This window comes from Streptomyces sp. NBC_00207 (assembly GCF_045160965.1).
Taxonomy (GTDB): Bacteria; Actinomycetota; Actinomycetes; order Streptomycetales; family Streptomycetaceae; genus Streptomyces.
In genome coordinates, this window is sequence record NZ_CP130715.1 from 2,368,868 (window position 1) to 2,425,720 (window position 56,853).

Below are 56,853 nucleotides of genomic sequence, written 5' to 3' on the forward strand. Positions count from 1 at the left end.
TGATGACGTCGTCCATGGAGTGGCAGATGACCGAGCGGGCGGACTCGCCGTAGCCGATCTTGGCCTTGACGGCTTCGACCACGCCCTTGAAGAGGTCGCGGTCCTCGCCCTTGTTGATGGCCTCGACGTTGGCGCCGATGAGCTCGACGCCGTACTTCTCCAGCACACCCTGCTCGTGCATGGAGATCGCGGTGTTGAGCGCGGTCTGGCCGCCGAGGGTCGGGAGGAGCGCGTCGGGGCGCTCCTTCGCGATGATCTTCTCGACGAACTCGGGGGTGATCGGCTCGACGTACGTGGCGTCGGCGATCTCCGGGTCGGTCATGATCGTCGCGGGGTTGGAGTTGACCAGGATGACCCGCAGGCCCTCGGCCTTGAGGATGCGGCAGGCCTGGGTGCCGGAGTAGTCGAACTCGGCGGCCTGTCCGATGACGATCGGGCCGGAGCCGATGACCAGGACGGACTGGATATCGGTGCGCTTAGGCACGCTCGGCCTCCATCAGGGATACGAAGCGGTCGAAGAGGTACGCGGCGTCGTGCGGGCCGGCAGCCGCCTCGGGGTGGTACTGGACGGAGAAGGCCGGCTGGTCGAGCAGCTGGAGGCCTTCGACGACCTGGTCGTTCAGGCAGACGTGGGAGACCTCGGCGCGGCCGTAGGCGGTCTCCGAGACCTTGTCGAGGGGCGCGTCGACGGCGAAGCCGTGGTTGTGCGCGGTGACCTCGACCTTGCCGGTGGTGCGGTCCTGCACCGGCTGGTTGATGCCGCGGTGGCCGTACTTCAGCTTGTAGGTGCCGAAGCCGAGCGCGCGGCCCAGGATCTGGTTGCCGAAGCAGATGCCGAAGAGCGGCGTCTTGCGCTCCAGCACGCCCTGCATGACGGCGACGGGGCCGTCGGCGGTGGCCGGGTCGCCCGGGCCGTTGGAGAAGAACACGCCGTCCGGGTTGACCGCGTACACGTCCTCGACGGTGGCGGTGGCGGGCAGCACGTGCACCTCGATGCCGCGCTCGGCCATCCGGTGCGGGGTCATGCCCTTGATGCCGAGGTCGACGGCGGCGACGGTGAAGCGCTTCTCGCCGATCGCGGGGACGACGTACGCCTCCTTGGTGGCGACCTCGGCGGAGAGGTTCGCGCCCTTCATCTGCGGCTGCGACTGGACCTTGGCCAGCAGGGCCTCGTCGCGGATGCCCGTCCAGGCGTCGCCGGAGAAGATGCCGACGCGCATGGCGCCGCGCTCGCGCAGGTGGCGGGTCAGGGCGCGGGTGTCGATGCCGCAGATGCCGACGACGCCCTGCTTGACCAGCTCCTCGTCCAGCGAGCGCTGCGAGCGCCAGTTGGAGGGGACGCGTGCGGGGTCGCGCACGACGTAGCCGGCCACCCAGATGCGGGAGGACTCGGGGTCCTCGTCGTTGACGCCGGTGTTGCCCACGTGCGGGGCGGTCATCACGACGACCTGCCGGTGGTACGACGGGTCGGTGAGGGTCTCCTGGTATCCGGTCATGCCGGTGGAGAACACGGCCTCGCCGAAGGTCTCCCCCACAGCGCCGTAGGCACGGCCGCGGAAGATCCGACCGTCCTCCAGGACGAGTACGGCGGGAGCTTTGGCTGCTCCCCTGGTGGAGGTCGTCATCGTTCGGCGCCTTCCGTCGTGATGGATGAGTTCATGAGATTGATGGCTTCGACCCAGGCGGCGTGTTCGGCCGCGCGGTCGGAGCGGAATCCGGAGTCGATCAGCTTGTCGCCGTGCGCCCAGGTGACGACGAGCAGACCGCCCTCGGTGAGTACCTTGCCCGCGATTCCCTTGTCGAGGCGGGCGCCGCGCAGCTGCGCGGCCGGTACGAAGAAGTCGTTGGCCCCCGGTCGGACCACATCGAGGCCCGCATCGGTGAGCGTGAGCTCGACCCGGCTGCGCAGGCCCAGACCATGGGCGACGATCCGGTCGAGCCACTGCCCGGCGGTGGTGGACCCGTGGTACCGGCCGGTCAGGGCCAGCCGGTGCTCGGGAAGACCGTCGGGGGCGGCGGGCAGCTCCGGCAGATCGTTCTGCAGAGCGCCGCGCCATTTCCAGCCCTGCCGCATCAGCCAGTACACGAACGCGATGAAGACGATCAGGCCGATCACCCACGCCATGCGGGCACCGAAGCTGGTCACCTCCGCCGACTGTCGTTCGGCGGCCTCGGCGGCCAGTTGGATTACTGCAGGTGTCACGCCAGTTTCCCGTCCACGACCGTTGCCCGGCCCCGCAGGAAGGTGTGAGTGACGCGCCCCGGCAGCTCACGGCCCTCGTAAGGCGTGTTGCGGCTGCGGGAGGCGAAGTGTGCGGGGTCCACGACACCACGGTACGAGGTATCGACCAAGGTCAGGTTCGCGGGTTCACCTGCCGAGACGGGACGGCCGTGGTTCTCCAGGCTGCCGATGCGCGCCGGGGCGAAGGACATCCGCTCGGCGACGCCCGCCCAGTCGAGCAGTCCGGTCTCCACCATCGTCTGCTGGACGACGGAGAGCGCGGTCTCCAGGCCGACCATGCCCATGGCGGCGGCGGCCCACTCGCAGTCCTTGTCCTCGTGCGGGTGCGGGGCGTGGTCGGTGGCGACGATGTCGATCGTGCCGTCGGCGAGCGCCTCGCGCAGGGCGAGCACGTCGCGCTCGGTGCGCAGCGGCGGGTTGACCTTGTAGACCGCGTTGTACGAGCGCACGAGCTCCTCGGTGAGGAGGAGGTGGTGGGGGGTGACCTCGGCGGTGACGTCGATGCCGCGGGACTTGGCCCAGCGGACGATCTCGACGGAGCCGGCGGTGGAGAGGTGGCAGATGTGGACGCGGGATCCGACGTGCTCGGCGAGGAGGACGTCGCGGGCGATGATCGACTCCTCGGCGACGGCCGGCCAGCCGCCCAGGCCGAGCTCGGCGGAGACGATGCCCTCGTTCATCTGGGCGCCCTCGGTGAGGCGGGGCTCCTGGGCGTGCTGGGCGACGACGCCGCCGAAGGCCTTCACGTACTCCAGGGCGCGGCGCATGATCACGGCGTCGTCCACGCACTTGCCGTCGTCGGAGAAGACGGTGACGCGGGCTGCGGAGTCGTGCATGGCGCCCAGCTCGGAGAGCTGCTTGCCCTCCAGGCCGACGGTGACGGCGCCGATGGGCTGCACGTCGCAGTAGCCGGACTCCTTGCCCAGGCGCCAGACCTGCTCGACGACGCCGGCGGTGTCGGCGACCGGGAAGGTGTTCGCCATCGCGAACACGGCGGTGTAGCCGCCGGAGGCGGCGGCGCGGGTGCCGGTGAGGACGGTCTCGGAGTCCTCGCGGCCGGGCTCGCGCAGGTGGGTGTGCAGGTCGACGAGGCCGGGGAGGAGGACCTGGCCCTCCGCCTCGATGACGTGGACGTCCTCGGCGGAGAGGTTCAGACCACTCCAGTCGATTTCGCCCTGCCGGGCGGTGGCGGCGATGGTCTCGCCGTCGATCAAGACGTCCTGCGCCTCGCCGCCGAGTACCTTCGCGCCACGGATAAGGATCTTGCTCATGGTTACTTGCTCTCCTCGGTGCGCGCGGCGGGGGTGGTGGTGACGGCGGGCTCGGAGCCTCCGAGCAGCAGGTACAGGACGGCCATCCGGGTGGAGACGCCGTTGGCGACCTGCTCGACGGCCGTGCAGCGGTCGGAGTCGGCGACCTGGGCGGTGATCTCCATGCCGCGGTTCATCGGGCCGGGGTGCATCACGATGGCGTGCTCGGGCATCTTCGCCATGCGGTCGCCGTCGAGCCCGTACCGGCGGGAGTACTCGCGCTCGGTCGGGAAGAAGGCGGCGTTCATGCGTTCGCGCTGCACACGCAGCATCATCACCGCATCGGACTTCGGCAGCACCTCGTCGAGGTTGTACGAGACCTCGCAGGGCCAGGTCTCGACGCCGATCGGGACGAGCGTGGGCGGGGCCACCAGGGTGACCTCGGCGCCGAGGGTGTGCAGCAGGTGGACGTTGGAGCGGGCCACGCGGCTGTGCAGGACGTCGCCGACGATGGTGATCCGGCGGCCGTTCAGGTCCTTGCCGAGGCCGGCGTCGCGGCCGACCAGGCGGCGGCGCATGGTGAAGGCGTCCAGCAGGGCCTGGGTGGGGTGCTCGTGGGTGCCGTCGCCGGCGTTGACCACGGCGGAGTCGATCCAGCCGGAGGTCGCGAGCCGGTAGGGGGCGCCGGAGGCGTGGTGGCGGATGACGACCGCGTCGGCGCCCATGGCCTCCAGCGTCAGCGCGGTGTCCTTCAGGGATTCGCCCTTGGAAACGGAGGAACCCTTGGCGGAGAAGTTGATGACGTCGGCGGAGAGCCGCTTGGCGGCCGCCTCGAAGGAGATCCGGGTGCGGGTCGAGTCCTCGAAGAAGAGGTTGACGACCGTGAGACCGCGCAGGGTGGGCAGCTTCTTGATCGGCCGGTCCGCGACGCGGGCCATCTCCTCGGCGGTGTCGAGGATCAGGACGGCGTCGTCGCGCGTGAGATCGGCGGCCGAGATGAGGTGGCGCTTCATCTGGATGGCTCCGTAGGTCGGGAGGGCAGGCAGGCGGACTGACGGGCAGAGTGCGGGCGGGCAGGGCAGGCCTCGGCACGGCCCCCCGTCGGGGGCCGTTGCGTGTAAGGGCTACAGCCCTGCTGCCTGGGCGGTCCGCTGGCCGAGCAGCACGGCGTCACGGCCGTCCTCCTCCTGGAGCTGGACCTTGACGGTCTCCCGCAGCGACGTGGGGAGGTTCTTGCCGACGTAGTCGGCGCGGATCGGCAGTTCGCGGTGGCCGCGGTCGACGAGGACGGCGAGCTGCACGGCGCGCGGGCGGCCGAGGTCGCCGAGGGCGTCGAGCGCGGCGCGGATGGTGCGGCCGGAGAAGAGCACGTCGTCGACGAGGACGACGAGGCGGCCGTCGAGGTCGTCGCCGGGGATCTCGGTGCGGCCGATCGCGCGGGCGGGCTTCATCCGCAGGTCGTCGCGGTACATGGTGATGTCGAGGGAGCCGACCGGGATCTTCGTGCCGGTGATCTCTTCGAGCTTGGCGGCCAGCCGGCGGGCGAGGTACACGCCGCGGGTGGGAATGCCGAGGAGCACCACGTCGTCGGCGCCCTTGGCGCGTTCGACGATCTCGTGGGCGATGCGGGTCAGGACCCGCGCGATGTCCTGCGCTTCGAGTACGGGGCGCGTGGAATCGGAGTGCTGCTGAGTGTCCATGAAAAGGACCTCCTTCTCCGCCTCACGGGACGGACCTTAAAGGACGTCTGATGTACGTGTCCCACGGTACCAGGGTGCGGCCGGTCGTCGGGCACCGACCTGGTGCGCAGGGGCTCTCACGGGGCTGCTGGGGCCCCTCTTGAGGGGGCGGTGAAGACCATTCGGCTTGACGCATCCAAGTAACGCTGCGTAACCTCACAGTGAGTTACCAGCCGCGCGGCGGAGCCGCACGTGGTCAATGTCGTCACAGCGTCCATGTCGTCACAGCGTCACAGCGTCCGGGAGCGTTATGTCCAGCGAATACGCCAAACAGCTCGGGGCCAAGCTCCGCGCCATCCGCACCCAGCAGGGCCTTTCCCTCCACGGTGTCGAGGAGAAGTCCCAGGGCCGGTGGAAGGCCGTGGTGGTCGGGTCCTACGAGCGCGGGGACCGCGCCGTGACCGTCCAGCGCCTTGCCGAGCTGGCGGACTTCTACGGGGTTCCGGTGCAGGAACTGCTGCCGGGCACGACTCCCGGCGGGGCTGCCGAGCCGCCGCCGAAGCTGCGCCTCGACCTGGAGCGCCTGGCGGGCGTTCCGGCCGAGAAGGCCGGCCCGCTGCAGCGTTACGCGGCGACGATCCAGAGCCAGCGCGGCGACTACAACGGCAAGGTGCTGTCGATCCGCCAGGACGACCTGCGCACCCTGGCCGTGATCTACGACCAGTCCCCCTCGGTCCTCACCGAGCAGCTGATCAGCTGGGGCGTGCTGGACGCGGATGCGCGCCGTGCCGTGGCGCACGAGGACATCTAGTCCCCGGTTCCAGGACCAGCAGAAACGTTACCGGCGGGTGCCGGGAACCCGAGAGGGTTCCCGGCACCCGCCGGTTTTCGTTGTCCCGGAAAAGCGGAGGGGCCGCAGCGCGTGCGCTGCGGCCCCTCCGCTGTGCCGAACCGCCGGAGGCTACTCGCGGCGCAGGCTCGGCTTCAGGTCCTTGAACCGGGCCAGCAGCCCGTTCACGAACGAGGGCGACTCGTCCGTCGAGAATTCCTTGGCCAGCTGGACGGCCTCGTCGATGGCCACGGCGTCCGGGGTGTCGTCCACCCAGATCAGCTCGTAGGCACCGAGCCGCAGGATGTTCCGGTCGGCGACCGGCATGCGGTCGAGCTCCCAGTCCACGGCGTAGGTGACGATCAGGTCGTCGATGCGGTTCACCTTGTCGGCGTACCCCTCGACGAGATCCATCGTGAAGGCGCTGACCGGCGGCTGCCGGTCGTCCGACCGCGAGTGGCGGATCCAGTCCGCGAGGACCTCGCGCACGGGCACGTCGCGCTGGTCCGCCTCGAAAAGGATCTGGAAGGCGCGCTTGCGCGCATTGCTCCGAGCAGCCACGGGTTAGTTGCTCTTCCGGCCGAGGTAGTCGCTGGTGCGGGTGTCGACCTTGACCGTCTCGCCGGTGGTGATGAAGAGCGGGACCTGGATCTCGTAGCCGGTCTCCAGCGTGGCGGGCTTGGTGCCACCGGTGGAGCGGTCGCCCTGGACGCCCGGGTCGGTGTGCTGGATCTTGAGCTCGACCGCGGCCGGGAGCTCGACGTAGAGCACCTCGCCCTCGTGCTGGGCGACGGAGGCGGTGAAGCCCTCGATCAGGAAGTTGGCGGCGTCGCCGACGGCCTTGCGGTCGACCATCAGCTGGTCGTAGGTGTCCATGTCCATGAAGACGAAGTAGTCGCCGTCCATGTACGAGAACTGCATGTCGCGGCGGTCGATGGTGGCCGTGTCGACCTTGACGCCGGCGTTGAAGGTCTTGTCGACGACCTTGCCCGAGAGCACGTTCTTGAGCTTGGTGCGCACGAAGGCCGGGCCCTTGCCGGGCTTGACGTGCTGGAACTCGACGACGGACCAGAGCTGGCCCCCGTCGAGCTTCAGCACCATGCCGTTCTTGAGGTCGTTCGTGGAAGCCACGGTTGCGGAATCTCCTGCACTGGAAGACCACGGGTGCGCGCACAGCCCGGCAGAGCGGGCTAGAGCGCGAGCAGCTCCTTGGTCGTAATGGTGAGTAGCTCGGGACCGCCGTCCGCCTCGGGGCGTACGACGAGCGTGTCATCGATCCGGACACCTCCCCGGCCCGGGAGGTGAACCCCCGGTTCGACGGTGACCGGCACGCAAGCGTCCAGTTTACCCATTGCCGTAGGTGCAAGCTGCGGGTCCTCGTCGATTTCGAGGCCCACGCCGTGTCCGGTCCACGGAGCGAGGGCTTCCGAGTGGCCCGCGGAGTCCAGGACGGAGCGTGCGGCATGGTCCACGTCGCGGTACGCGGCACCGGGCAGCAGGGCCTCGCGGGCCGCCCGCTGGGCGGTGAACACGAGGTCGTACAGCGCGATCTGCCAGTCCGCGGGGCTGGTTCCGATGACGAAGGTCCGGCCGATCTCGCACCGGTAGCCGCGGTAGTTGGCGCCGAGGCAGACCGAGAGGAAGTCACCCTCCTCCACCCGGCGGTCGGAGGGCCGGTGCCGGGAGCGGCCCGAGTGCGGGCCGGTGCCGACGGAGGTCGGGAAGGCGGGACCGTCCGCCCCGTGGTCGACGAGCCGCCGCTCCAGCTCCAGGGCGAGGTGGCGTTCGGTGCGTCCCACGAGGATGGATTCCAGCAGCTCGCCGAGGGCCTGGTCGGCGATCTCGGCGGCGATCCGCAGGCAGGCGATCTCCTCCTCGTCCTTGACGAGGCGCTGCTGCTCCACCGCGGTCCCGAGGTCGGCGAGGCGCAGTTTGGGCGCCACCGAGCGCAGGGCCCGGTGCCGGCCGACGGTGAGGTGGTGTTCCTCCACCGCGAGGGAGTCGGCCCGTACGCCGGCGGCCATGTCGGCGGCCGCGACGGCCGGGTCGGCGCCCGGGTTCCCCAGCACGGAGACCCTCAGGTGCTCGTCGAGGCGCCCCTCGTCCGCCTCGCCGGTGGGCGCGCCGGAGCAGAACATCACGTCTTCGGTGGGCCCGACCAGCAGTACGGCGCCGAGCGGGGACGCTCCGGAGAGGTAGCGGACGTTCGCCGGACGCGTGATCAGCGCGGCGGCGTTCCCCGCGGCGGCGCATCGGTCGCGAAGCAGGCCCCGGCGGGCGGCGTACACGTCTGACATGTCTTCGAGCGTACGAGCGCCCCGCGGATCCGGCCTGGTGAGCGCGTCCGGACGGGGCGCGGCCGGCCGCCCCTACTGCCCTGTCAGGGCCCGGGCCAGCACCTCGTCCAGGGCGCGTGCCGTGCCCTCGACGTCGAGTTGGGAGTTGTCGATGATGGGCAGGCCGGAGCCGTACCAGCCGGCCATCCGGCCGTGGATCCGCGCGACCTCCTCGTCGGAGAGGCGGCGGTTGCCGGAGCGGTGCGCGTTGCGCTCCAGGACGATCTCCAGGCCGGGCAGCAGCACCACCGGCAGCAGCGTGGGCCCCACGTGCCTCTTCCAGCCGCCCAGCCCGACCACGGGCCGGTCGGGGAAGACGGCGTCGTCCAGGATGCAGGAGATCCCGTTCGCCAGATAGTTGCGGGCGGCGAAGCCGCAGGTCCGGCGGGCGAGCCGGTACTGGGCCTCGGAGTGCTCGTTCCAGCCCGCCTGCGGGTCCGCGAAGCCCGAGCACACCCACTCCCGGACGTCGTCCAGGCTGATGTGGGCCGTCGGCACGGGCCGGGTGCCGGCCCAGTGCCGCGCGACGGTGGTCTTCCCCGCGCCGGCCGGGCCGATCAGCAGGACGGCGAGCACGGCCGCTCCGGTCCCCGCCACCGCGGGCGGCAGCGGGATGTGCCCGGTGGCCTCCGGCACGGGTGGCACCGAGTACGGGGGCGGCGGGGGCTGGTGCCCGGGCTGCGGCCGGGGCGCGCCCGGCCAGCCCTGCGCCGGGGGTATGGGCGGCTGCGGGGGCGCCGCCGGGTGGTGTCCCGGCTGTCCCCAGCCCGCTCCCCCGCCCCCCACTCCTTGGTGCATCCGCTGCCACTCCGTCTCGTTCCGGCGACTGATGCGAGAACGTTATATGACCGCAGAGGTCAGAGCGTCCACCAGCACCGCCAGGCAGAGTGTCAGCTGGAGATCTCGTCCGCCAGTGCGCGCAGCGCGAGCCGGTACGAACCGATGCCGAAGCCCGCCACCGTGCCGGTCGCCACGGCCGCGATGACCGAGGTGTGCCGGAACTCCTCGCGTGCGTACGGGTTCGAGATGTGCACCTCGATCAGCGGCGCCGTGCGCTGCGCGGCCGCGTCCCGCATGGCGTACGAGTAGTGGGTGAAGGCCCCCGGGTTGATGACCACGGGGATCTTCCCGTCCGCCGCCTCGTGCAGCCAGCGCACGAGCTCGCCCTCGTCGTTGGTCTCCCGGACCTCGACGTCGAAGCCGAGCTCCTCGCCCAGGGTGCGGCAGCTCTCGACCAGTCCGGCGTACGAGGTGGCCCCGTACACGTCGGGCTCGCGCGAGCCCAGCCGGCCGAGGTTCGGACCGTTCAGCACGAGCACCGGGCGGCTCACGCGGACACCTCCCCGTAGGCGGCGATCAGGTGCGCCGGGTCGGGGCCCTCCAGGACGGTCGGCTTGGCCAGTCCGTCGAGGACGATGAAGCGCAGCAGGTTGCCCCGGGACTTCTTGTCGACCTGCATGGTCTGGAGCAGCTTGGGCCACTGGTCGCCGCGGTAGGTGAGCGGCAGCCCGACGGCGGCGAGGATCTCCTTGTGCCGGTCGGCGGTCGCGTCGTCGAGCCGGCCCGCGAGCCGGCCGAGTTCGGCGGCGAAGACCATGCCGACCGAGACGGCCGCGCCGTGCCGCCACTTGTAGCGCTCGTTCTTCTCGATGGCGTGCGCGAGGGTGTGGCCGTAGTTGAGGATCTCGCGCAGCCCCGACTCCTTGAGGTCGCTGGAGACCACGTCGGCCTTGACCTGGATGGAGCGCACGATGAGCTCGGCGGTGTGCGGGCCCTGCGGCGTGCGGGCCGCCTGCGGGTCCTCCTCGATCAGGTCGAGGATCTTCGGGTCGGAGATGAATCCGGCCTTGATGATCTCGGCGAGGCCGCTGACGTAGTCGTTGACCGGCAGCGAGTCCAGCGCCGCGAGGTCGCACAGCACACCGGCCGGCGGGTGGAAGGCGCCCACCAGGTTCTTGCCCTCGGCGGTGTTGATGCCGGTCTTGCCGCCGACGGCGGCGTCCACCATCGCGAGGACGGTGGTCGGTACGGCGACCCAGCGCACCCCGCGCAGCCAGCTGGCCGCGACGAAGCCCGCGAGGTCGGTGGTGGCTCCGCCGCCGACGCCGACGATGACGTCGGTACGGGTGAAGCCGGACTGGCCGAGGGCCTTCCAGCAGTAGGCGGCGACCTCGATGGTCTTGGCCTCTTCGGCGTTCGGCACCTGGATGGCGACCGCCTCGTAGCCCTGCTCGGCGAGGTCGTCGCGCAGCGCCTCACCGGTCGAGGCGAGCGCCTCGGGGTGGATCACGGCGACCCGCTGGGCCTTCGTACCGATCAGGGAGCCGAGCTCGCCGAGCAGTTGCCGCCCGACGAGCACGTCGTACGCGTCGTGTCCGGCGCTCGCGCCGACCTGGATCCGCGTCACCTGGTCTGTCATACGTCCTTCATCTCCAGAGCGTCGAGGACCGCCTGGGCGACCTCTTCGGGGGTGCGGTCGTCGGTGGCCACCACGACGCGCGCGACTTCGGTGTAGAGGGGGCGCCGCGCGTCCATCAGCTCGCGCCACTGGCGGCGCGGGTTGACGGCGAGCAGCGGGCGCGCGGCGCCGAGGCCCACGCGCCGTACGGCTTCCTCGACGTCCATCGACAGGTAGGCGACGGGCAGGCCGGTGAGCAGCTTGCGGGTCCCCTCGTCGAGGACGGCGCCGCCGCCGAGGGCGAGGACTCCGGTGTGCTCGGCGACGGCGGCGGCGACCGCCTCCCGCTCCAGCTGACGGAAGTACGGCTCGCCCTCGTCGACGAAGAGGTCGGAGATCTCCCGGCCCTGGGCCGCGACGATGTCCGCGTCGGTGTCCCGGTAGGGGACGCCGAGCCGCTCGGCGAGCAGCGCCCCCACCCTGGACTTGCCGGACCCCATGGGGCCGACGAGGACGACCAGTGGTCCGCCCGTCACCGGATCTGCAGGTTGTCGAGGTACGACCGGACGTTGCGGCGGGTCTCCGGGACCGAGTCGCCGCCGAACTTCTCGACGACGGCGTCGGCCAGCACGAGGGCGACCATGGCCTCGGCCACGATGCCCGCGGCCGGGACGGCGCAGACGTCGGAGCGCTGGTGGTGGGCCACCGTCGCCTCTCCGGTCGCCACGTCCACGGTCGCAAGCGCCCGCGGGACGGTCGCGATGGGCTTCATCGCGGCCCGGACGCGCAGCAGCTCACCGGTGGTCAGACCGCCCTCGGTGCCGCCGGCGCGGCCGGAGGTGCGCTTGAGGCCCTCGGGGGTGGAGACGATCTCGTCGTGCGCCTTGGAGCCGGGCACGCGGGCGAGCTCGAAGCCGTCACCCACCTCGACTCCCTTGATGGCCTGGATGCCCATGAGGGCGCCGGCCAGGCGCGCGTCGAGGCGGCGGTCCCAGTGCACGTGCGAGCCGAGGCCGACGGGGACGCCGTAGGCCAGCACCTCGACGACGCCGCCGAGGGTGTCGCCGTCCTTGTGGGCCTGGTCGATCTCCGCGACCATCGCCTTGCTCGCGTCGGCGTCGAGGCAGCGCACCGGGTCGGCGTCGAGCTTCTCGACGTCGGCCGGGGTCGGGTAGACGCCGTACGGGGCCTTGGCCGCGGCCAGTTCCACCACGTGCGAGACGATCTCGATGCCGGCGACCTCCTTGAGGAAGGAGCGGGCGATCGCGCCGAGGGCGACGCGGGCGGCGGTCTCGCGGGCGCTGGCGCGCTCCAGGATCGGCCGGGCCTCGTCGAAGCCGTACTTCTGCATGCCCGCGAGGTCGGCGTGGCCGGGGCGCGGGCGGGTGAGCGGCGCGTTACGGCCGGTGTCCTTGAGCAGCGAGGGGTCCACCGGGTCGGCCGACATGACCGTCTCCCACTTGGGCCATTCGCTGTTGCCGACCATGACGGCCACGGGCGAACCCAGCGACAGGCCGTGCCGGACGCCGCCCAGGAAGGTGATCTCGTCCTGCTCGAACTTCATCCGGGCACCGCGGCCATAGCCGAGCCGGCGCCGGGCCAGGTGGTCGGCCACCAGCTCGGTGGTGACCGGGACGCCGGCGGGAAGGCCCTCCAGCGTCGCTACCAGTGCCGGTCCGTGCGACTCCCCGGCGGTCAGCCAACGCAACCTGCTCAACGATGCTCCTCATGCTCGCGCCTGGTACAGCGACGGCGCGATCAGGGTGCGCGGCCCGGACCCGCCTCACCCGAATCCTCCCATGTCCGGAGCGGTTTCCCGGGCCCCGGTCCAGCTATCGGACGCCCGGCCGGTCAGCGGACCCGGCTGCGGCGCCCGCGGAGCCAGCTGATCCCCGTCCACACGCCGACGGAACCTATGAGTCCGAAAACGGTGGCCTTGGCCCAGAGGGGCAGGTCTCCGAAGGCCACCCTGACGAGGCTGAACAGCGCGAAGGGGAGGTCCCACTTCGACGCGAGTACCTGCTCCGTGTCCGCCCCGCCCATCCCGTCCCCCTGTGAATATGCAGGTGAACAGCCTAACGGGTGACATTACCGGCGAGTATCCGATTTCCCGCCAAGATCGTCGGAATTGGCGGGATCTCCCTGCGGTGCCGGAACCTCAGTGGGATCCGGCCAGGGCCGCGAGGCCCGCGCGCCGCATCACCTCGAGCGGCGCCGGGGAGCGGCCGGTCATCTGCTCGACCTGGAAGACCGCCTGGTGCACGAGGAGGTCCAGGCCGCCGAGGAGCCTGCCCTCGCGCTGCGACCAGGCGGCGGCGAGGGCCGTGGGCCAGGGGTCGTAGAGGACGTCGAAGAGGGTGCCCGGGGCATCGGGCACGGCGGCGGCCAGTTCGTCGGTGGCCCCGGCCGGGGTGGTGGCGATGACCAGGGGCGCGGCGAGCGCTTCGGCCGCCTCGGACCAGTCGGCCGTGCGGACGGGGACGCCGAGCCGCTCGCCCCACTGCCGCATCTCGTCGGCGCGCCCCCGCGAGCGGACGTACACCGTGACCTCGCCGGAGCAGATCCGGGAGAGCGCGGCCAGCGCCGAGGAGGCGGTGGCTCCGGCGCCGAGGACGGCGGCCGAGGACACCTTCTCGACGCCGCGCTCGTGGAGCGCGGCGACGATGCCGGGGATGTCCGTGTTGTCACCGAGGCGCCGGCCGTCCCCCGTGAGGACGACGGTGTTGACCGCCTCGACCGAGGCGGCCGTGTCGCTGATGCCGTCCAGGAGCGGGATGATCGCCCGCTTGAGCGGCATCGTCAGCGACAGCCCGGCCCACTCGGGCCCGAGTCCGGCGACGAACTCCGGGAGCGCGGCCTCGTCGATCTCGAAGCGGTCGTACGACCAGTCGTCGAGGCCGAGCTCCCGGTACGCGGCGCGGTGCAGCACTGGTGAGAGGGAGTGCTCGATGGGCGAACCCAGCACCGCGGCCCTTATGCGTGACATGTCCTGCTATCCGCCGTTCTTCTGCTTCTGCCGTTCCTGGAACTCGGCGACGAGCTTGAGGTGCTCGTCGTAGGTCTTGGTGAAGGTCGTCGTGTTGCCGTCGACCGACACGAAGAACATCCAGCCGCCGTGATCCGGGTTGAGCGTAGCGGTCAGCGCGTCCAGCCCCGGGTTCCCGATCGGGCCGACGGGCAGCCCCTTGATGAAGTGCGTGTTGTAGGGGTTGTTGAACGCCTGGGCTTCCTTGAGGTTGAAGTTGATCTCGCTCTGGTTCTTGACGTAGTTGTACGTCGAGTCGAACTCGATCTTCTGGTTCGTGACGTCGTTGGTCTTCTTCATGCGGTTGTAGACGACCTCGGACATCTTGCGGAAGTCGTCGTGGTTCTTGCCCTCGGCGTTGACGAGGCTGGCGACCGTGACCACCTGGAGCGGGTTGTCCAGACCCAGTTCCTTGGCCTTGCCCTCGACGCCCAGCTCCGTGTACTTGGCGGTCGCGTTCTTGACCATCTCCTTGAGCAGGGACTCGGGAGTGCTGTCCTTGCCCAGGTCGTAGCGCGTCGGGTAGAGGAAGCCTTCGAGCGGGTCGATCAGCTTCGGGTCGTTGCCCGCCCAGGCAGGCAGGCCGAGGTTCTTGGCCTCGCGCAGCGCGATTTCCTTGGTGGTGCCGGCGGGCTTGCCCAGCTTCTTGTCGATCGCGTCGTACACCTTGGTGTTGCGCATGCCCTCGGTGACGGTGATGACGTTGAGCTTGGACGGGTCGATCATCAGCGCGACGGCGGCCGCAGCCGACATCTTCTTGTTCATCGGGTAGGTGCCGGGCTGGATCAACTTGCCCTTGGGGTTGTTGTTCGCGGCGTCGACGAAGGCCTGGGCGCTGGCGACCACGCCGGCGTCCTTGAGAATGCGGCCCATCTGCCCCAGGAGCGCGCCCTTGGGGATCTCCACGTCGACCAGCTCGTCCGTGCCCTCGCCCGCGAAGTCCTCGGCGGCGCCGAACCTGGCCTTGAGGTAGCTGTAGCCGTAGTAGCCGCCACCGCCGACCACGCCGATGATGACGACGGCGGCGATCAGGCAGGCCATGCCGCTGCGCTTCTTCTGCTTGCCGCCCTTCGAGCGGCCGCCGCGGCTACCGTCGCCGGGCTCGTCACCGTCGTCGTCGCCGTCGCGACCGCCGCCGGCGAGGAAGCCGCCCTCGGGCTCCTCGGCCTCCTCCTCGGCCGGTTCCGGCTCCAGGTGGCGCCGGCCCGGGGGCTGCGGCGGCGGGTAGGCCTCGGGCGTGGTGTAGAGGTCGGGGGACTCACCGGGGTAGCCGGAGACGGACTGCTGCGCATACGGGTCCGCGCCCACGTAGGGGTCGGCCTGCACGGCGGCCGCGTACTGGCCCTGGCCGGTGTCCCAGCCCTGGGTGTCGTACACCGGCTGCTGGGGGTGGGGCTGCGCCTGCTGCGGGGCATAGGCCTGCTGCGGGGCGTAGGCCTGCTGCTGGGCGTACGCCTGCTGCTGCAGGGCATAGGCCTCCTGCTGCGCGGCGTACTGCTGCTGGTCCGGGTACTGCTGCTGGTACTGCTGTTGCTGGTACTGCTGCTGCCCGTACTCCGGGTACTGCTGCTGGTACTCCTGGGGGTACTGCTGCTGGTACTGGGGCTCCTGTGGGTACTCCTGCTGGGGCGCACCGCCGTAGGGCACCTCGCCCTGCTGGGTCTGGTGCCCGGTCCACCCCTGGTCCCCGTACAGGGGATCCTCGGGGTGCCAGGGTTCGGGGCCACGGCCCCGGCCATACTCAGTCATCGGTCCCCTAGAGCCGCGAGACGGAGGCCACGGACTCCGTCGTCCGTGGCACCCGGTTCCGCCTCTTTGACGGTGGGCGACGGCTGTTCGAATGCCGTCTCATCGCGCGGAACGTTACCGTATCGCGATCAGACAACCACTTCGACGCACTCACCGGGCGGATTACCTGATACCCGTTCGGTCTCAAGAGCGTTCTGAAGGATCACCACAGCGGCTGCCTGATCGATGACCGACCGGCCCTTTTTGGCGTTCTTCCCGGAGGCCCGAAGTCCCTGTGCGGCGGTGACCGTGGTCATCCGCTCGTCGACCAGACGGACCGTCACCGGCTTGATGCCCTTGGCGAGTTCGTTCGCGAAGGCACGCACCTTGGCCGCCGCCGGCCCCTCCCGCCCGCTGAGCGAGCGGGGGAGGCCGACCACGACTTCGAGGGGCTCGTACTCCTCGACGAGCTGCCGCAGCCGCCGGTGGGCGAAGGGGATGTCCCGGCCCGGGACGGTTTCCACCGGTGTGGCGAGCACCCCGTCGGGGTCGCACGAGGCGACCCCGATCCGGGCGTCCCCGACGTCGATGGCGAGCCGGCGGCCGCGGCGCAGCGTCATCGTCAGGCCGTCTCGACGACGAGGCGCTCGACGGCGCTGATGGCCTCCGGGATGGCGGCCGGGTTCTGGCCGCCGCCCTGGGCGACGTCCGGCTTGCCGCCACCGCCGCCGCCGAGGGTCTTGGCGGCCGTACGGACCAGGTCGCCGGCCTTGAGGCCGCGCTCGCGGGCCGCCTCGTTGGTGGCGATGACCGTCAGCGGGCGGCCGCCCGCCACGGTGAACAGGGCCACGACCGCCGGACGGTCGCCGGGGATCCGGACGCGGACGTCGAGGACCAGCTTGCGCAGGTCGTCGGCGCCGATGCCGTCCGCCACCTGGCCGACGACGAGGGCGACGCCGTGGATGTCCTGGGCGTTCGCGGCGAGACCGGCGGCGGCCTGCAGGACCTTCTCCGCGCGGAACTTCTCGATCTCCTTCTCGGCGTCCTTCAGCTTGCCGAGCATGGAGGCGATCTTCTCCGGCAGCTCCTCCGGACGGCCCTTGACCAGCTCCTGGAGCTGGGCGACGACCGTGTGCTCCTTGGCGAGGAAGTTGTACGCGTCCACGCCCACGAGGGCCTCGACGCGGCGCACGCCGGAGCCGATGGAGGACTCGCCGAGCAGCTTCACCAGGCCCAGCTGGGAGGTGTTGCCGACGTGCGTGCCGCCGCACAGCTCCTTGGAGAAGTCGCCGATGGTGACGACGCGCACGCGCTCGCCGTACTTCTCGCCGAACTCGGCGATGGCGCCCTGCTTCTTGGCCTCGTCGATGCTCATGATCTCGGCGGTGACGTCCAGCTCGCGCGAGAGCACGTCGTTGATCTTCTGCTCGACGTCGGTGAGGACCGAGCCGGGAACGGCGTTCGGCGAACCGAAGTCGAAGCGGAAGCGGCCCGGGGAGTTCTCCGAACCGGCCTGGGCGGCGGTCGGGCCGAGGGCGTCGCGCAGCGCCTGGTGGGTCAGGTGGGTGGCCGAGTGGGCGCGGGCGATGGCCCGGCGTCGCTTGACGTCGATGGCGGCGTACGCGGAGGCACCCACCGTCACCTCGCCGACCTGGACGGAGCCCTTGTGCACGGAGACGCCGGGGACGGGCTGCTGGACGTCGCGGACCTCGATGACGGCGCCCGTGTCGAGCTTGATGCGGCCCTGGTCGGCGAGCTGGCCGCCGCCCTCCGCGTAGAAGGGGGTGCGGTCGAGGACGACCTCGACCTCGTCGCCCTCGGAGGCGGCGGGCGCGGAGACGCCGTTGACCAGGAGGCCGACGATGGTGGACTCGCCCTGGTTGGTGGCGTAGCCGGTGAACTCGGTGGCGCCGGCCCGGTCCGCGATCTCGCGGTACGAGGAGACGTCGGCGTGGCCGGTCTTCTTGGCCTTGGCGTCGGCCTTGGCCCGGTCGCGCTGCTCCTGCATCAGGCGGCGGAAGCCGGTCTCGTCCACGGAGAGGCCCTGCTCGGAGGCCATCTCCAGGGTGAGGTCGATCGGGAAGCCCCAGGTGTCGTGGAGCAGGAACGCCTTGTCGCCGGAGAGGACGGTGCCGCCGGCGGCCTTGGTCTCGCTCACGGCGGTGTCGAGGATGTTCGTGCCGCCCTTGAGGGCCTTCAGGAAGGCGGCCTCTTCGGCGAGCGCGACGGTCTCGATGCGCTTGCGGTCGGTGACCAGCTCCGGGTACTGCTGCCCCATCGTGTTGATCACGACGTCGACGAGGTCCTGGACGACCGGGCCGGTGGCGCCCATGAGGCGCATGTTGCGGATGGCGCGGCGCATGATGCGGCGCAGCACGTAGCCGCGGCCCTCGTTGCCGGGGGTGACGCCGTCGCCGATGAGCATGGTCGAGGTGCGGATGTGGTCGGCGACCACGCGCAGCGAGACGTCCGTGCCGTGCTCGGCGCCGTACCGCACGCCGGTCAGTTCGGTGGCCCGGTCCATGACCACGCGCAGGGTGTCGGTCTCGTACATGTTCTGCACGCCCTGCAGGATCATCGCGAGGCGTTCGAGGCCGAGACCCGTGTCGATGTTCTTCGACGGCAGGTCACCGAGGATCGGGAAGTCTTCCTTCCCGTCGCCGGCGCCGCGCTCGTACTGCATGAAGACCAGGTTCCAGATCTCCACGTAGCGCTCGTCGTTGACGGCCGGGCCGCCCTCGACGCCGAACTCGGGGCCGCGGTCGTAGTTGATCTCCGAGCACGGGCCGCAGGGGCCCGGGACGCCCATGGACCAGAAGTTGTCCTTCTTGCCCAGACGCTGGATGCGCTCGGCCGGCACGCCGATCTTCTCGCGCCAGATCTGCTCGGCCTCGTCGTCGTCGAGGTAGACGGTGATCCAGAGCTTCTCCGGCTCGAGGCCGTAGCCGCCGTCCGCCACGGAGCTGGTGAGCAGCTCCCAGGCGTACTTGATGGCGCCTTCCTTGAAGTAGTCGCCGAAGGAGAAGTTCCCGCACATCTGGAAGAACGTGCCGTGGCGGGTGGTCTTGCCGACCTCTTCGATGTCCGGCGTACGGACGCACTTCTGCACGCTCGTGAGCGTCGGCGCCGGAGGCTTGACCTCGCCCAGGAAGTAGGGCTTGAACGGCACCATGCCCGCGGGCACCAGCAGCAGAGTCGGGTCGTCCGCGATGAGCGACGCCGAAGGGACAACGGCGTGACCGCGCTCCTCGAAGAAGCTCAGCCAGCGGCGGCGAATTTCAGCCGACTCCATCAGTGGTCCTCATTCCGGTCGTACGAAAACGTTGGTCGGTGGGTGGTGTGGTCGTTCTCGATGGCCCGCAGCCGCCGCGGCCCGGGAAGGGCGGTGACGTTGTCGGGCCGGTCGGGGTCCTGGTGGAGCCCCAGTGCGTCGTTCAGCTCGTCCTCGCGCTGCGTCATTCCCGCTTTGACGTCGAGGGCGAAGTCCTTGAGGCGGTGCCCCGCCTCCACGGCCTTGTCGGCCGCCTGGGCTGCGAGACTCTCCGGCGTCAGCTTCTTGAGCTGACGGTTGACCTTGGTGGTGGCCCACACGCCGGCGGCTGCGCCGGCGGTGAACCAGAAGGCTCGGCGGAACATCGGCGGTCTCAGCCCTTCTGCTTCCGGCGCCGGGCGGGCGGCACCGTACGGCCAACGATCACGTTACGTCGGGATGCCTTCGGCGGCATGCCGCCCGACGCCGCGGCATCCCCCTTGCCCAGCGCCTTGCGGACGCCGTAGCCGAAGGCCGCGACCTTCACCAGGGGCCCGCCGAAGGCGGTGGCCACGGTGGAGGACAGTGCGGAGGCGTTGGAGGTGACCTCCTGGACGTCGCTCGCGATGGCGTCGACCCGGTCCAGCTGGGTGCGCGCGGAGCGGACGGTCGTGGAGGCGTCGGCCAGCAGCGGAACGGCCTGGTCGGTCACGTCGGCCACCAGCTTGGTGGTCGCCTTGAGCACCTGGGCCAGCCTCACCAGCGCCACGGCGAGGAAGGAGATCAGGATGGCCCAGAAGACGGCCACGATGATCCCGGCCACCTCTACACCGGACACGTCACACCGCTCTCTGTCTGCGCCTGAACTGCCGGCTGCACCGATTCCCCAATGGTCCTCCGACCCTATCGCGCCGGGGATCCCCGGCCGTACCGGAATAGGGGGTCGGGAGGCACCGCCTTGAACGCAGCGCATCCGGACCAGTACCCTCCGTGTCCCATGCGACACAGACCCCTGCGAGACAGGCCCTGGGGCAATCTTCCCTCGGAGCTGGGCCGGTTCATCGGGCGGGGTGCCGAACTCGCCGAGCTGGGGCGGCTCCTGGACTCCTCCCGGCTCGTGACGGTGACCGGCGTGGGCGGGGTGGGCAAGTCCCGGCTCGTGCTCGCGGCCGCCCGGTCGGCCGCCGAGGCCGCGCAGGGGGCTTGGGGAGCGGAGGGGACGCTCGCGGCACGGGCGGCGCAGGAACGAAACGGCGACGGGGTGTGGCTGGCCGAGCTGGCCTCCGTACGGGATCCCGCGCTGCTGGAGCTGACCGTCTCCGAGGCGCTCGGGCTGACCGACCACACCACCCGGCCGCCCCGGACCGTCCTGGCCGAACACCTGGCCGGACGGCGGCTGCTGCTGGTCCTGGACGGCTTCGAGCAGCTGGTCGACGAGACCGCGGACCTGGTGGGGGATCTGCTGCGCCGCTCCCCCGGCCTGCGGGTGCTCGCGGCGGGCCGGCGCCCGCTCGCCCTGGACGGGGAGCTGGCCTTCCCGCTGGCCCCGCCGGTCCCGGAGGAGGCGCTGGCCCTGCTGGCGGCGCGGGCCGGCGCCGCCGATCCGGCCTTCGCGGTGACGGCGGCGAACCGGGACGTGCTGGTCGAGGTGTGCGAGCGCCTCGACGGGATCCCGCTGGCCCTGGAGCTGGCGGCGGCCCGGCTGCGGACCCTGTCCCCCGTGCAGGTGCTGGCCCGGCTGGAGGACCGCTTCGCGCTGCTGACGGGCGGGGCGCGCGGGGCGCTGCCCCGGCACCGGGCGCTGCGTACGGCGATCGGCTGGAGCCACGAGCTGTGCACGCCCGCGCAGCGGCTGTTGTGGGCGCGGCTGTCGGTGTTCGCCGGGCAGTTCGACCTGGACGCCGCCGAGTACGTGTGCGCGGGGGCGGACGTGCCGGTGGAGGACGTGCTGGACCTCGTCGGGGAGCTGCAGGACCAGTCCCTGCTGGTCCGCGAGGAGACGGCCGCCGGGGTCCGCTTCCGGATGCTGGAGACCGTACGGGTGTACGGGGCGGGCTGGCTGGAGGCGCTGGGCGACGCCCGGCGGCTGCGCAGGCGGCACCGGGACTGGTACATGGGGCTGGCGACCTGGTGCGAGCTGGACTGGTTCAGCCCGCGCCAGCAGGAGGTCGCCGCGCTGGTGGAGGCGGAGCTGCCGAATCTGCGGCTCGCCCTGGAGTGCTGCCTGGACGAGCCGGACGAGCTGCACCTGGGCCGGTACCTGGCGGGCACCCTGTGGTTCTACTGGGCGGGCTGCGGGCGGCTGACGGAGGGGCGGCACTGGCTGGACCGGACCCTGGAGCCCGCGGGCGGGGCGCTGACGGAGTACGAGAACTCGCGGCTCAAGGCCCTGTGGGTGCTGGGCTACGTCGCGGCCCTGCAGGGGGACGCGGCGGCCTCGATGAGCGCCCTGTACGAGTGCCGGGACGCGGCGGCGCAGAGCGGGAACGCCCTCGCCTCGGCCTACGCGGTGCACCGGCTGGGCTGCCTGGCGCTGGTCTCGGACGACATGGCCCGGGCCCGGGAGCTGCTGGGCGCGGCGCTGGAGCAGTACCGGGCGCTCGGGGAGCTCAACAGCAACGTGCTGATGTGCCAGGTGGAACTGGGGATGGCGCTGGCCTTCCTCGGTGACCTGCCCGGCGCGCTCACGCTGTGCCGCGAGGTCCGGGAGATCTGCGAGGAGCGCGGGGAGCGCTGGACGAAGGCCTACGCGCTGTACGTGCTCGCGTACGCGGCCCTGGACGAGGGGGACGCGCAGGAGGCCCGGCGGCTGCTCAACGAGTGCGTGGCGATCAACCACGCCTTCCACGATCTGGTCGGGCTGGTGCTCGCGCTGGAGCTGCTGGCCCTGGTCACGGTCGCGGAGGGGGATCCGGCCGAGGCCGCGCTGCTGCAGGGCGCGGCGGAGCCGATGTGGGGCGGGGTGGGGCTGCAGCTGTTCGGCTCGGGCTACTTCAACGCCCCGCGGCTGATGTGCCTGGAGCGGGCGGGCGAGCTGCTGGGCGCCGAGCGGTACGCGGCGTACGCGGCCGAGGGGCGGGAGCTGAGCCGCGAGGCGCTGGTCGGGCGGGCACAGTGTGGCCCCGGCGAGCGCGGGGGCGCGGCCCGGGTGTCCCGGCAGGCGGGACGGGGCGGGGCGGGCGGCCCGCGGAGGTCGCGCCGCGCGGCGGCGGCGGACCAGCCGTAGGCCGCGAGGCGGGCGCAGGCCGCGGGTCGGGCGCAGGCGGCGAACCGGCCGTAGGCCGCGGGGCGGCGCGGCCCGTGAACGGGAAAACCCGCCGCCCCCCGGAGGGGACGGCGGGCTGACCAGCCAGTGAGACTAGGCCTGCATCAGCGGGCGTAGTACTCGACGACGAGCTGCTCGTCGCAGATGACCGGGATTTCCTTGCGGTTCGGGTCGCGGTCCAGGCGGAAGGCCAGGGCCTTCAGGTTGACCTGCAGGTAGCGCGGGGTCTCGCCCTCGCCTGCGTAGCCACCCTCACGGGCAACCTGGAACGGAACCTTCTCGCGGCTGCGCTCGCGCACGGTGATGACGTCGTCCGGGCGGACACGGAACGACGGCTTGTCGACCTTGTCGCCGTTGACCTCGATGTGGCCGTGAACGACCATCTGGCGGGCCTGGTAGATGGTGCGGGCGATGCCCGAACGCAGAACCAGGGCGTCGAGACGACGCTCGAGCTCGACGACAAGCGCCTCGCCCGTCTTGCCTTCGGCCTTCTTGGCGCGGTCGTACGCGCGGGCCATCTGACGCTCAGAGATGTCGTACTGAGCGCGCAGACGCTGCTTCTCCAGCAGACGAACCTTGTAGTCCGAGTTCTGCTTGCGGCCACGGCCGTGCTCGCCCGGCGGGTAGGGGCGGGCCTCGAAGTACTTGACGGCCTTCGGGGTCAGCGCAATGCCGAGGGCACGCGACTTCTTGACCTTGGGTCGCTTCTGGTTCACGTGGAACCTACCTCCATGTAAGTTAGGTGAGGCTTACCTTAGCGAGGAGGACGTAATGTCTCGACCACATGGGATCCCCCTGCCCAGTGCGCAGCGCAGTCCGGATTCAGACGAAACAGAATCCGCTTGCGCCGACGATAAGCAAGGTCAGCCGCGTCCCAGGGAAGGCGTTCGGCAGCTCACCGGAGCCGAACGCGTACGAACCCTCGTAGAGTCCAACGCCTCAGTATCCCTCACGCTCATCGGTGCTCGTGACAGTCACGAGCACGAGGAGTTCGGGACAGGGATGCCGGCCGCGCGGACCGTCACCCCGGACGGGGACGTGATTCTCCTTGTTTCCGGGGAATCCGCGGCTGCCAGAGCAGCCGCTCACGCCCAGGACGACGACCTCACCGCCGTGATCGAGATCACGGACGTGGCGCCGGTGTCCGTCCCACATCGTATCCGAGGTCGCGCCTGGCTGGCCGGGTGGCTGACGCCGGTGCGCGGTGACGACCGCGCGGCCTGCGCGGCGCTGCTCGCGGAGCGCCACCCGGTGGGCGAGCTGTTGGGCCTGTCGGAGGCCTCGGACCTCCCGTACTCGGCCCGCCCGGCGTGGATGATGCTGCGGCTGGAGGTCGGCGAGATCTCGGTGGACGACCTGTGGGGCGCCGAGCACGTGGACCCGGAGGACCTGGCCGCGGCGGAGCCCGACCCGATGGTCGCCCACGAGAGCGAGCTACTGCAGCACCTGCACGCGGCCCACGGGGACCGGATCGGCGAGCTGTGCGGCCTGCTCGGCCCGCGCGGGGCCCGGGGCATGAGCGCCGTCCCCCTCTCCCTGGACCGCCTGGGCCTGCGCGTCCGCTTCACCGGCGCCGCCGCCGGCTCCTTCGACGCCCGCTTCGACTTCCCGGAGCCGGTGACGGACGTCTGCGGCCTGCGGCGGGCGATGCACACGCTCTTCTCGGCGGCCTCTCACTGAGGGCACGCGGCCGGCCGGCCCGGCCGGCTGCGCCTTGGCCGTCCCGGCGTCGGGCGGAAACCCGGCCCCCCGTCACTACACGGCGCTCCGCGCCCGCGCCTCAAACGCCGGCGGGGCTGGAGGTTTCAGCCCCGCAGCCGTTCCCGGACCTTTTCCACCACGTCCGCGTAGCGGGCTTCGGCTCCGTAGCGCGTCGGCTCGTAGTACCGCTTCCCGTGCAGCTCGTCCGGTGCGTACTGCTGCGCCGCGATCGCGCCCGGGACGTCGTGCGGGTACACGTACCCCTGCGCGTGCCCCAGCTTCGCCGCGCCCTTGTAGTGCCCGTCCCGCAGGTGCGCCGGGACCGTCCCCGCCAGCCCGGCCCGTACGTCGGCCAGCGCCGCGCCGATCGCGGTCGTGGCGGTGTTCGACTTCGGGGCCAGCGCCAGCGCGATCGTCGCGTGCGAGAGGGTCAGTGCGGCCTCCGGGAAGCCGATCATCGCCACCGCCTGGGCCGCGGCCACCGCGAGCGGCAGGGCCGTCGGATCCGCGAGGCCGATGTCCTCGCTCGCCGAGATCATCAGGCGGCGCGCGATGAACCGGGGGTCCTCCCCCGCGTCGATCATCCGGGCGAGGTAGTGCAGCGCCGCGTCCACGTCCGAGCCCCGGATCGATTTGATCAGCGCGCTCGCCACGTCGTAGTGCTGGTCCCCGTCGCGGTCGTAGCGGACGGCGGCGCGGTCGACCGCCTCCTCGACCGTCTCCAGGGTGATCTCCGTCTCGCCCTTGGCGATGGCCGATCCGGCCCCGGCCTCCAGCGCCGTCAGGGCCCGCCGGGCATCGCCGCCGGCGATCCGCAGCAGGTGGGCCTCGGCGTCCGCCGGCAGGGTCACCGCCCCGCCCAGGCCCCGCTCCTCGGTGAGCGCGCGCCTCATCAGCGCGCTCAGGTCCGCGTCCGTCAGCGGTTCCAGCGTCAGCAGCAGCGAACGCGACAGCAGCGGGGAGATGATCGAGAAGTACGGGTTCTCCGTGGTCGCCGCGACCAGCGTCACCCAGCGGTTCTCGACGGCCGGGAGCAGCGAGTCCTGCTGCGCCTTGCTGAAGCGGTGGATCTCGTCGAGGAAGAGGACGGTCTCCTTGCCGTAGCCGCCGGCCGCGCGCCGGGCGCCCTCGATGACCGCCCGTACTTCCTTGACGCCCGCGGTGATGGCGGAGAGCTCCACGAAACGCTTCTGCGTGGCCTGGCTGACCACATACGCGAGCGTGGTCTTCCCGATGCCGGGCGGGCCCCAGAGGATCACCGACGAGGCACCGGCCGGGCCGCCGGCCCCGTCCCCGACCAGCCGCCGCAGCGGCGACCCGGGCTTCAGCAGGTGCTGCTGGCCGACGACCTCGTCCAGGGTGCGCGGACGCATCCGGACGGCGAGCGGGGAACTCGCGGGGTCCTTCTCCTGGCGTTCTTCGGCAGCGGCGGTGAACAGGTCTGGTTCCACACAGGAAGCCTATGCGAGCCCACCGACAGGCCCGCCCCGCCGTCGAAAAGCGGTCAGGAGGTCCAGAAGTCCCACCAGCGGGTCAGGATCAGCATTCCGATGATCCCGACGTGCAGCACCGGCAGCACCCAGGTGAACTCGTCGAAGAAGCCCTTCAGCCAGCCCGGAGCAGGCAGCAGGCCCTCGCGGACGTTGTGCGAGGTGACGTACCAGAACATGAAGATCGTGGCGACCCAGGCCAGGCAGCACCACAGGCAGAGCGAGTTGATGTTGTAGAGCGACTGGTAGGTGAGCCAGGCGCAGAAGACGACGCCGAAGAGGGTGCCCGCGTTCAGCGTCAGCCAGTACCAGGGGCGGAACCGGGCCCCGGCCAGCAGGCTCATGCCGACGCAGATCACGATGCCGTAGGCGACCAGTCCGAGCATGGGGTTCGGGAAGCCGAAGACGGCGGCCTGGTCGCTCTTCATGATGTTGCCGCAGGAGACGACCGGGTTCAGGCTGCAGCCCGGCGTGAAGTTCGGGTCCTCCAGCAGCTTGAACTTGTCGATCGTGATCACCCAGGCGGCCAGCAGTCCGGCGGCCCCCGTGATCACCAGCAGCAGGGCCAGCGCCCGGCTGCCGCCGACGGTCCCCCGGGCGGTGTCCGCGTCCGTACCTCGTGTCGTCGTCATACCGCCCGCTCCACATCTACAAGGTCAACAAGCACCGGCCATTGTGCCGTACCAAGCTGTGGGTCCAGTGGGAAGAGGCGGGGTCCGCTGTGCGGACCCCACCTCTTCCCATCGGATGACGGCCGGATCAGGCCAGCTTCGCCCGCAGTACGTCGACCACCTCGGCCAGCGCCACCGGGCCCTGCTCGCCGGACTCCATGTCCTTGACCTGGACCACGCCTTCCGCCAGGTCCCGGTCGCCCGCGACGATGGCGAAGCGCGCACCGCTGCGGTTCGCATCCTTCATCGCGCCCTTGAGACCCTTGCCGCCGTACGACATGTCCGCGGCGACGCCCGCCTTGCGCAGCTCCGTCACCAGCCCGAACACCTTCGGCTTGGACTCGCCCAGGGCCACCGCGAAGACCGCCGTGGTCGCCGGGATGTCCAGCTCGATGCCCTCCGCCTCCAGGGCCAGCACCGTGCGGTCCACGCCGAGCGCCCAGCCCACCGAGGGCAGCGCCGGTCCGCCGATCATCTCGGACAGGCCGTCGTAGCGGCCGCCGCCGCCGACCGCGGACTGCGCGCCGAGACCGTCGTGGACGAACTCGAAGGTGGTGCGGGTGTAGTAGTCGAGTCCGCGCACCAGCTTCTCGTCGTCCTCGAAGGCCACTCCGGCGGCCGTGATCAGCTCGCGGACCTCCTCGTGGTACGCCTTGCAGGCGTCGCACAGGTAGTCGCGCAGCACCGGGGCGCCGACCAGCTGCTTCTGCACGTCGGTCCGCTTGTCGTCGAGGACGCGCAGCGGGTTGATCTCGGCCCGGCGGACGGTCTCCTCGTCGAGGTCGAGGCCGCGCAGGAAGGTCTGGAGCGCCTCGCGGTAGACCGGGCGGCACTCCTTGTCGCCGAGCGAGTTCAGCAGGATGCGGAAGTTCGACAGGCCGAGCGTGCGGTAAGCCTGGTCGGCCAGGATGATCAGCTCGGCGTCCAGCGCCGGGTCCTCGGCACCGATCGCCTCGGCGCCCACCTGCGAGAAGTGGCGGTAGCGGCCCTTCTGCGGGCGCTCGTAGCGGTAGTACGAGCCGGAGTACCAGAGCTTGGCCGGAAGGTTGCCCTGCTTGTGCAGGCTGGCCTCCAGCGCCGCGCGCAGCACGGAGGCGGTGCCCTCCGGGCGCAGGGCGAGGTTGGTGCCGCCCTTCGTGGTGAGGGTGAACATCTCCTTGGTGACGATGTCGGTGGACTCGCCGACACCGCGCGCAAAGAGGTTCACGTCCTCGAAGCCGGGCGTCTCGATGTAGCCGTACCCGGCCTTGCGCAGCGGGGCGGAGATCGCGTCGCGCACCGCGAGGTACTTCGCCGAGAACGGCGGGATCAGGTCGTACGTGCCCTTGGGGGCCTTGAAGGTGCTCACGGAAGTCTCGTCACATTCCTCGTCGTGGAGCGGCTGTCGGGTCCGCTGCCAGGCCGGCGGCGACCTCCCGCAGGTACGGGTTGGTCGCGCGCTCGCGGCCGATGGTGGTCTGGGGACCGTGGCCGGACAGCACCACGGTCGAGTCGTCGAGCGGCAGGCACACGCGGCCCAGCGACTCGAGCATCTCGGCGTGGGAGCCGCCGGGCAGGTCGGTGCGTCCGATGGAGCCGGCGAAGAGCAGGTCACCCGAGAAGAAGACCGGCGGGATGTCGGCCAGCTCGGGCATCCGGAAGGTCACCGACCCCTTGGTATGCCCCGGCGCGTGCGCCACGGAGAAGTCCATTCCGGCCAATTTCAGCGCGGCGCCGTCGGCCAGTTCGCGGACGTCGTCCGGCTCCCCCACGGTCAGCTCGCCCATGAGCGGCATCCCGATGGAGCGGCCGAGGGCCTTCTCCGGGTCGCTCATCATGTAGCGGTCCTCGGGGTGGATCCAGGCCGGTACGTCGTGTGCTCCGCACACCGGGACCACCGAGGCCACATGATCGATGTGGCCATGGGTCAGCACGACCGCGACGGGCTTGAGCCGATGCTTCTTCAGCGTCTCCTCGACACCCTGGGCGGCCTGGTGGCCCGGGTCGATGATGACGCACTCCTCACCGGCGGCGGGGGCGACCACGTAACAGTTGGTCCCCCAGGCCCCTGCGGGGAACCCGGCAATCAGCACGTTCGTCCTCAATCGTCGTCCGGCGGGAGGCTGCAGGTCGGAATCCTGCTGCTCAGAGCCTACCGGCGCCGCTCATTACACAGCGAACCCATATACGGTACGGCCTATCCCAGCCCGGACAGCAGTACCAGACACGTACAAGGAGACGACCCCGTGGTCACGAGCGATCAGCGGCGGCGACAGCTCGCCAGGGAGAAGTACGAGCGCCAGCAGGCGCGCCGGGCCGAGGCCCGCAAGAAGGCGCGCCAGCGTATGGCGGTGATCGGCGCGGCGGTGGCCGTGGTGGTCGCGACGCTGGTCGGCCTGATCGCGGGCGGCGTCTTCAGCAAGGACAAGAAGGACCAGGCCGCGGACCCGGCCGCGAACCCGTCGGCCTCGCCGTCGGAGCCCGAGCCCAAGCAGTCCCCCTCGCCGGAGATGGCGATCGACCAGAAGGCGAAGTACACCTTCGCCCTCAAGACGACCGCGGGCGACATCAACTTCACGATGGACGCGGCGAAGACCCCGCAGACCGTCAACTCGTTCAAGTCGCTCGCCGACAAGAAGTACTTCGACAACACGAAGTGCCACCGGCTGACGGCCGGCGGGATCTTCGTGCTGCAGTGCGGCGACCCCGAGGGCACCGGCCGGGGCGGCCCGGGCTACAACATCCCGGACGAGAACCTGGACTCGCTCGGCAAGGCCAACGAGCAGGGTCAGGTCATCTACCCGGCGGGCACGGTCGCGATGGCCAACACGGGCCAGCCCGGCTCGGGCGGCAGCCAGTTCTTCCTGGTCTACAAGGACAGCCCGCTGGCGCCGTCGTACACCCCGTTCGGCAAGATCGACGCGGCCGGCCTGAAGGTCCTCGAGGAGATCGCCAAGGCCGGTACGGTCGACGGCGGCCAGGACGGCGCGCCGAAGACCGAGGTCAAGATCGAGAAGGGCACCGTCACCCAGAACTGACGGGATGCGGCAGCCCCGGGCCTTGCCGGCCCGCCCCCCGTACGCCGATATTCCGTCGTGCGGGATGCGGACAGCCGGCCCGGCGGTCGCCTATGTTGGCGTTGTGCAGGGCGGGCGCTGCCCGCCCCAGGAAACTGTGGACGATGCCCAGGGGGTGAACCCCTCGCAGGCATCAGGTGGAGGAGGCGCTGTGAGCAGCGACCCGTGGGGCCGAGTCGACGAGACGGGCACCGTGTACGTGCGTACTTCCGAGGGCGAGCAGGTCGTCGGTTCGTGGCAGGCGGGCACCCCTGAGGAGGCCCTGGCCTATTTCGAGCGCAAGTACGAGGGCCTGGTGGTCGAGATCGGCCTCCTCGAAAAGCGGGTGCGGACCACTGATCTGTCCGCCAAGGACGCGCAGACGGCGATCGACCACCTGCGCACCCAGGTCGACGAGCACCACGCCGTGGGCGACCTCGGCGCCCTGCGCGTGCGGCTGGACAAGCTGGTCGAGACCGTGGAGTCGCGGCGCGAGGAGCGCAAGGCCCAGAAGGCGAAGCAGACGGACGAGGCCCGTGCGGCCAAGGACGCGCTGGTCGTCGAGGCCGAGCAGCTCGCGCAGAGCGACCAGTGGCGCAGTGCCGGCGAGCGGCTGCGCGCCCTGGTGGACATCTGGAAGGGGCTGCCGCGCCTGGACCGCAAGTCGGACGACGAGCTGTGGCACCGGTTCTCGCACGCCCGCTCCGCCTTCTCCAAGCGCCGCAAGGCGCACTTCGCCTCGCTGGACGCACAGCGCGAGGATGCCCGCAAGGTCAAGGAGAAGCTGGTCGCGGAGGCCGAGTCGCTGTCGAAGTCGACCGACTGGGGTCCGACGGCCGCCCGCTACCGCGAGCTGATGGCGGACTGGAAGGCGGCTGGCCGGGCGCAGCGCGAGTCCGAGGACGACCTGTGGAACCGTTTCCGCGGTGCGCAGGACGTGTTCTTCGCGGCCCGCAGCGAGGTGTTCGCGGAGCGCGACGCCGAGCAGACCGAGAACCTGAAGCTGAAGGAGGAGCTGGCCGACGAGGCCGAGAAGCTCGTCCCGATCACGGACCTGAAGGCGGCCCGCGCCGCGTTCCGTTCCCTCAACGAGCGCTGGGAGGCCATCGGCCACGTGCCGCGCGACGCCCGGCCGAAGGTCGAGGGCCGGATGCACACGGTGGAGCGGGCGATCCAGGAGGCCGAAGAGGGCGAGTGGCGTCGTACGAACCCGGAGGCGCGGGCGCGTGCGGCCGGTCTGACGGGTCAGCTCCAGGCGGCGGTCGACAAGCTGCGCACGCAGATCGACGCGGCTCGTGCGGCCGGCAACAACGCGAAGGCCGACAAGCTGGCGCGTGAGCTGGAGGGCCGCCAGGCTCTGCTGGACCAGGCCCTGAAGGGCCTGGAGGAGTTCGGGGGCTGACGGTCGCCGGAGGACTGCGTGCGGGCGGGCACCACCGTGACAGCGGTGGTGCCCGCCCGTTCTCGTGTCACGGGCGGACCCGGCTGCCGTCCTGGAGCAGGTCCAGGGCGTGTTCGAGGACCGCGCAGGCCTGGATGTGGTTGCCGGATTCCTGGAGCAGTGCGGCCAGCCGCCTGCACACCTGGACGGCCTCGGGCCCGTAGAACCGGTGCACCTGCTGGAAGGCCTGCTCCAGTACCTCGATGGCCTCGCGGGTCTGTCCGGTCTCCTCCAGCATGTCGGAGAGTTCGAGCTGGACGGCGAGGAGGTCGCTCTCCCCGTCCGGCGCCCGTTCCTGCAGGGCGAGGCGCAGCACGGGCAGCGCGTCCCGGGTGCGGCCTGCGGCGCGCAGCGTACGGGCGAGCCCGAGGCCGGCCACGACCATGGCGGAGCTGACGTCGGCGGCGAGGACCGGGCCGGCCGGGGTGCCGCGCACGGCGCGCGCCCGGTTGCGTACCAGCCGCAGCCGGCCCATGCCCATCTCCTGGGCGTGCTGGGGCAGCGGACGGTTCTTGGCGCGCAGCCGGCCCTCCATGGTGCGGCAGAGGGTTTCCAGGTCGATCAGTTCGGGTCCGTCGGGGATCCCGTCGCGCAGGATGGTCAGCAGTTCGCCGGTGAAGGCGGTGTGCCGTTCTCCGTCGGGGGCCAGTGCGACCCTGTCGCGCGGGGATGCGGTGAGGACGTACGCGCCCTCCACGGCGGCCTGCGCGGCGAGCGCGTCCCGCTCCCCCGCGAGGGTGGAGGCGGCCCGGCCGCTGAAGCAGCAGTCGAGGACGACCACCTTGCGGCGGGCCCCGGAGTCGCGCAGGGCGGAGCGCAGGTGCTGGTAGGCGACGGCGGTGTAGCCGACATGCTCGCGGGAGCCCTGGAGGGCGAGGTAGAGGTCGGCGGTCGCCGCGTCCCGCATGCCGTGCCCGGCGTAGTAGACCAGCAGCGTGTCGGTGGCCTCCTCCCCCGCCCGGTTGACGGGGTCGAGGAGTTCGGCGGGGTGCTGCGGGTCGAGCACGAGCGTGCAGTGCTGCTCGGGCAGCCCCCAGACGGTCGCGTCGCACAGCTCGGCGGCCAGGTCCTTCACGTTGGCCTCGACGGCCGGGAGCGCCGCCAGGTGCCGGTACGCGGCGCTGCCGATGACGACCGCCCGGGAGGCCGCGGGGTCAGGCAGTCCCGTCATCGGCCTCGTCCGGGTCAGCGTCCCCGCTTCCGTTCTCCAGCGCCGCGACGATGCGGTGCAGGGCCTCGGGGTCGTCGGCCTCGTCCCCGGTGAGCGTGATCTCGTACGGGCCGCGGCGCACGGTGAGGGCGGGAGGCCGGCGGCGCGACGCCTGCCACTGGAGCACGGAGAACACCAGCGATCCGGTGGACAGGCTGGTTCCGACGGCCAGTTGGAGGAGGTCGAAGCCGGGGGAGCCCATGGGCGTGCCGCCGGGCGCGGCGATCGCCGGGCTGCTGCCGATCCGCCCGCGCGCCTCGCGGCGTACCGTCTCGTCCTCGCGCAGCCAGAGCAGCAGCGACCGCAGTTCGGTCTCCGGCCCCAGCCCCGGTCTGTACGGATCCACCCGTAAGTCGTACTCACGCATCCGTCGCGTCCCTCCCCTGTCCGTGGTGTGCGCTGATCCACGCGAACAGTTCCAGCGCCTTCTTCGCCTTGCCCATCCGGGCCAGGCACACAGCCTGCCAGTACTGGCAGGCGAGCGTGGTCGGATGGGCCGGGCCCAGCGTCTCCTCGCAGAAGGGGGTGACGCCGGAGAGGAGCTGGGCGGCCTCTTGGAGCTCGCCCCGCAGTACCAGGCCGACCGCCTCGCGCTGGCGGGACAGGGCGGTGCTCGCGGTCATCCGGCTGTGCACCAGCTTGCGGGTGACCTCGCTCAGCGTGATCGGGCCCGGCCGGCGCCCCGGAGGCCGCTCCCAGAGCTCCTCGTCCTGCGCCGGAGGAGCGCTCTCCCGGGGGAGTGCGTCCGGCAGCAGCCGGCGCACGGGGACGTCCGTGACGTCCACCTCGGACCAGTCGTACTCGGGTGCCTCCGCCGGGTGCGCGGATTCGGGTGCCCCTTGCAGCAGGTGCCGGGTGATGAGCTGTTCGACGTGTTCCTTCCCGCCGTCCGCCCAGCGCCGCAGGAGTGCCGCGGCCGTGCCCGCGTCCGTCGGCCGGTCGCGGAAGTCCCTCGCGCACAACGCGTCCACGGCCTCGATCAGACCGTCCGGCAGCCCGGCCACTCCCCGGCTGCGCAGCGAGGGAATCCCCTTGGCGGCCCGCAGGACGAGGTCACCGAACTCCTCGGGATCGCTCTCGAACGGGGGCCGGCCGGTGAGCATGAAGTGCATGCAGGCGCCGACCCCGTAGAGGTCGGTGGCCTCCACGGGAGTCAGTCCTTCGATCCGTTCCGGCGCCATGTACTGCGGAGTGCCGATCAGCCGGTCGTCGCCCCTGGTGCTGCGCGGCTGCTCGGTCACCACGGCGAGCCCGAAGTCGTACAGGATCACGTGGCCCGTCCGGCTCACCCGGATGTTGCCCGGCTTCACGTCGCGGTGCAGCACCCCGCTCTTGTGGGCGGAGTCCAGCGCGTCGAGGGTCTCGGCGGCGATCCAGCAGGCCGCGGGCACGGACAGCGCGCCGCCGGCGCCGAGGAGCGAGAGATCGGCCCCGTCGAGCATCTCCATCACCAGGTACGGCGTGCCGCTGAGGGTGTCGAACCCGGAGTCGTGGATGCCCACCACGCCCCGGTGGCGGATCCGGGCCAGCGCGATGGCCTCGGCCACGAACCGCCGCTGCATCTCGTGCGGAAGGCTCGCGCCGACGGCCGACAGCACCTTCACCGCCACCCGGCGCCGCAGCCGGGTGTCCTCCGCCTCGAACACCACGCCCATGCCGCCCCGTCCGAGCACGTCGATCGGACGGTAGCGGCGGGCGAGCCCGGCGGGGAAGACGTCGTTGCCGGCCACGTGGTCCCCCCGGGGTGGCATCGGAGCGGCGGTCAGGCCTTGGTCAGGGCCTCCTTGCAGAGGTAACACGGTAGACGTCGTAGACGCCCTCCACACCCCGAACGGCCTTCAGGACGTGGCCCAGGTGCTTCGGGTCGCCCATCTCGAAGGTGAACCGGGAGGTGGCCACCCGGTCGCGGGAGGTCTGGACGGCCGCCGAGAGGATGTTGACGTGCTGGTCCGAGAGGACCCGGGTGACGTCCGACAGCAGCCGGGACCGGTCCAGCGCCTCGACCTGGATGGCGACGAGGAAGACCGAGGACTGGGTGGGCGCCCACTCGACCTCCAGCATCCGCTCGGGCTGCTGGGAGAGCGAGTCGACGTTGACGCAGTCCGCGCGGTGAACCGATACGCCACTGCCGCGGGTGACGAACCCGATGATCGGGTCGCCCGGCACCGGGGTGCAGCAGCGGGCCAGCTTGACCCACACGTCGTCGACGCCCTTGACGACGACGCCCGGGTCGGCGCTGCTGCGCCGCTTGCTGCGGGCGCGGGCGGGCGGGATCGACTCCTCGATGTCCTCGTTGGCCGCTTCCTCGCCGCCGAGGGCCGCCACCAGCTTCTGTACGACGCCCTGCGCGGCCACGTGGCCCTCGCCGATCGCCGCGTACAGGGAGGAGATGTCGGGGTAGCGCATCTCGTGGGCGAGGGTGACGAGCGAGTCGCCGGTGAGGATGCGCTGGATCGGCAGGTTCTGCTTGCGCATGGCCCGCGCGAGGGCGTCCTTGCCGTGCTCGATGGCCTCGTCGCGGCGCTCCTTGGAGAACCAGCCGCGGATCTTGTTGCGGGCCCGCGGGGACTTGACGAAGCCGAGCCAGTCGCGGGACGGGCCCGCGCCCTCGGCCTTGGAGGTGAAGACCTCGACCAGATCGCCGTTGTCGAGCGTGGACTCCAGCGGCACCAGGCGGCCGTTGACCCTGGCGCCTATCGTCCGGTGGCCGACCTCGGTGTGGACCGCGTAGGCGAAGTCCACGGGGGTGGCACCGGCGGGCAGCGCGATGACGTCGCCCTTGGGGGTGAAGACGAAGACCTCGTTGCGGGAGAGGTCGAAGCGCAGCGAGTCGAGGAACTCGCCCGGGTCCTCGGTCTCCTTCTGCCAGTCCAGCAGCTGGCGCAGCCAGGCCATGTCGTTGACCGTGTCCTGGCCGGCGCTGCCCTTGGCGGCCTGCGGGACGTCGGTGCGGACCTTGGAGGTGCCGGCGACCGTCTGCTGCTTGTACTTCCAGTGCGCGGCGATGCCGTACTCGGCGCGGCGGTGCATGTCGAAGGTGCGGATCTGCAGTTCGACGGGCTTGCCGCTCGGCCCGATGACCGTCGTGTGGAGCGACTGGTACATGTTGAACTTGGGCATCGCGATGTAGTCCTTGAACCGGCCCGGGACCGGGTTCCAGCGCGCGTGCACGGTGCCGAGGGCCGCGTAGCAGTCCCGGACGGTGTCGACGAGGACGCGGATGCCCACCAGGTCGTAGATCTCCGCGAAGTCGCGGCCGCGGACGATCATCTTCTGGTAGACGCTGTAGTAGTGCTTCGGGCGGCCCGTGACGGTGGCCTTGATCCGGGCGGCTCTGAGGTCGACCATCACCTCGTCGGTGACGACGGCGAGGTACTCGTCGCGCTTGGGCGCCCGCTCGGCGACCAGGCGGACGATCTCGTCGTACATCTTCGGGTAGAGGATCGCGAAGGAGAGGTCCTCCAGCTCCCACTTGATCGTGTTCATGCCCAGGCGGTGCGCCAGCGGGGCGTAGATCTCGATCGTCTCGCGGGCCTTCTTCTCCTGCTTCTCCCGCTTGAGGTAGCGCATGGTGCGCATGTTGTGCAGCCGGTCGGCGAGCTTGATGACGAGGACGCGCGGGTCCTTGGCCATCGCCACGACCATCTTGCGGACCGTCTCGGCCTGGGCGGCCTCGCCGAACTTCACCCGGTCCAGCTTGGTGACGCCGTCGACGAGGAGGGCCACGGCGTCGCCGAAGTCGCGGCGCAGGTCCTCCAGGCCGTACTCGGTGTCCTCGACGGTGTCGTGCAGCAGACCGGCCATCAGGGTGGCCGGGTCCATGCCGAGCTCGGCGAGGATCGTGGTCACCGCGAGCGGGTGGGTGATGTACGGGTCGCCACTCTTGCGCTTCTGGCCGCGGTGCCAGCGCTCGGCGACCTGGTAGGCCTGCTCGAGCTGGCGCAGCGTCGACGTCTCGATCTTCGGGTCGTTGCTGCGGACTATGCGGAGCAGGGGCTCCAGAACCGGGTTGTACGGGTTCGAGCGCTGCACGCCCAGCCGGGCGAGACGGGCGCGCACCCGGTTCGAGGACCCGGCCGACTTCACCGGCGCGGGCTTGACCGGCGGGGCCGGCGGAGCCGTCGGGGGCGTGGCCGGAACCGCCTTGGCCGGCTCGGCCTTCGGGTCGGGCTGCGCGGCGGAGATTGGCTGGACCTCGTCTGGCAAGAGCGCTCCTCTGGGGGTCCCCCCGGACGAAGCGTGGGGGAGGATCCGGTGCCCGTGTCCGGTCCGGACAACCCATGGTAGCGAGGGTTGCGTGCCCCCGTTCGCCGAGGCTCTACCACGACCGTTCCGGTGCGGGCCCGCTGCCGGGTCTCCGCCCCGGACCCCCGCAGCGGAGCCGCACACGAAAGCGGCGGGCACCCGGGATGTCCCGGGTACCCGCCGCTTCGGCACAGCAGATGTCAGACCACGATCAGGGCGTCCAGCGGAGCCCCGTCCAGGGCCGGGCCCAGCTTGGCCCGGCCCGGGAGGAACGACAGCTCCATCAGGACCGCCACGCCCGCGACCTCCGCGCCGGCCCGCCGGATCAGCGAGAGCGAGGCTTCGGCGGTACCGCCGGTGGCCAGCACGTCGTCGATGACCATGACCCGGTCACCCGCCGCCAGGTCCTCCGCGTGGACCTCGATCTCCGCGGTGCCGTACTCCAGCTCGTACGACTGTGCGAGCGTCGCACCCGGGAGCTTCCCGGCCTTGCGCACGGGCACGAAGCCGATCCCGGCCTGCACGGCCACCGGAGCCGCCAGGATGAACCCCCGCGCCTCCAGTCCGACGATCTTCGTCGCCCCGTACCGCCCGGCCAGCTCCACCAGCGCGTCCGTCAGCGCCGCGAAGGCCTTCGGGTCGGCCAGCAGCGGGGTGATGTCCTTGAACATCACGCCCGGCTTCGGGTAGTCCGCGACGTCCTTGATCCGGCCGAGCAGCAGGGCCCGTACGTCCTCGGACAGCGGCGCGGTCAACGTCGCCGCCCCGGCCGGCCCTGCGCCACAACCTGCGGCTCGTCCTCGGACGCGTAGCCGTCGTCCGGGGACTCGCCCTTGGCCGCCGCGGCCGCCCGCTTCGCGAGCACCCGCTTCTTCAGCGCCTTCATCGCCGGCTCGCGCTCCTTGAGGTCCACGACCAGCGGGGTCGCGATGAAGATCGAGGAGTACGCACCGGCCGCGAGGCCGACGAACAGCGACAGCGAGATGTCGTTCAGCATGCCGGCGCCCAGGAAGCCGCCGCCGATGAAGAGCAGCGCGGCGACCGGGAGGAGCGCGACGACCGTGGTGTTGATCGAGCGGACCAGGGTGCCGTTGATGCTGCGGTTGGCGACCTCGCTGTACGTCCAGCGGGTCTGCTTGGTGATGTCCTTCGAGCCCTCCTTGAGACCGTCGAAGACGACGACGGTGTCGTAGAGGGAGTAACCGAGGATCGTCAGCAGACCGATGACCGTACCGGGCGTGACCTCGAAGCCGACGAGCGCGTACACGCCGACGGTGATCGTGAGGTCGTGGATCAGGGCGATCAGCGCGGCGACCGCCATCCGCCACTCGAAGGCGATGGCCAGGTAGATCACCACGAGGACCATGAAGACCCCGAGGCCGGTCCAGGCCTTGTTCGCGATCTGCTCGCCCCAGCTGGGGCCGACCAGGTCGGCGTTGACGTCGGCCTCGGTGACCTTGAGGTCGGTGGCGAGGACCTTCTTGACGTCGGTCGCCGCGTCGGTGTCCAGACCGGAGATCTGGATCCGCAGGCCGCCGGTGCCGAGCTCCTGGACGATCGCGTCGTGGCCCGAGGCCTTCTCCGCGGCTTCCGTCGCCTTGGCGACGGAGACGGCCGTCTTCGGGGTGGTGAAGACGGCACCGCCCTTGAACTCGATGCCCATGTTGAGGCCCTGAACGGCCAGGGCGACGATCGCCGTGATGGTGATCAGGATGGAAACGCCGTACCAGAGAAAGCGCTTGCCGACGAAGTCGTAGCCGACCTCACCGCGGTACAGCTTGGCGCCGAGATCTCCCAGCTTCGACATCTCTCACGCCTCCTTTGCTTCGACGGGGGCGGGGGCGGAACCGGTACGGCGGGACCGGCGCAGCGGGGGCTTGGCACCCAGCCGCTTCGGGTCCAGCCCGGACCACGGGTGACCGCTGGCGAAGAACTTCGTGCGCGCCAGCAGCGTCATGACGGGCTTGGTGAAGAGGAACACCACGACCACGTCGAGCAGGGTCGTCAGACCCAGCGTGAAGGCGAAGCCCTGCACCTTGCCGACGGTCACGATGAACAGCACCGCGGCGGCGAGGAACGACACGAAGTCGGAGACCAGGATCGTGCGCCGGGCGCGCGGCCAGGCCCGCTCGACGGCCGGACGCAGGGTGCGGCCCTCGCGGATCTCGTCCCGGATGCGTTCGAAGTACACGATGAACGAGTCCGCCGTGATGCCGATCGCCACGATCGCACCGCAGACGGCGGGCAGGTTCAGCGCGAAGCCGATGCCCTTCCCGAGGAGCGACATGATCGTGTAGGTCAGGACCGCGGAGACCAGGAGGCTCAGGATGGCGACGAACGCCAGGCCCCGGTAGTACACCAGCAGGTAGATCACCACGAGCAGCAGACCGATGGCTCCGGCGATCAGGCCGGCCCGCAGCTGCTCGCCGCCGAGCGCGGCGGTGACGGTGGTGACGCTGTCCTCCTGGAAGGACAGCGGCAGGGCGCCGTACGAGAGCATGTTGCCCAGGTCCTGCGCGGACTGCTGGTTGAAGCCGCCGGAGATCTGGGCGTTGCCGCCCGTGATCGCGGTGCTGACCGACGGGTCCGAGACGACGGCGCCGTCGAGCACGATCGCGAACTGGTTCTGCGGCATCTGCTTGGCCGCGAGCTCGCCGGTGACCTTGGCGAAGGCGTCGGAACCGCGGTCGTTGAAGTCCATCGTGACGATCCACTGACCCGTCTGCGGGTCGATGACGCCCTTGGCGCTCTTCACGTCCTTGCCCTCGACCGCTGCCGGTCCGAGCACCCACTTGCCCCACGCGTTGCCGCGCTGGCCGCAGGCGAGCGTCGGGTCCGTGGGCTTGACGCCCTTGCCGACGGCGGCGCGCTGCGCCTCGTTGGTGCAGTCGAGCGCGGCGAACTTGGCCTGCAGGTCGGCGGCGGCCGCCTCGTCGGCCGTCGCGGGAGCGGACGCGGACGCGGACGCGGACGGCGACGGAGCCTTGGTGTCGTCTGCCTTCTTCGACTCGCTCGCCGAGGGCGAGGGAGTGGGGGCCGTCGGGGCCTTGAGGGCCTCGCTGAGCGCACGGCCCTGGGAAGTGGCGCTGGACGACGGGGTGGCGGAGGGGCTGGTCTTCTTGCCGTCCTCGGCCTTGGGGGCACCGGAACCGCTCGCGGAGGGGTTCGGGCTCGGGCTCTGGGTGCCCTCGGGAGCGGCGGGGGCGCCGTCCGCGAACGCGATGACCGGGCGGAAGTAGAGCTGGGCGGTGGTGCCGACCTGCTCGCGCGCCTGCTGCTCGTTCGTCCCCTTGGGGATGTTCACGATGATGTGGTCGCGGCCCTGGGTCTGGACCTCCGCCTCGGACACGCCGAGACCGTTGACGCGGCGGTCGATGATGCCGACCGCCGTGTTCATGTTGGTCTCGTTGACGGCGTTCTCTTTGCCGGGCTCGCTCTTGGCCTTGAGCGTGATGCTCGTGCCGCCGGCGAGGTCGATGCCCAGCCGGGGAGTCGTCTGCTTCGAGAGGAACATCCCCGCGGTGAGCGCCACCATCGCGATCAGGATGATCGCCAGGGCGCGCCCCGGCCTCCCCTGAGCCCCCGTGGGCCGCCGGCCCTTCTTCGGTGCTGCCACCTTGTCGTTTCTCCCTGTCCAACCGCCCCGCGCCGGGTCAGCGCGCGGACGGCCACGAAATGTGTGGTGGGGACCCCTGCCCCCCGCAGAAGTGTCACTGCCGGGGACCGCGGCGGCCGCCGGTCTGGCGCCTCCACGATCCCCCGCCGCGCGCTACTTCGCGCCGGCCTCGCCGTCGGCCTTGCCGTCCTTGGGCTCGTCGTCGCCCTCGGCCCCGTCCTTCTTGCCCAGGTCGAGCTTGGGAGCCTCGTCCTCGCCCTTGTCCTTGGTGAGGTCCGTCTTCGGCTCCTCGGTGAGGGAGGAGGCGTCGTCCGGGACGACCGGCGTGTCGGTCGTCACGTCTTCGGTGATGCCGTGGACGATGCGGTTGTACTCCGCGTCCTCGAGAACGGCGCCGATGGCGTTCTTCGCGAAGATCGCGTGGACACCGGGAGACACCTCGAGGGTGACGGTGTCGTCACCGATCTCCTTCACCGTGGCGTACATGCCGCCGATGGTGCGGACCCCGGTGCCGGGCGTCATGTGGTCGCGCATCTGCGCGGCTGCCTGCTGCTTCTTCTTCGCGGAGCGGGTCATCAGGAACATCGCCCCGATGAGCACGATGAACGGGAGGAGTGTCACGAGATTCACGGGACGGAGATCCTTCGCACGACCGCACGCGGACGGCGGCCTTTTCTACGGGGGGTGGGCATACCGACCCGAAGGGTCGGCATCGGCGGAGTCTAGGCGAGTCCGCACCGATGGAACAACGCCCAGCATGGCACCGCAGTTCCTGAGGGGGCGAACCTCCGCGCCGTCAGGCCCCGAACAAGCCCTGTTGTCCGCTTGATCCACTTCCCCCGTGCTGCGGCGGCACAAGCCCCAGGTGAGCCCATGCGGCGGGCGTCGCCACCCGTCCCCTGGGGGTGCGCGCGAGCAGGCCCTCGCGGACCAGGAAGGGCTCCGCGACCTCTTCCACGGTCTCCCGCTCCTCGCCGACCGCCACGGCGAGGGTGGACAGCCCGACGGGGCCGCCGCCGAACAGTTTGAGCAGCGCCTCCAGGACGGCCCGGTCCAGCCGGTCGAGCCCGCGGGCGTCCACTTCGTAGACCTGGAGGGCGGTACCGGCGACCTCGCGGTTGATCACGCCGTCCGCCCGTACCTGGGCGTAGTCGCGTACGCGGCGCAGGAGGCGGTTGGCGATGCGCGGGGTGCCGCGGGAGCGCCCGGCGATCTCGGCGGCGCCGTCGGTGTCGATCTCCACATCGAGGAGGCGGGCGGAGCGGTGGATGACGCGCTCCAGCTCCTCGGGGGCGTAGAACTCCATGTGCCCGGTGAAGCCGAAACGGTCCCGCAGCGGAGGGGGCAGCAGTCCGGCCCGGGTGGTGGCGCCGACCAGGGTGAAGGGCGGCAGCTCCAGCGGGATCGCGGTGGCCCCCGGCCCCTTGCCGACGATCACGTCGACGCGGAAGTCCTCCATGGCCATGTAGAGCATCTCCTCGGCGGGCCGGGACATGCGGTGGATCTCGTCGAGGAAGAGGACCTCGCCCTCCTGGAGGGAGGACAGGATGGCGGCGAGGTCGCCCGCGTGCTGGATGGCGGGGCCGGAGGTGATGCGGATGGGCGCGCCCATCTCGGCCGCGATGATCATCGACAGCGTGGTCTTGCCGAGGCCGGGCGCGCCGGAGAGCAGGACGTGATCGGCGGTGGCTCCGCGCTGCCTGGCCGCCTTCAGGACGAGGTCCAGCTGCTGGCGGACCTTCTCCTGGCCGACGAACTCCCCGAGGTCCTTGGGCCGCAGGGCCGCCTCCACGGCGGTGTCCTCCCCGTCGGCCGAGGCCGCGACGAGTCGCTCGCTCTCGTCTGCGTTGGTCTCGTCGTCCCAGTTCACGGTGTCACTCTGCCTTATCGTTCGCGTGCGGGTGGTGGGGCCCTGCGGGTGCGCTTCCCGGGCGCCGCCCGGACCCGCGCCTCAAACGCCGGCGAGGCTGGATTCGGGCGCCGCAGGCCTTCATGTGCCGGCCGCATCCGGCCTCGCCGAGCCAAATCCAGCCCCCGGGCGTTTGAGGGGCGGGGTGCGGGGCGGAGCCCCGGTCCTTGAGCCCCGCTGGCGACTGAGGCGCAGGTCCGGGCCCCGACGGCGCGCGGCTAGCGGGCGCGGTTCAGGGACTGGAGGGCGGCTCGCAGGAGCTGCGGGACCGGGGCCGAGCCGCCGGCGGCGATCGCCGCTTCGGCCTGCGGCGTCACCGCCGAGACGGCCTCCTCCGCCTCCCGCGAGGCGTAGCCCAGCCCGATCAGCGCGGCGGACAGCTGCTCCGTCCACGGCGCCGGCCCCGCCGCGACGGCGCGCTGCGCACCCACCAGCCCGCTCGCGCCCAGGGGTGCACCCAGCTTGTCCTTGAGCTCCAGCAGCAGCTTCTGGGCGCCCCTCTTGCCGATGCCCGGCACCGCCGTCAGCGCCTTCTCGTCCCCCGTGGAGATGGCCAGCCGGAGCGCGTCCGGGCTGTGCACGCCGAGCATCGCCTGGGCCAGCCTCGGCCCGACCCCGCTCGCGGTCTGCAGGAGCTCGAAAACCTGGCGTTCGTCGTCGTCGGCGAATCCGTACAGGGTGAGCGAGTCCTCCCGTACGACCAGGGAGGTGGCCAGCCGGGCCTGTTCCCCCGTCCGCAGGCCGGCGATGGTGTTCGGCGTGCACTGCACGGCCATGCCCACTCCCCCGACCTCGATCACGGCGAGGGTGGGGGCGAGTGCGGCGACGGGGCCGCTGACGAAGGCGATCATCGGGTACGGCCTTTCGAGCCAGAGGCGTGCAGGGCGACCGCCTGCTGGAGGCGGTTCTGGGCGGGGGCCCGCCAGATGTGGCAGATGGCGAGGGCGAGGGCGTCGGCGGCGTCCGCCGGTTTGGGTGGTGCGGCCAGTCGCAGGAGCCGGGTGACCATCGCGCCGACCTGGGCCTTGTCGGCGCGGCCGCTGCCGGTGACGGCGGCCTTGACCTCACTGGGGGTGTGCAGGGCGACCGGTATCCCGCGGCGGGCGGCGCACAGCATCGCGACGGCGCTCGCCTGGGCGGTGCCCATCACGGTGCTGACGTTGTGCTGGCTGAACACCCGCTCCACGGCGACGACTTCGGGCTGGTGCGTATCGAGCCATTCCTCGATGCCCTGCTCGATGGCGACGAGCCGGTGGCCCAACTCCGCGTCCGCGGGGGTGCGTACGACCCCCACCCCGAGCATGGTCAGGGGGCGGCCGGCGACGCCCTCGACGACGCCGACACCGCATCGCGTCAGCCCCGGGTCCACACCGAGTACGCGCACCTTCGCCCCCCTCGTCCACTCGTCCGTCCGTGTCGGTGCAGGTTATCGGGCACCACTGACAAAGCAGCGGGCCGACGGGGGTGTGTCCCCGTCGGCCCGCTGCTGCACGGTCTGCCGGTCAGGCGTCGACCTTCTCCATGACCTCGTCCGAGACGTCGAAGTTGGCGAAGACGTTCTGCACGTCGTCGCTGTCCTCCAGCGCGTCGATCAGCTTGAAGATCTTGCGCGCGCCCTCTTCGTCCAGCTCGACCTGCATGGTCGGCAGGAAGTTGGAGTCGGCCGAGTCGTAGTCGATGCCCGCCTCCTGGAGAGCGGTGCGGACGGCGACCATGTCGGTGGCCTCGCTGATGATCTCGAAGCTCTCGCCGAGGTCGTTGACCTCTTCGGCACCGGCCTCGAGCACCGTCTCCAGGACGTCGTCCTCGGAGAGCTCGCCCTTGGGCAGCAGGACGACGCCCTTGCGGTTGAACAGGTACGAGACCGAGCCCGGGTCGGCCATCGAGCCGCCGTTGCGGGTCATGGCGACGCGGACGTCGGAGGCGGCGCGGTTGCGGTTGTCGGTGAGGCACTCGATGAGCACCGCGACACCGTTCGGACCGTAGCCCTCGTACATGATCGTCTCGTAGTCGGCGCCGCCGGCCTCGAGGCCGCCGCCGCGCTTGACCGCGGAGTCGATGTTCTTGTTCGGGACCGAGCTCTTCTTGGCCTTCTGGATGGCGTCGAAGAGCGTCGGGTTGCCGTCGATGTCCGCGCCGCCCATGCGGGCCGCGACCTCGATGTTCTTGATCAGCTTCGCGAAGAGCTTGCCGCGCTTGGCGTCAACCACGGCCTTCTTGTGCTTCGTCGTAGCCCATTTAGAGTGGCCGGACATCTGCCTGTCTCCTTCGCGTCACCAACAGTGTTCGTCTCCGATCCTACCGGGACCTGATTACAGCCCCGCGCGCACCATGTCGACGAAGTAGGCGTGAACCCGATCGTCTCCGGTCAGCTCGGGGTGGAACGAGGTCGCGAGGACGTTGCCCTGGCGCACGGCGACGGTGTGGCCGTCGTACGTGGCGAGCACCTCGGCGGCGGCGCCGACGGACTCGACCCACGGGGCGCGGATGAAGACGCCCTCGACGGGACCGTCCGCTATGCCCGCGAAGTCGATCTTCGCCTCGAAGGACTCGTTCTGGCGGCCGAAGGCGTTGCGGCGGACGATCATGTCGATGCCGCCCAGGGTCTCCTGGTCCTCACGGCCGTCCAGGAGCTTGTCGGCGAGCATGATCATGCCGGCGCAGGTGCCGTACACGGGCATGCCGGCGGCCACGCGCTCGCGCAGCGGCTCCAGCATGCCGAACAGCACGGCGAGCTTCGACATGGTCGTGGACTCGCCGCCGGGGATCACCAGGGCGTCGACCTCGGCGAGCTCCTCGGGACGCCGGACCGGCCTGGCCACGGCGTCCGCCGCGGCCAGGGCGATCAGGTGCTCCCGTACGTCGCCCTGGAGGGCCAGGACACCGATGACGGGGGTGTTGGTCATGTCGGTATTACCAGCCGCGGTTGGCGTAGCGCTCGGCCTCGGGCAGCGTGTCGCAGTTGATGCCGACCATGGCCTCGCCCAGGTTGCGGGAGGCGTCCGCGATGATCTTCGGGTCGTCGTAGAAGGTGGTGGCCTTCACGATGGCGGCGGCGCGCTTGGCCGGGTCGCCCGACTTGAAGATGCCGGAGCCGACGAAGACGCCCTCGGCACCGAGCTGGCGCATCAGCGCGGCGTCGGCGGGGGTGGCGACGCCACCGGCGGAGAACAGCACGACCGGGAGCTTGCCGAGCTCGGCAACTTCCTTGACGAGCTCGTACGGCGCGCGCAGCTCCTTGGCGGCGGCGAACAGCTCGTTGTTGTCGTAGCCGCGCAGGCGGGCGATCTCGTTCTTGATCTGGCGCAGGTGGCGGACGGCCTCGACGACGTTGCCGGTGCCGGCCTCGCCCTTCGAGCGGATCATGGCCGCGCCCTCGGCGATGCGGCGCAGGGCCTCGCCCAGGTTGGTGGCACCGCAGACGAAGGGGGTGGTGAACGCCCACTTGTCGGAGTGGTTGACCTCGTCGGCCGGGGTCAGGACCTCGGACTCGTCGATGTAGTCGACGCCGAGGGACTGCAGGACCTGGGCCTCGACGAAGTGGCCGATGCGGGACTTGGCCATGACCGGGATGGAGACGGCCTCGATGATCTCTTCGATCATGTTGGGGTCGGACATGCGGGCGACCCCGCCGTCCTTGCGGATGTCGGCCGGGACCCGCTCCAGGGCCATGACGGCGACGGCGCCCGCGTCCTCGGCGATCTTCGCCTGCTCGGCGTTGACCACGTCCATGATCACGCCGCCCTTCAGCTGCTCGGCCATGCCGCGCTTGACGCGCGAGGTGCCGATCGCCGACTCGGCGGACTGGGGGGAGGTGGGAAGCGTGCTCACGGATTGACCTCACTCGAAGGGAACTCGAAAGGAAGACGGGTACTACCTGCCCGAGGAAACCCCACGGGTCAGTCCACTACAAGGGCCAATGTGGAGCCTGTGGCTCCTTCATTTGTCCCTCACGGCCCTAGGTGGGCCGATCGGCAAGATCCACCGGTGGCTCGTCGTCCATTTCGAAGGCCAGCGGGAACGGGGCGTGCCCGGCCAGTCTGAACCAGCGGACCTTGCGATGGCGGCGCAGCGCGCGGGCGGCACGTACGGCGTCGTTGTGGAACCGGCGGGCCATGGGCACCCGGCGGACCGCCGCCGCCAGCTCCTCCGTGGCCTGCACCCCGCCGGGGGCCGCCTTGAGCACCTCCACCTGGTCGGCGTCGGCGAAGACCGCCCGGAGCGCCTGGCTGAGCTCGCTCTCGGCGACCTCTCGGTTCTCCTCATCAGCCTGCCGGGCGGCGTGCGCGGCCTCGTAGAGCACCAGTGAGGAGGCGGGATCCAGCACCCCGGAGGTGGCCACCTCCAGCACCACCGAGGCCCGCCGCACGAGCTGCGCGTCGAGCGCGGCACGCGCGGCGTCCATCCGCGAGTGCAGCCGGTCGAGCCGGCCGGCGGTCCAGCTGAGGTAGACCCCGACGACTCCGAGAGCCAGGGCGATCCAGACAAGGGTTTCGATCACGCTGCGCGACCCTACCGCTCCGCGAGGCCCCGGCCTCCATCGGCCCTCGCCCCTGTCCGCACCTCTCCCTTAGGCTGCATGATCCACATCATTCGGGGGATCGTGAACGACACGCGTTACCGCAGACCGGCGGCCTTTCTGCTGCTGACCGTGGGGACCGTCTGCGCCGCCGCGGTGGTGGCCGGAATCGAGGCGGGCGACGAGGGCGGTCTCGTCCTGCTGACCGAGCTCCAGGCGCACATCGTCCCGCTGGGGTGGCTCGCCGTGGCCGCGCTGACCGGGGCGACCCTGCTGGGGCTCGCGAGGTCCCCACTGCGCCTGCCCCTGGTCACCGCGCTGCTCGTCGTCGGCGTCCCGATGATGCTTCTCGCAAGCTTCGTCTCCGCGACGTTCGGCGCTTCGATCGCGCAGGAGAAGACCGAGCCGGCTCCCGGCCGCGGGGCCCGCCGACTGGTCGTGGAGAGGGACCGCGACCTCGACCCCGTCTGGCACGTCTACGTCGTGCAGGGGAACCGGCCCCTGGAACGCCGCTGGAGCGTCGGCTCCTTCGGCGGCAGGTCCGACGCCCACGCACTGCGCGAGACCGTGTGGACCGCCCCCGACCGGATCCGCATGACCACCCGGGAGGGCGCGGTCCACGAGGTGACCGTCACCCCCGGCGGCCGGCCGGACCGGGTCGTCTCCGCCGGGCGGTAGCGCCCCCGGTGGGGCCCGGCCGGGCAGGTCAGGCCGGTCAGGCCGGTCAGGCCGTGGTGTCGCGGGAGAAGCCCAGGCGGGTGCGGAGGCCCGTGCTGCGGTCGTCCTCGGCCACGGCCGCCGCGCCGTCCGTGACCGTCTCGTAGACCGCCAGGATGTCCGCCCCGACCGTGGACCAGTCGAAGCGGCGGACGTGCGCCGAGCCGCTGGCGCTGAGCTTCGCCCGGCGGGCCGGGTCGCGCAGGAGGGTGATCGCCGCCGTCGCCAGGGCGTCGGCGTTCTCGTTGGCGAAGAGGTCTCCCGCCCCGCCCTGGTCCAGGACCTGCGCGAAGGCGTCCAGGTCCGACGCCAGGACCGCGGCGCCCGCCGACAGGGCCTCGACCAGGATGATGCCGAAGCTCTCGCCGCCGGTGTTCGGGGCGACGTACACGTCCACGCTGCGCAGCAGCCGTGCCTTGTCCTCGTCCGAGACCATGCCGAGGAACTCGACCCGCCGGCGGAGTTCCGCGGGCAGCGAGGCCACCGCCTCCTCCTCGTCGCCGCGGCCGGCGACCAGCAGCCGTACGTCCGGGCAGGCCTCCACGATCTTCGGGAAGGCCTCCATCAGCACCGGCAGGCCCTTGCGCGGCTCGTCGATCCGGCCGATGAAGCCCAGGGTCTGGCCGGACCAGTCGGGGTTCGGGTCGGCCTTGGCGAAGAAGTCCACGTCGACGCCGTTGGGGATGACGACCGCGTCGCCGCCGAGGTGCTCCACCAGCGTGCGCCGCGCGTACTCGCTGACCGCGATCCGCGCGCTGATCTTCTCCAGGGCCGGCTGGAGGATCGGGTAGGCCGCGATCATGGCGCGCGAGCGCGGGTTCGAGGTGTGGAAGGTGGCCACGATCGGGCCCTGCGCCGCCCAGCAGGACAGCAGCCCCAGCGAGGGCGAGGCGGGCTCGTGGATGTGGATCACGTCGAAGGTGCCGTCGTGCAGCCAGCGCCGTACCCGCGCGGCGGAGAGGAACCCGAAGTTGAGGCGGGCCACCGAGCCGTTGTAGGGCACCGGCACCGCCCGTCCCGCCGAGACCACGTAGGGCGGCAGCGGGGTCTCGTCGTCCGCCGGGGCCAGGACCGACACCTCGTGGCCGAGACGGATCAGGTGCTCGGCCAGATCCCGGATGTGGAACTGGACGCCACCCGGCACGTCCCACGAGTAGGGGCACACGATGCCGATCTTCACTACGCGCGCTCCTCCAGGTCGTCCAGCCACAGTCGCTGCAGCATGTGCCAGTCCTCCGGGTGCTCGGCGATCCCCCAGGCGAAGGCGTCCGCCACCGCCTGCGTCATGACGGCGGTCTTCTCGATCCGCGTGCCGGTCTTCGGCACCTCCACCTCGGGGTGGATGCGGCCGTACATCTTCGGCGTGTCCCCGTAGTGCAGGGTGGCCGGGAGCAGCACCGCGCCGGTCTGCTGGGCCAGCAGCGCCGGCCCGGCCGGCATGCGCGCCGTGGAGCCGAAGAAGTCCACCTCGACCCCGGAGGCCGACAGGTCCCGGTCCGCGACCAGGCAGACCAGGCCGCCGGAGCGCAGCCGTCGGGCGAGGATGCCGAAGGCGGTGCCGCCGCTGTGCGGCAGGACCTCCATGCCCAGGCTCTCCCGGTAGGCCACGAACCGGTCGTAGAGGCTCTCGGGCTTGAGCCGCTCGGCGACCGTGGTGAACGGCGCCTTCATGTGGCCGATGGCCCAGGCCCCGGCGAGGTCCCAGTTGGCCAGGTGCGGCAGGGCCACGACGACTCCGCGCCCGGAGTCGAGGGCCTCGCGCAGCAGGTGCTCGTCCGTGAACTCGACGTCGGTGCTGAAGCGCTGCGGGTCCATCGTGGGCAGCCGGAAGGACTCCATCCAGTACCGCATGTACGAGCGCATGCCCGCCTGCGACAGCTCGCGCAGCCGCTCGGGACCGGCGTCGGGCACCACCCGGGCCAGATTCGACTCCAGCCGCAGCACGCTCTTGCCGCGCCGCTTCCACACGAAGTCCGCGATCCGCCGGCCCAGGGCCACCGCGGCCGGTTCGGGCAGCTTCTTGACCCCGGCCCAGCCGAGCCCATACAGCCCGCTGACCAGCTTGTCCTGCGCGCTGCCCATCAGGCCGCACCGCCGTCGGCGGCGGCAGCCTCGGCGTCGGCCTCGGCCGACTCGCGGCGCACGGTGACCACCCGCTGGATCAGCGTGACGAGCGAGCCCACGGCCACGATCCACAGCGCGATCGGCAGCAGCACGCCGATCCAGGACGGCACGCCGAAGGTCTGCAGCCCGGACAGGCCGGCCGCGACCAGCGAGATCACCAGGCGTTCGGCCCGCTCGATGAGCCCGTTGACGGCCACCGGCAGCCCGATCGACTCGCCGCGGGCCTTGGTGTACGAGACGACCTGGCCGCTGGCCAGGCAGAAGATCGCCACCGCGCAGAGGGCGTTGTCGTTCCCGGATCCCGCGTACCAGAGCGCGAGACCGCCGAAGATCGCCGCGTCCGCCACCCGGTCGAGGGTGGAGTCGAGGAAGGCTCCCCAGCGGCTGGAGATGCCGGCCTGGCGGGCCATGTTCCCGTCCACCAGGTCGGAGAAGACGAAGAGGGTGATGGTGATCGTGCCCCAGAAGAACTCGCCCCGGGGGAAGAAGAACAGCGCTCCCGCCACCACTCCGGCCGTGCCGATCAGGGTGACCGCGTCCGGGCTCACCCCCCGCCGGAGCAGAAAAGCGGCGAATGGCGTGAGAACACGCGTGAAGAATGCACGCGCGTACTTGTTCAGCATGGCCTTCCCGGAGGGTCGCTGGGCCGCACGGCCACCACGGCCACCGGCTGGCCCATCGTAGCCAGCACCCCGCCGCCCGAACGCCGCGCACCCACCGGTTCGTGCCACGTAAGACGTACTTCACGTCACGGACCGCCTCCGGTGCGCCCCGGGTACGCGCCCGGTACGACGTATGGACGCGGTGTGACACCAGTGCAAAGCTCGAAGAACCCCGTGTTCCTCATCCGAGGAACCCGCGCAAGGAATCGATCAAGGAACCCACCCTCCTCACCGTCACCACCGGGAGGCACGAGCACCATGGGAGCCACATCACACCAAGCCGGAGCCGCCGGCAGGGCACTGACGGCCGACCGCCCCTCCTCCATCCGGAATGTCGTGCTGGTCGGCCACAGCGGATCCGGCAAGACCACACTGGTCGAAGCCCTCGCCCTGACCGCCGGAGCGGTCAACCGGGCCGGCCGCGTCGAGGACGGCGCCACCGTCTCCGACTACGACGAGATCGAGCACCGCCGGCAGCGCTCCGTCCAGCTGTCCCTCGTCCCCGTCGAATGGGGCGGGATCAAGATCAATATCTTGGACACCCCCGGATACGCCGACTTCGTCGGGGAACTCAGGGCCGGTCTGCGCGCTGCGGACGCGGCCCTTTTCGTCGTCTCGGCCTCGGACGGCGTCGACGGCGCCACCCGCATGGTCTGGGACGAGTGCGAGGCCGTCGGCATGCCCCGCGCCATCGTCGTGACCCACCTGGAGGCCGCCCGCTCCGACTACGCGCAGATGACCACCGTCTGCGGCGAGATCTTCGGCGGCGAGGACCCCGACGCGGTCATCCCCCTCTACCTCCCCCTGCACGGCCCGGCCGGCCCCGACGGCCACGCCCCCGTCACCGGCCTGCTCGGCCTGCTCTCGCAGCGCGTCTACGAGTACTCCTCCGGCGAGCGCGTGGAGCGCGACCCGGACCCCGCCGAGCTCGCGCTCATCGCCGACGCCCGCTCCCGCCTCATCGAGGGGATCATCGCCGAGAGCGAGGACGAGAGCCTCATGGACCGCTACCTCGGCGGCGAGGACATCGACGTCAAGACCCTCGTGGACGACCTGGAGCGGGCCGTCGCCCGCGGCACCTTCCACCCCGTCCTGATGGCCGCGCCCGCCACCGACGGCGCCCGCCAGGGGCTCGGCACGGTGGAACTCCTCGAACTGGTCACCGGCGGCTTCCCCACCCCCCTGGAACGCGCCGCCGTCACCGTCACCCGCCCCGACGGCTCCGCCCGCCCCGACGTCACCTGCGATCCCGCCGGCCCCCTCGTCGCCGAGGTCGTCAAGACCTCCTCCGACCCCTACGTCGGCCGCGTCTCCCTCGTCCGCGTCTTCTCCGGCACCCTGAAGGCCGAGGAGACCGTCCACGTCAGCGGGCACGGGCTCGCCGACCGGGGCCACGAGGACCACGACGTCGACGAGCGGATCGGCACCCTCACCGGCCCCTTCGGCAAACAGCAGCGCGCCCTCACCCGGTGCATCGCCGGGGACCTGGCCTGCGTGGCCAAACTCACCCGCGCGGAGACCGGCGACACCCTCTCCGCCAAGGACGACCCGCTCCTCATGGCGCCCTGGACCATGCCCGACCCGCTGCTCCCCCTCGCCATCGAGGCCCACAGCAAGGCCGACGAGGACAAGCTCTCCCAGGGCCTGGCCCGGCTCGTCGCCGAGGACCCCACCATGCGGCTGGAGCAGAACCCGCACACCCACCAGGTCGTCCTGTGGTGCCTCGGCGAGGCGCACCAGGACGTCGCCCTGGAACGGCTGCGCACCCGCTACGGCGTCCAGGTGGATCCCGTACCGCACAAGGTGAGCCTGCGCGAGACCTTCGCCGCCAAGGCCGCCGGCCGCGGCCGGCACGTCAAGCAGTCCGGCGGCCACGGCCAGTTCGCCATCTGCGAGATCGAGGTGGAGCCGCTCCCGCCCGGCAGCGGCATCGAGTTCGTCGACAAGGTCGTCGGCGGCGCCGTGCCCCGCCAGTTCATCCCGTCCGTGGAGAAGGGCGTGCGCGGCCAGGCCGCCCGCGGGGTCGCGGCCGGCTACCCGCTGGTCGACGTGCGCATCACCCTCCTCGACGGCAAGGCCCACTCGGTGGACTCCTCCGACGCCGCCTTCCAGACGGCCGGCGCCCTCGCGCTGCGCGAGGCCGCCGCCGAGGCCCGCATCGACCTGCTCGAACCGGTCGCCGAGCTCGCCGTCCTCGTCCCCGACGAGTACGTGGGCCCGGTCATGAGCGATCTGGCCGGCCGCCGCGGCCGCGTCGTCGGCACCGACCAGGCCGGACCCGGGCGGACCCGGGTCCGCGCCGAGATCCCCGAGATCGAGATCGGCCGCTACGCCGTGGAGCTGCGCTCCGTCTCGCACGGCACGGGGCGGTTCGCCCGGGCCTATGCCCGGCACGAGCCCATGCCACCTCAGATCGCGGACAAGGTGCGCGAACAGACGGAGAAGGGAACCTAGTTGACATAGCGTCGGGAAGGGCCGCCCACCCAACCAGCTTGCGGTGGGCGGCATTTCCCTGTCCCATGACCATGGGGCGAGATCCGCCGATAGGCTCATCGGCGCACCAAAAGAGCACGAACGCACAGCGATGGGGGCAGCGGTGGCGGACGACGGATTCGACTTCAGGCCCGGAGCGCAGATTCCTCTCCAGGGTGGTGGTGGGCAGACGGCGGCGACCAACGCCCTCGCCTCGGCCGCGTACCGCGACGGCGGCAAGGACAGCAAGCTGGAGAAGATACTCACCGCCAACAACGAGCTCCACCCGGCCACGGTCAAGGCCCCGAAGATCTCCCTCTTCGAGCCCAGCCTGGGCGAGGCCTTCTGCCGGGCCGTCGAGGCCCGCACCCTCGGCGCGGGCCGCAAGCCGCTGATCCAGTCCTTCGGCGCCGATCCGCAGACGGTGGTGGAGCACTGCCTCGCCGCCTCCCGCATCCGCAAGGAGCGCGACCGAAGGCTCCGGCTGATCATGCTGGTCTGCGGTGTGCTGTTCCTGCCCGGTCTGCTGCTGTGGCTGGGCCTCTTCCAGCTCCGCAAGTCCCTGTCCTCCAAGGAGGGCAAGCGCAGCTCCTGGATCGGGACCGCGGTCCTGGTCGGCGTGGGCGTCGTGGCCGCCGTCCTGATGTTCCGGCTGCCGCTCACCGGCTTCCTCGGGCTCTACGCCCGCGGCATGATCATCGCCCCGGCCCTGGGCTGGCTGCTCGCCCGCCGCACCTGCGAGGCCACAGCCAAGGACCTGCGCGCCCGCTGGGACGGGCTGCTGTCCGGCGGCGGGGTCGGCGCCAAGATCCCCGAGGCCGTTCCGGGCAACCCCGACGAGAAGGCGCGCGAGGACCTGCGCCACCAGCTCGCCAAGCTCACCGCGGAGGACCGCAGCAACCAGGTCTTCTACGCGGGCCCCAAGGGGATCCTCGGCATGGGCACCCGCTGGGGAAGCTGGCAGATGGCCGAGGAGCTCGCCCCCAAGAGCGAGGGGATGGAGATCCACCCCTTCCGCAGCTGGGACGTCATACGCGCGATCGACACCCAGCTCCGCAAGCTGGAGCGGGGCCCCCTGCACACCGGCGGCTTCCCGACGGCCGCGATCCAGCACTGGATCGTCACCCCGGTCGGCGAGGGCGCCGCCGAGGTGGCCCGCCCCACCGGCGAGAACGTCGACGCCTTCCTCATCAAGCCGCACGAGATCACCCGGATCTGCAACGAGCAGCAGTTCAGCGCCGGGAACCGGCACTACCTCGGCATCCAGTACCCGCTGTGGGACGGCCAGCTGGTGATCAACATGCTGGTCACGGTCACCGTGCTCTACAAGACCCTGCGCGTGGACGTCACCGCACACGCCCTGGGCCCCGTACACGGCCTCTTCACCACCAAGTCCGCGGCCCCGGTGGTGGAGGTGCCCAAGAGCATCCGCTTCTGGGAGACCGTGGAACGCCCGCTGCCACTGGTGGACGTCCAGGAGGTGGTACGCCTGGCCGTGCGGGCCCCGCTGACCTGGTACCCGCCGATCCTGGACTTCTTCGGCGGCAAGCTCGTCCTGCCCGAGCCCTTCGGCCTGCGGCACGTCTGGGCGAGCTCGATGTGGCGCCACCGGTTCATGGCCGACGACGCCCTGCGCACGGTGGCCCCGGTCCTGCGGGCGATCCACGCCGCGACGTTCAAGGTGCTGGAGGAGAACGGCGTCGACACCGACCGCTTCACCAACCGCTCCTCGATCATGAGCGGGCTCATCCAGGAGCCTTCGCCGCGCAAGGCCGACGTCTACGACGCGTAGGTAGGCTGGGAACACGGGCAGGGGCAGGGCACCCCCACGATCCGGAGGAGCGGCCGTGACCGAGCGCAAACCGCCTGGCGTCAGCTTCGAGTCCTTCGTGGACCGGCAGATCCGGCAGGCCGCCGAGCGGGGCGAATTCGAGAACCTGCCCGGCTACGGCAAGCCGCTGGCCTCGCTCGACGCGCCGTACGACGAGCTGTGGTGGATCAGGGGCAAGTTGCACCGCGAGGGGTTCGCCGTCCTGCCTCCGGCGCTCGCGCTGCGCAAGGAGGCGGAGGACGCCCGGGAGGCCGCACTCGCGGCCCGCTCCGAGCGGCAGGTGCGGGACATCCTCGCGGTGGTCAACGAGAAGATCCGCGCCGCCCTGCTCCGGCCTCCGCCGGGACCGCCCCTGGGTTTGACCGAATTCGACGTCGAGGCCGTACTGGAGGCGTGGCGCGAGAGCCGTGCGGGCAGGTCGGCCGGCTGATCAGCCGACCGGCCAGGCGTCCGCGAGCATCTGACGGGTGTCCGCGAGCAGCTGCGGCAGCACCTTGGTGTGGCCGACGACCGGCATGAAGTTCGTGTCCCCGCCCCAGCGGGGCACGATGTGCTGGTGCAGGTGCGCGGCGATGCCGGCTCCGGCGGCGGCGCCCTGGTTCATGCCGATGTTGAAACCGTGCGCACCCGAGGCCTTGCGCAGCGCGACCATCGCCCGCTTGGTGAGGTCCGCGAGCTCGGCCGTCTCGAGGGCGTCGAGCTCGGTGTAGTCGGCGACGTGCCGGTACGGGACGACCATCAGGTGGCCGCCGTTGTACGGGTAGAGGTTCAGCACCGCGTAGACGTGCTTGCCGCGTGCCACGACCAGGCCGTCCTGGTCCGACATCTCCGGAATCCCGCAGAAGGGACAGCCGTCGCCGGCCTCCGGACCGCTCGGCTTGTTCTCCCCCTGGATGTAGGCCATCCGGTGGGGCGTCCACAGACGCTGGAACGCGTCCTGCGTGCCCACACCGATCTGCTGCTCCGGCTCAATCGTCATGGCGGCAAGCATATGACCTTGGCTTCGCGTACGAGGAAGGCCCCCGGAAAGTGATCACTCCGGGGGCCTTCCTCGGTACTGCGGGTACGGATGCCGCGGGTGCGGATCAGACCTGGACGCGGTCCGCGACGACCTTGGCCAGCTTGGCCAGCGCCTCGTCCTTGGCGATGCCGTTCTCCTGCGAACCGTCGCGGTAGCGGAAGGAGACCGTGCCCGCCGCCATGTCCTCGTCACCGACGATGATCATGAAGGGGACCTTGAGCTTCTGGTGGTTGCGGATCTTCTTCTGCATGCGGTCGGAGGAGGCGTCCACCTCGACCCGCAGACCCTTCTTCTTCGCCTCGGCGGCGAACTCCTGCAGGTACTCGACGTGCCCGTCGCCGATCGGGATGCCGACGGCCTGGACCGGGGCCAGCCACGGCGGCATGGCGCCCGCGTAGTGCTCCAGCAGCACGGCGAAGAACCGCTCGATCGACCCGAACAGCGCGCGGTGGATCATGACCGGGCGCTGGCGGGAACCGTCCGGGGCGGTGTACTCCAGGTTGAACCGCTCGGGCAGGTTGAAGTCCAGCTGCACGGTCGACATCTGCCAGGTGCGGCCGATCGCGTCGCGCGCCTGCACGGAGATCTTCGGGCCGTAGAAGGCCGCACCGCCCGGGTCGGGGGTCAGCGGCAGGCCCTGCTTCTCGGCGACCTGCTGGAGGACCGCGGTGGCCTCCTCCCAGACCTCGTCCGAGCCGACGAACTTCTCCGGGTCCTTGGTGGAGAGCTCCAGGTAGAAGTCGGTCAGACCGTAGTCGCGGAGCAGGTTCAGCACGAAGGTGAGCGTGCGGTCGAGCTCGTCGGCCATCTGCTCGCGGGTGCAGTAGATGTGCGCGTCGTCCTGGGTGAAGCCGCGGGCGCGGGTCAGGCCGTGCACCACGCCCGACTTCTCGTACCGGTACACGGTGCCGAACTCGAACAGGCGCAGCGGCAGTTCGCGGTAGGAGCGGCCGCGCGCGTCGAAGATCAGGTTGTGCATCGGGCAGTTCATGGGCTTGAGGTAGTAGTCGGTACCACCGTCGAGCTGCATGGGGGGGTACATGCCCTCCGCGTACCAGTCCAGGTGGCCGCTCTTCTCGAAGAGGGCGCCCTTGGTGGCGTGCGGGGAGTAGACGAACTCGTAGCCCTCCTCCTCGTGCCGCTTGCGCGAGTAGTCCTCCATGGTCCGGCGGATGATGCCGCCGCGCGGGTGGAAGACGGCGAGGCCGGAGCCGATCTCGTCCGGGATGGAGAAGAGGTCGAGCTCGTTGCCGAGCTTGCGGTGGTCGCGCTTCTCGGCCTCGGCGAGGAAGTCGAGGTGGGCCTTCAGCTCCTCCTTCGACGGCCACGCGGTGCCGTAGATGCGCTGGAGCATCGGGTTCTTCTCGCTGCCGCGCCAGTAGGCGGCGGCGTTGCGCATGAGCTTGAAGGCCGGGATGTTGCGGGTGGTGGGCAGGTGGGGGCCTCGGCAGAGGTCCTTCCAGCACAGGTCGCCGGTCTTCGCGTCCAGGTTGTCGTAGATGGTCAGCTCGCCGCCGCCCACCTCGACGTTCGCGCCGTCGTCGGTGGACGCGGAGCCCTTGATGCCGATGAGCTCCAGCTTGTACGGCTCGTCGGCGAGCTCCTCGCGGGCCGCCTCGTCGGTGACGACGCGGCGGGAGAACTTCTGGCCGCGCTTCTGGATCTCCTGCATCTTCTTCTCGATGGCCTTCAGGTCCTCCGGGGTGAAGGGCCGGGCCACGTCGAAGTCGTAGTAGAAGCCGTTCTGGACCGGCGGGCCGATGCCGAGCTTGGCCTCGGGGAAGAGCTCCTGCACGGCCTGCGCCATGACGTGCGCGGTCGAGTGGCGCAGGATGTTGAGGCCGTCCTCGGAGGAGATCTCCACCGGCTCGACGGTCTCGCCGTCCTTCACCTCGTACGCGAGGTCCTTGAGCTCGCCGGCGACACGCGCGGCGACGATGGTGCGCTCGCCGGCGAAGAGCTCCGCCGCCGTAGTGCCCGTGGCCACCACGCGCTCGTCCCGCTCGGAATCGCGTTGGATGATCACACGGACGTCTGACACCGGTCTCTCCTGAACTCTGGGGGTGCGCGAGCGAACACTGCGCGCCTGAATCGTACCGAGCGGAGTGGCCGCGCCGCTAAACGGTTACCGCGCGGCCCGGACGGGGACGCCCCGGGCTCCACCCCCGAACCCCGCGCCTCGAACGT

Annotated in this window: 55 protein-coding genes (1 of these 55 running past the window's edge); 9 read left to right on the forward strand and 46 right to left on the reverse strand. The window is 71.0% G+C overall.

The features are described 5' to 3' along the window. The 6 genes from carB to pyrR all read right to left on the reverse strand — a co-directional run. On the reverse strand, nt 1-484 hold the 5' end (the start) of the coding sequence (gene carB / locus OG472_RS11335; RefSeq protein ID WP_401609414.1) for a carbamoyl-phosphate synthase large subunit. 2,825 nt of this gene lie to the left of the window's left edge; only the first 484 of its 3,309 coding nucleotides appear in the window; the start codon lies at nt 482-484; its stop codon lies beyond the left edge, outside the window. After that, entirely contained in the window at nt 477-1,625 is a 1,149-nt protein-coding gene (gene carA / locus OG472_RS11340; protein WP_401609411.1) for a glutamine-hydrolyzing carbamoyl-phosphate synthase small subunit, read from the reverse strand. The genes carB and carA overlap by 8 nt, the downstream gene beginning before the upstream one ends. Beyond that, complete coding sequence (locus OG472_RS11345) at nt 1,622-2,203, reverse strand: hypothetical protein (protein ID WP_401609408.1); 582 nt, start codon at nt 2,201-2,203, stop codon at nt 1,622-1,624. Before OG472_RS11345 ends, carA begins: the two co-directional genes overlap by 4 nt. Next, nucleotides 2,200-3,513: a dihydroorotase gene (locus OG472_RS11350; RefSeq protein WP_401609405.1), complete on the reverse strand. Its 1,314-nt coding sequence runs from the start codon at nt 3,511-3,513 to the stop codon at nt 2,200-2,202. The genes OG472_RS11345 and OG472_RS11350 overlap by 4 nt, the downstream gene beginning before the upstream one ends. 2 nt (nt 3,514-3,515) lie before the next feature. After that, on the reverse strand, nt 3,516-4,505 hold the full coding sequence (locus OG472_RS11355; protein ID WP_401609402.1) for an aspartate carbamoyltransferase catalytic subunit: 990 nt from the start codon (nt 4,503-4,505) through the stop codon (nt 3,516-3,518). Between the two features lie 111 nt (nt 4,506-4,616). Then, a complete protein-coding gene (gene pyrR / locus OG472_RS11360) occupies nt 4,617-5,192 on the reverse strand; it encodes a bifunctional pyr operon transcriptional regulator/uracil phosphoribosyltransferase PyrR (protein WP_405941374.1) in 576 nt (191 codons plus the stop codon). 289 nt (nt 5,193-5,481) lie between these two features. On the opposite strand from pyrR, the gene bldD reads away from it, so the two are divergent. Further along, nucleotides 5,482-5,982: a transcriptional regulator BldD gene (gene bldD / locus OG472_RS11365; protein WP_007263032.1), complete on the forward strand. Its 501-nt coding sequence runs from the start codon at nt 5,482-5,484 to the stop codon at nt 5,980-5,982. A 150-nt stretch (nt 5,983-6,132) separates the two neighbouring features. Here bldD and nusB read toward each other — a convergent pair whose 3' ends face one another. From nusB to OG472_RS11440, 15 genes are all read right to left on the reverse strand, one after another. Beyond that, the gene (gene nusB / locus OG472_RS11370; RefSeq protein WP_319721152.1) at nt 6,133-6,561 is read right to left on the reverse strand and encodes a transcription antitermination factor NusB; all 429 of its coding nucleotides are present in this window, start codon (nt 6,559-6,561) and stop codon (nt 6,133-6,135) included. Between the two features lie 3 nt (nt 6,562-6,564). After that, on the reverse strand, nt 6,565-7,131 hold the full coding sequence (gene efp, locus OG472_RS11375; RefSeq protein ID WP_030706328.1) for an elongation factor P: 567 nt from the start codon (nt 7,129-7,131) through the stop codon (nt 6,565-6,567). Between the two features lie 59 nt (nt 7,132-7,190). Next, nucleotides 7,191-8,297 (reverse strand): M24 family metallopeptidase, encoded by a 1,107-nt coding sequence (locus OG472_RS11380; RefSeq protein ID WP_405941375.1) that lies wholly within the window; start codon nt 8,295-8,297, stop codon nt 7,191-7,193. A gap of 72 nt (nt 8,298-8,369) precedes the next feature. Next, nucleotides 8,370-9,134 carry an AAA family ATPase gene (locus tag OG472_RS11385; RefSeq protein WP_401609395.1) on the reverse strand — a complete coding sequence of 255 codons (765 nt, stop codon included), beginning with the start codon at nt 9,132-9,134 and terminating at the stop codon, nt 8,370-8,372. 92 nt (nt 9,135-9,226) lie between these two features. Continuing rightward, nucleotides 9,227-9,667: a type II 3-dehydroquinate dehydratase gene (aroQ, locus tag OG472_RS11390; RefSeq protein WP_383572762.1), complete on the reverse strand. Its 441-nt coding sequence runs from the start codon at nt 9,665-9,667 to the stop codon at nt 9,227-9,229. Next, nucleotides 9,664-10,755 (reverse strand): 3-dehydroquinate synthase, encoded by a 1,092-nt coding sequence (aroB, locus tag OG472_RS11395; protein WP_383572764.1) that lies wholly within the window; start codon nt 10,753-10,755, stop codon nt 9,664-9,666. Before aroB ends, aroQ begins: the two co-directional genes overlap by 4 nt. Continuing rightward, nucleotides 10,752-11,270, reverse strand: a complete 519-nt coding sequence (locus OG472_RS11400) for a shikimate kinase (RefSeq protein ID WP_405941376.1) — start codon at nt 11,268-11,270, stop codon at nt 10,752-10,754. Before OG472_RS11400 ends, aroB begins: the two co-directional genes overlap by 4 nt. Next, on the reverse strand, nt 11,267-12,451 hold the full coding sequence (aroC, locus tag OG472_RS11405) for a chorismate synthase (RefSeq protein WP_361767794.1): 1,185 nt from the start codon (nt 12,449-12,451) through the stop codon (nt 11,267-11,269). Before aroC ends, OG472_RS11400 begins: the two co-directional genes overlap by 4 nt. 134 nt (nt 12,452-12,585) lie before the next feature. Next, the gene (locus OG472_RS11410) at nt 12,586-12,777 is read right to left on the reverse strand and encodes a hypothetical protein (RefSeq protein WP_401609388.1); all 192 of its coding nucleotides are present in this window, start codon (nt 12,775-12,777) and stop codon (nt 12,586-12,588) included. A gap of 115 nt (nt 12,778-12,892) precedes the next feature. Then, nucleotides 12,893-13,720, reverse strand: a complete 828-nt coding sequence (locus tag OG472_RS11415; protein ID WP_405941377.1) for a shikimate dehydrogenase — start codon at nt 13,718-13,720, stop codon at nt 12,893-12,895. 6 nt (nt 13,721-13,726) lie between these two features. Then, nucleotides 13,727-15,508 (reverse strand): endolytic transglycosylase MltG, encoded by a 1,782-nt coding sequence (gene mltG, locus OG472_RS11420; protein ID WP_405829300.1) that lies wholly within the window; start codon nt 15,506-15,508, stop codon nt 13,727-13,729. Between the two features lie 128 nt (nt 15,509-15,636). Continuing rightward, entirely contained in the window at nt 15,637-16,107 is a 471-nt protein-coding gene (gene ruvX / locus OG472_RS11425; RefSeq protein ID WP_150256582.1) for a Holliday junction resolvase RuvX, read from the reverse strand. Between the two features lie 2 nt (nt 16,108-16,109). Continuing rightward, nucleotides 16,110-18,779: an alanine--tRNA ligase gene (gene alaS / locus OG472_RS11430; protein ID WP_401609381.1), complete on the reverse strand. Its 2,670-nt coding sequence runs from the start codon at nt 18,777-18,779 to the stop codon at nt 16,110-16,112. Further along, complete coding sequence (locus OG472_RS11435; RefSeq protein ID WP_362803126.1) at nt 18,779-19,123, reverse strand: DUF6167 family protein; 345 nt, start codon at nt 19,121-19,123, stop codon at nt 18,779-18,781. Before OG472_RS11435 ends, alaS begins: the two co-directional genes overlap by 1 nt. A gap of 8 nt (nt 19,124-19,131) precedes the next feature. Continuing rightward, nucleotides 19,132-19,575: a DUF948 domain-containing protein gene (locus OG472_RS11440; RefSeq protein ID WP_401609377.1), complete on the reverse strand. Its 444-nt coding sequence runs from the start codon at nt 19,573-19,575 to the stop codon at nt 19,132-19,134. Nucleotides 19,576-19,734: 159 nt separating this feature from the next. On the opposite strand from OG472_RS11440, the gene OG472_RS11445 reads away from it, so the two are divergent. Then, on the forward strand, nt 19,735-21,963 hold the full coding sequence (locus tag OG472_RS11445) for an ATP-binding protein (RefSeq protein ID WP_405941378.1): 2,229 nt from the start codon (nt 19,735-19,737) through the stop codon (nt 21,961-21,963). A gap of 143 nt (nt 21,964-22,106) precedes the next feature. Here the strand turns inward: OG472_RS11445 and rpsD are convergent, their stop codons facing one another. Continuing rightward, a complete protein-coding gene (rpsD, locus tag OG472_RS11450; RefSeq protein WP_008740451.1) occupies nt 22,107-22,718 on the reverse strand; it encodes a 30S ribosomal protein S4 in 612 nt (203 codons plus the stop codon). Between the two features lie 55 nt (nt 22,719-22,773). Between rpsD and OG472_RS11455 the strand changes: the two genes are divergently transcribed. After that, the gene (locus OG472_RS11455) at nt 22,774-23,682 is read left to right on the forward strand and encodes a DUF2470 domain-containing protein (protein WP_405829306.1); all 909 of its coding nucleotides are present in this window, start codon (nt 22,774-22,776) and stop codon (nt 23,680-23,682) included. Between the two features lie 125 nt (nt 23,683-23,807). On the opposite strand, the gene OG472_RS11460 is transcribed toward OG472_RS11455, so the two are convergent. The 4 genes from OG472_RS11460 to OG472_RS11475 form a co-directional block, all read right to left on the reverse strand. Beyond that, nucleotides 23,808-25,154 carry a replication-associated recombination protein A gene (locus OG472_RS11460; protein ID WP_405941379.1) on the reverse strand — a complete coding sequence of 449 codons (1,347 nt, stop codon included), beginning with the start codon at nt 25,152-25,154 and terminating at the stop codon, nt 23,808-23,810. Between the two features lie 53 nt (nt 25,155-25,207). After that, the gene (locus OG472_RS11465; RefSeq protein WP_401609369.1) at nt 25,208-25,825 is read right to left on the reverse strand and encodes a vitamin K epoxide reductase family protein; all 618 of its coding nucleotides are present in this window, start codon (nt 25,823-25,825) and stop codon (nt 25,208-25,210) included. Between the two features lie 127 nt (nt 25,826-25,952). Then, nucleotides 25,953-27,212: a histidine--tRNA ligase gene (gene hisS / locus OG472_RS11470; protein ID WP_401609366.1), complete on the reverse strand. Its 1,260-nt coding sequence runs from the start codon at nt 27,210-27,212 to the stop codon at nt 25,953-25,955. 10 nt (nt 27,213-27,222) lie between these two features. Then, on the reverse strand, nt 27,223-27,936 hold the full coding sequence (locus OG472_RS11475; protein WP_319721132.1) for an MBL fold metallo-hydrolase: 714 nt from the start codon (nt 27,934-27,936) through the stop codon (nt 27,223-27,225). Between the two features lie 153 nt (nt 27,937-28,089). On the opposite strand from OG472_RS11475, the gene OG472_RS11480 reads away from it, so the two are divergent. Further along, entirely contained in the window at nt 28,090-28,881 is a 792-nt protein-coding gene (locus tag OG472_RS11480; RefSeq protein WP_405941380.1) for a peptidylprolyl isomerase, read from the forward strand. A gap of 190 nt (nt 28,882-29,071) precedes the next feature. Beyond that, nucleotides 29,072-30,301: a DUF349 domain-containing protein gene (locus OG472_RS11485; RefSeq protein ID WP_401609361.1), complete on the forward strand. Its 1,230-nt coding sequence runs from the start codon at nt 29,072-29,074 to the stop codon at nt 30,299-30,301. Between the two features lie 67 nt (nt 30,302-30,368). On the opposite strand, the gene OG472_RS11490 is transcribed toward OG472_RS11485, so the two are convergent. The 15 genes from OG472_RS11490 to OG472_RS11560 form a co-directional block, all read right to left on the reverse strand. Beyond that, nucleotides 30,369-31,511, reverse strand: a complete 1,143-nt coding sequence (locus tag OG472_RS11490) for a caspase, EACC1-associated type (protein ID WP_401609359.1) — start codon at nt 31,509-31,511, stop codon at nt 30,369-30,371. Then, a complete protein-coding gene (locus OG472_RS11495; RefSeq protein ID WP_405941381.1) occupies nt 31,495-31,896 on the reverse strand; it encodes an effector-associated constant component EACC1 in 402 nt (133 codons plus the stop codon). Before OG472_RS11495 ends, OG472_RS11490 begins: the two co-directional genes overlap by 17 nt. A gap of 13 nt (nt 31,897-31,909) precedes the next feature. Further along, nucleotides 31,910-33,280 carry a protein kinase domain-containing protein gene (locus tag OG472_RS11500; RefSeq protein WP_405941382.1) on the reverse strand — a complete coding sequence of 457 codons (1,371 nt, stop codon included), beginning with the start codon at nt 33,278-33,280 and terminating at the stop codon, nt 31,910-31,912. Nucleotides 33,281-33,323: 43 nt separating this feature from the next. Continuing rightward, nucleotides 33,324-35,756: a RelA/SpoT family protein gene (locus tag OG472_RS11505; protein ID WP_383572819.1), complete on the reverse strand. Its 2,433-nt coding sequence runs from the start codon at nt 35,754-35,756 to the stop codon at nt 33,324-33,326. 239 nt (nt 35,757-35,995) lie between these two features. Further along, on the reverse strand, nt 35,996-36,550 hold the full coding sequence (locus OG472_RS11510; protein WP_405829317.1) for an adenine phosphoribosyltransferase: 555 nt from the start codon (nt 36,548-36,550) through the stop codon (nt 35,996-35,998). Then, nucleotides 36,547-37,602, reverse strand: coding sequence for a protein translocase subunit SecF (secF, locus tag OG472_RS11515; RefSeq protein ID WP_401609347.1), 1,056 nt, complete (start codon nt 37,600-37,602; stop codon nt 36,547-36,549). The genes OG472_RS11510 and secF overlap by 4 nt, the downstream gene beginning before the upstream one ends. Nucleotides 37,603-37,605: 3 nt before the next feature. Continuing rightward, entirely contained in the window at nt 37,606-39,411 is a 1,806-nt protein-coding gene (gene secD / locus OG472_RS11520; RefSeq protein ID WP_405829319.1) for a protein translocase subunit SecD, read from the reverse strand. A gap of 153 nt (nt 39,412-39,564) precedes the next feature. After that, the gene (gene yajC, locus OG472_RS11525) at nt 39,565-40,041 is read right to left on the reverse strand and encodes a preprotein translocase subunit YajC (protein WP_405829320.1); all 477 of its coding nucleotides are present in this window, start codon (nt 40,039-40,041) and stop codon (nt 39,565-39,567) included. 166 nt (nt 40,042-40,207) lie between these two features. Beyond that, entirely contained in the window at nt 40,208-41,281 is a 1,074-nt protein-coding gene (gene ruvB / locus OG472_RS11530) for a Holliday junction branch migration DNA helicase RuvB (protein WP_030706273.1), read from the reverse strand. A gap of 257 nt (nt 41,282-41,538) precedes the next feature. Beyond that, complete coding sequence (ruvA, locus tag OG472_RS11535) at nt 41,539-42,171, reverse strand: Holliday junction branch migration protein RuvA (RefSeq protein WP_405829322.1); 633 nt, start codon at nt 42,169-42,171, stop codon at nt 41,539-41,541. Beyond that, a complete protein-coding gene (gene ruvC / locus OG472_RS11540) occupies nt 42,168-42,704 on the reverse strand; it encodes a crossover junction endodeoxyribonuclease RuvC (protein ID WP_361767727.1) in 537 nt (178 codons plus the stop codon). Before ruvC ends, ruvA begins: the two co-directional genes overlap by 4 nt. A gap of 118 nt (nt 42,705-42,822) precedes the next feature. Then, the gene (locus OG472_RS11545; protein ID WP_008740481.1) at nt 42,823-43,575 is read right to left on the reverse strand and encodes a YebC/PmpR family DNA-binding transcriptional regulator; all 753 of its coding nucleotides are present in this window, start codon (nt 43,573-43,575) and stop codon (nt 42,823-42,825) included. Between the two features lie 57 nt (nt 43,576-43,632). After that, nucleotides 43,633-44,226, reverse strand: coding sequence for a pyridoxal 5'-phosphate synthase glutaminase subunit PdxT (gene pdxT, locus OG472_RS11550; protein WP_401609338.1), 594 nt, complete (start codon nt 44,224-44,226; stop codon nt 43,633-43,635). 7 nt (nt 44,227-44,233) lie between these two features. Continuing rightward, entirely contained in the window at nt 44,234-45,151 is a 918-nt protein-coding gene (gene pdxS / locus OG472_RS11555; protein WP_030706266.1) for a pyridoxal 5'-phosphate synthase lyase subunit PdxS, read from the reverse strand. 127 nt (nt 45,152-45,278) lie between these two features. Next, nucleotides 45,279-45,821: a hypothetical protein gene (locus OG472_RS11560; protein ID WP_401609336.1), complete on the reverse strand. Its 543-nt coding sequence runs from the start codon at nt 45,819-45,821 to the stop codon at nt 45,279-45,281. A 102-nt stretch (nt 45,822-45,923) separates the two neighbouring features. On the opposite strand from OG472_RS11560, the gene OG472_RS11565 reads away from it, so the two are divergent. Then, on the forward strand, nt 45,924-46,517 hold the full coding sequence (locus OG472_RS11565) for a hypothetical protein (RefSeq protein ID WP_405941383.1): 594 nt from the start codon (nt 45,924-45,926) through the stop codon (nt 46,515-46,517). A gap of 46 nt (nt 46,518-46,563) precedes the next feature. Here the strand turns inward: OG472_RS11565 and OG472_RS11570 are convergent, their stop codons facing one another. From OG472_RS11570 to pgsA, 3 genes are read right to left on the reverse strand one after another with little or no spacing between them, the layout of a single operon-like run. Further along, nucleotides 46,564-47,736: a glycosyltransferase family 4 protein gene (locus tag OG472_RS11570; RefSeq protein WP_383572852.1), complete on the reverse strand. Its 1,173-nt coding sequence runs from the start codon at nt 47,734-47,736 to the stop codon at nt 46,564-46,566. Then, entirely contained in the window at nt 47,736-48,638 is a 903-nt protein-coding gene (locus OG472_RS11575; protein ID WP_405829328.1) for a phosphatidylinositol mannoside acyltransferase, read from the reverse strand. Before OG472_RS11575 ends, OG472_RS11570 begins: the two co-directional genes overlap by 1 nt. Beyond that, nucleotides 48,638-49,303, reverse strand: a complete 666-nt coding sequence (pgsA, locus tag OG472_RS11580) for a phosphatidylinositol phosphate synthase (protein ID WP_401609331.1) — start codon at nt 49,301-49,303, stop codon at nt 48,638-48,640. The genes OG472_RS11575 and pgsA overlap by 1 nt, the downstream gene beginning before the upstream one ends. A 297-nt stretch (nt 49,304-49,600) precedes the next feature. Between pgsA and OG472_RS11585 the strand changes: the two genes are divergently transcribed. From OG472_RS11585 to OG472_RS11595, 3 genes are all read left to right on the forward strand, one after another. Beyond that, complete coding sequence (locus tag OG472_RS11585) at nt 49,601-51,796, forward strand: elongation factor G-like protein EF-G2 (RefSeq protein ID WP_405829330.1); 2,196 nt, start codon at nt 49,601-49,603, stop codon at nt 51,794-51,796. Nucleotides 51,797-51,938: 142 nt separating this feature from the next. Then, nucleotides 51,939-53,606 (forward strand): hypothetical protein, encoded by a 1,668-nt coding sequence (locus tag OG472_RS11590; RefSeq protein WP_405941384.1) that lies wholly within the window; start codon nt 51,939-51,941, stop codon nt 53,604-53,606. A 55-nt stretch (nt 53,607-53,661) separates the two neighbouring features. Next, complete coding sequence (locus OG472_RS11595) at nt 53,662-54,075, forward strand: DUF1992 domain-containing protein (protein WP_405829333.1); 414 nt, start codon at nt 53,662-53,664, stop codon at nt 54,073-54,075. On the opposite strand, the gene OG472_RS11600 is transcribed toward OG472_RS11595, so the two are convergent. Together OG472_RS11600 and thrS are read right to left on the reverse strand one after the other, a co-directional pair. After that, nucleotides 54,076-54,636, reverse strand: a complete 561-nt coding sequence (locus tag OG472_RS11600) for an HIT family protein (RefSeq protein WP_401609323.1) — start codon at nt 54,634-54,636, stop codon at nt 54,076-54,078. A 94-nt stretch (nt 54,637-54,730) separates the two neighbouring features. Then, nucleotides 54,731-56,707: a threonine--tRNA ligase gene (thrS, locus tag OG472_RS11605; protein WP_405829335.1), complete on the reverse strand. Its 1,977-nt coding sequence runs from the start codon at nt 56,705-56,707 to the stop codon at nt 54,731-54,733. Nucleotides 56,708-56,853: the final 146 nt, after the last annotated feature.

Excerpts from the sequence above, each read along its gene's own strand:
- pyrR (WP_405941374.1), bottom strand. The coding sequence starts at position 5,192 with ATGGACACTCAGCAGCACTCCGATTCCACGCGCCCCGTACTCGAAGCG.
- OG472_RS11585 (WP_405829330.1), top strand. The coding sequence starts at position 49,601 with ATGGGAGCCACATCACACCAAGCCGGAGCCGCCGGCAGGGCACTGACG.
- aroB (WP_383572764.1), bottom strand. The coding sequence starts at position 10,755 with ATGACAGACCAGGTGACGCGGATCCAGGTCGGCGCGAGCGCCGGACAC.
- OG472_RS11490 (WP_401609359.1), bottom strand. The coding sequence starts at position 31,511 with ATGACGGGACTGCCTGACCCCGCGGCCTCCCGGGCGGTCGTCATCGGC.
- pdxT (WP_401609338.1), bottom strand. The coding sequence starts at position 44,226 with ATGACCAACACCCCCGTCATCGGTGTCCTGGCCCTCCAGGGCGACGTA.
- OG472_RS11380 (WP_405941375.1), bottom strand. The coding sequence starts at position 8,297 with ATGTCAGACGTGTACGCCGCCCGCCGGGGCCTGCTTCGCGACCGATGC.
- OG472_RS11445 (WP_405941378.1), top strand. The coding sequence starts at position 19,735 with ATGCGACACAGACCCCTGCGAGACAGGCCCTGGGGCAATCTTCCCTCG.
- mltG (WP_405829300.1), bottom strand. The coding sequence starts at position 15,508 with ATGACTGAGTATGGCCGGGGCCGTGGCCCCGAACCCTGGCACCCCGAG.
- secF (WP_401609347.1), bottom strand. The coding sequence starts at position 37,602 with ATGTCGAAGCTGGGAGATCTCGGCGCCAAGCTGTACCGCGGTGAGGTC.
- alaS (WP_401609381.1), bottom strand. The coding sequence starts at position 18,779 with ATGGAGTCGGCTGAAATTCGCCGCCGCTGGCTGAGCTTCTTCGAGGAG.
- OG472_RS11455 (WP_405829306.1), top strand. The coding sequence starts at position 22,774 with ATGTCTCGACCACATGGGATCCCCCTGCCCAGTGCGCAGCGCAGTCCG.
- OG472_RS11350 (WP_401609405.1), bottom strand. The coding sequence starts at position 3,513 with ATGAGCAAGATCCTTATCCGTGGCGCGAAGGTACTCGGCGGCGAGGCG.
- bldD (WP_007263032.1), top strand. The coding sequence starts at position 5,482 with ATGTCCAGCGAATACGCCAAACAGCTCGGGGCCAAGCTCCGCGCCATC.
- OG472_RS11415 (WP_405941377.1), bottom strand. The coding sequence starts at position 13,720 with ATGTCACGCATAAGGGCCGCGGTGCTGGGTTCGCCCATCGAGCACTCC.
- OG472_RS11465 (WP_401609369.1), bottom strand. The coding sequence starts at position 25,825 with ATGACGACGACACGAGGTACGGACGCGGACACCGCCCGGGGGACCGTC.
- OG472_RS11355 (WP_401609402.1), bottom strand. The coding sequence starts at position 4,505 with ATGAAGCGCCACCTCATCTCGGCCGCCGATCTCACGCGCGACGACGCC.
- OG472_RS11600 (WP_401609323.1), bottom strand. The coding sequence starts at position 54,636 with ATGCTTGCCGCCATGACGATTGAGCCGGAGCAGCAGATCGGTGTGGGC.
- OG472_RS11545 (WP_008740481.1), bottom strand. The coding sequence starts at position 43,575 with ATGTCCGGCCACTCTAAATGGGCTACGACGAAGCACAAGAAGGCCGTG.
- OG472_RS11385 (WP_401609395.1), bottom strand. The coding sequence starts at position 9,134 with ATGCACCAAGGAGTGGGGGGCGGGGGAGCGGGCTGGGGACAGCCGGGA.
- OG472_RS11575 (WP_405829328.1), bottom strand. The coding sequence starts at position 48,638 with ATGGGCAGCGCGCAGGACAAGCTGGTCAGCGGGCTGTATGGGCTCGGC.
- ruvA (WP_405829322.1), bottom strand. The coding sequence starts at position 42,171 with ATGATCGCCTTCGTCAGCGGCCCCGTCGCCGCACTCGCCCCCACCCTC.
- OG472_RS11435 (WP_362803126.1), bottom strand. The coding sequence starts at position 19,123 with ATGTTCCGCCGAGCCTTCTGGTTCACCGCCGGCGCAGCCGCCGGCGTG.
- OG472_RS11410 (WP_401609388.1), bottom strand. The coding sequence starts at position 12,777 with ATGGGCGGGGCGGACACGGAGCAGGTACTCGCGTCGAAGTGGGACCTC.
- pgsA (WP_401609331.1), bottom strand. The coding sequence starts at position 49,303 with ATGCTGAACAAGTACGCGCGTGCATTCTTCACGCGTGTTCTCACGCCA.
- carA (WP_401609411.1), bottom strand. The coding sequence starts at position 1,625 with ATGACGACCTCCACCAGGGGAGCAGCCAAAGCTCCCGCCGTACTCGTC.
- ruvX (WP_150256582.1), bottom strand. The coding sequence starts at position 16,107 with ATGACGCTGCGCCGCGGCCGCCGGCTCGCCATCGACGTCGGGGACGCC.